Source organism: Methylobacterium sp. P1-11 (assembly GCF_008329595.1).
Classification (GTDB): Bacteria; Pseudomonadota; Alphaproteobacteria; order Rhizobiales; family Beijerinckiaceae; genus Methylobacterium.
Window position 1 is genome coordinate 1 of record NZ_NPKS01000004.1, and the last position, 57,671, is coordinate 57,671.

Genomic DNA, 57,671 nt, shown 5'->3' on the forward strand with positions numbered 1-57,671 from the left:
GGTCGAGGTTCTGCTCGGCAATCCCGCGAAGGCCAAGGCGACCTTCGGATGGGAGGCCGAGACGAGCCTCGAGGCGCTGATCACCGAGATGGTCGACGCCGACCTCAAGCGCCTCACCGCAAACGCCTGAGCGGCCGGGCTCGCCGGAGGGGGCCCGAGGATCCATATGGCGCGCATCCGTACTCGGAGAGGCGCGCCGTGAAGACCTATCAGCTCTACATCGATGGGCAGTTCGTCGATCCGGTCGAAGGCTCGTGGTTCGAGTCCATCGACCCTTACCGCGGCGAGCCCTGGGCCCGGATCCCCCGTGCCGGGCGACCGGACGTCGACTTGGCGGTGGCCGCCGCCAAGCGCGCCATGTGGGACGGCCCCTGGGCCGCCATGACGGCCTCGGCCCGGGGCAAGGTTCTGCGCCGGATCGGTGACCTCGTGGAGCGCGACGCCAGGGCGCTGGCCGAGGTCGAGGTTCGCGACAACGGCAAGCTGTTCGCCGAGATGTACGGCCAGACCCGCTACCAGCCGGAATGGTGGTGGTATTATGCGGGGCTCGCCGACAAGGTCGAGGGCGCCCAGGTGCCGATCGACAAGCCCGAGACTTTCGCGTTCACCCGGCACGAGCCGGTGGGCGTGGTCGGAGCGCTGACCGCCTGGAACTCGCCGCTCCTGTTCGTCGCCTGGAAATGCGCGCCGGCTTTAGCGGCCGGCTGCGCGGTCGTGGTGAAGCCCTCCGAGTTCGCCTCCGCGAGCACGCTGGAATTCGCCCGCCTGACCAAGGAGGCCGGGCTGCCCGACGGCATGTTCAACGTCGTTACCGGCTTCGGCGGCGAGGCCGGGACCGCCATCGTCGAGCATCCGGACGTCGCCAAGATCACCTTCACGGGCTCCGACGTGACCGGCGCGAAGGTCTACGAAGCGGCCGCACGGCAGATCAAGCGCGTCTCCCTGGAGCTCGGCGGGAAGTCGCCCAACATCGTCTTCGCCGATGCCGACCTGAAGGCCGCTGCCGCGGGGGCGATCTCGGGCATCTTCGCGGCCACCGGGCAGACCTGCATCGCCGGCTCGCGCCTGCTGGTGCAGAACAGCATTCGTGAGGAATTCACCGAGCGTCTGGTCGAGCTCGCCCGCACCGCCAAGCTCGGCGATCCGATGCAGGCCGAAACCAACATCGGGCCGATCACGACCCCGCCCCAGTACACCAAGGTGCTCGACTACATCGCGCTCGCCAGGAGCGAGGGCGCGCGCTGCGTCTTCGGCGGCAATCCCGCCTCCGGTCCCGGCGTGCTCGGCGGCCAGTTCGTCGAGCCGACGATCTTCACGGGCGTCACCAACGACATGCGCATCGCCCAGGAGGAGGTCTTCGGCCCAGTCCTGTCGATCATCGGCTTCGAGGACGAGTCCGAGGCGCTGAAGGTCGGCAACGACGTGATCTACGGTCTCGCCGCCGGCGTCTGGACCCAGGATATCGGCCGCGCGATGCGCATGTCGAAGGGGCTGCGAGCCGGCACCGTCTGGGTGAACACCTATCGGGCGGTCAGCTACATGATGCCGTTCGGCGGAATGAAGCGCTCGGGCATCGGCCGCGAGAGCGGCATCGAGTCGATCCGCGAGTATCTGGAGACCAAGAGCGTCTGGATCTCCACAAGCCGCGACGCGCCGGAGAACCCCTTCGTCATGCGCTGAGCGCGCAGGCCGCGCCGCGGTCCGTCGCGGCGCGGCCCCTAATCCGGTGCCGATTGCGCGCGGTCCGGCGGCAGCGCGAGGGACGCCAGGATGAAACCCATGAAGAAGAGGAAGTACTGGTTGACCGACAGCTCCTCGAACATCAGCGACGGGATCAGGAACACCGCGCTGTAGGTCAAGAACGGCCCAAAGGCGGCAGGCGCCAGCAGGATCCGCCCGAGGCCGGCGATGAGCAGCAGCGCCGCGGCGATGCCGCTCTGGAGCGCCAGCGAGACGAAGCCGTTATGGGGCGTCACGAGGCCTGTCAGCGCCTGCAGTTCCTCCCGGCGGGCGACCTCGCCAACGCCGAACGGGTACGCGACGACGAGCTGGAGCGCGGTCACGCCGGACAGGAACCGCTCGTCGAAATTGCCCGTTACGTTGTGGTCCTCGGCGAAGCGCCGCTCGATCGCCTGGGACAGGGTTCCCGGCAGCGGGATCTCCCCGGTCAGCGCCCAGGCCACGAGCAGGAGGCCCAGGACACCGAAAACGGCCAGCACGGCAGGCGCCTTGAGGTTCCGCCGCATCATCAGGCCGAGGAACAGGAGCGGCATCAACAGGCCGGCGCGGTTGTTGGTGAACGGGAAGCTCGCCAAGAGGGCCGCGAAGTAGGCGAGATAGATGATTTTGAGGCGATAGCGCAGGCTGAGCAGCAGGGCCGCGGCCCCCGCCAGAGCGAAGACGTGTCCGGTCTCGTTGCCGGAGGCCCAGAGGCCGCCCTGTTTGTCTTGCACGAAGAGCTTCAGCTCCTCGTCGAGGCCGTCAGTGGGCACCGCGAGCCCGAAGCGCTCAAGCTGCATGCCGGAAGCGGCGAGCAGCAGCACCGCGAGGGAGGCGACCATGCCGGCGAGCAGGCCGACGCAGAACGCGGTCTCGACGCGCCGGTCGCGGAACATCACCAGCAGGATGAACGCCTGAACCACGTAGAGCAGCAGGACGAGGGTCAGGTAGACGTCGCCCGCCTGCTTGTGCGCCTTCAGCACGAGCGAGGCTGCGATCAGCGCCAGGATGCCGGCGAGGGGCGCGGCCTGCCGCACCGCCTCCGCGACGACTGCGCGGCGTAAGCCCAGCCAGGGAATGAGCAGGAACGGCAGCAGGTCGGACAGGCGCTGGAACGGCAGCCCGAAGGTCGAGGTCAGGACATTGAAGTTCAGGGCGGCGCCGAGCAGGAACACGGCGACGCGGTCCGCGAGCAGGGACGCGGCTGGCGCATTCGTTCCGATCGGTAACGCCTGTCCCGCCATCGTTCCGAACCGTCCCCGCGCACCCGCCGCCGATGAAGCTTCCGCCGGCCGCGGCCTTCGGCGGGCAGTGTCGCCCACAAAGGTTGGCGGAGGGTGCAGATCAGGCAGGGCGCCTCAGGAAGAGGCCGACGGCCGTGCGGAGCGTGCCGCGCATGAAGATCCAGGCGAGGCCCAGATAGGCCGCGATCCCGATTCCGACCGCCGCGAACAGGCCGACCCGGTCTCCGAGGGCAGCGTGGACCGGGCTCTGAACGACCAGCACCAGCCCGGCCATCGCTCCAGCGCAGAGCGTGATCGGCGCGAGGAGTTGGACGAGCCGCCCGTTCGTGACCGGGACGACGCGCCCGGCATTGGCGACGATCGCGGGCGTGAACAGGTAGGCTCGCACGACGTGCCCGGCGACCAGGGCGGCGAGGCCGAAGGGCGCGGTGACGAAGGCGGCGACCGCGCCGAGACCGAATTGTGCGCCCGCGAGCCGCAGGGCCGTGCCGTTGCGTCCCAGGGCCGTGAAGATCATCCACAGCATTGAGGTGGCGACGAATTCCGGGGCGAGGAGCGCCAGCGTCCGCAGCACCGGCGCCGCGTCGTGCCACTGGGCACCGAACAGGAACGGGATGAGGGTCGGTGCGACGGCCGCCATGCCGAAGAAGGCCGGCACGGCCAGGAACGCCGAGGCCTCGGTGAAGCCATGGAAGGCCGCGGCCAGCTCGCCCGGCCGGTCCTGGAGGCGCGCGTAGGTGGTCAGCCCGACCGTGGTCAGCGGGATGACCGCCACTTGGCTCACGAGGTCGATGCAGCGCCACGCGAGGCGCAGGTAGCCGACATCGGTGGCGGACAGGAAGTAGGCCGCGATCACCTCCTGGCTCCGGATCGAGGCGACGAGCAGCAGGTAGGTGCAGAACAGCCGCGAGCCGAACGCGATCTGCTCGCGCACGGAAGCGAGGTGCAGCCGCAGGGGCGGGATCCAGTGGGCCGCCGCCCAGGTCAGGAGCGTGGTCGCGGTCGCGGCGACGAGCCGCTGGACCACCAGGCTCCAGACGCCGTAGCCGTCGACGGCCAGCACGAGAGCCGCGGCCCCGCCGAGGATGTTGGCCCCGAGCGCACGCAGGGCGAGCTTGCGGAAGCCGAAGCTTCGCTGGAGCCGTGCCTCATGGATCGCGCCCGCGGCGGTGATCACGAAGCAGGCCGAGAGCGCGCAGAGGACCGGCTGCAGCGCCGGCAGGTCGAAGATCCAGGCGATCGGGCCGGCCAGGGCCACGAGGCCCAAGGCGCACAGGACGCCGGTGGCGAGCATCACCCAGAAGGCGGTGGCGGCGAAGTCCTCGTCGAGGTCGACGCGCTGGACCACCGCGTCGGGCAGGCCGCACCGGGCCACGATCTGCAGGATGTCGATGAAGACGGCGGCGATCGCCACCATCCCGAACTCGGCGGGCCCGATGAGGCGGGCGAGCACGAGGAACACCCCGAAGCTCAGGACGACGTTGCCCACGGAGGCGACCGCCACCCAGCGCGCGGCGTCGAACGAGCGGCGCGTCACTGCGGCGCCGGAGGCGAGCCCCGGCTCCTCTTCGGCGGCGGCGGCCTCCGACAGGACCGGCGCGGCGGCGCTCAAGGCCGAGACGCCCGACGCTCGGCGACGAGTTCGGCGTACAGATCGATGTACTTCTCGGCGACGCGCTCCGAGGTCGACTCGCGGATGACGTGCTGGAAGGTGCGCTCGTCGGGCAAGTCGCCGCGGCCGCGGGCGATCACGGTCCGCAGCCGCGCGGCGAGGTCCGCGTCGTCGCCCGGCGTGAACAGCCAGTCGGCGTTGTCCTCGCCGATCAGCTCGGGGATCCCGCCCGAGGCCGCCCCGATGACCGGAACGCCCATCGTGTAGGCCTCGTAGATCGTCCGCGGCGAGGGCTCGGCCCAGAAGGATGGGACGACGAGGACGTCGATGGCACTAAGGAAGTCGGCGGGCTTCGCCCAGCCGACGAACTCGATCGGCAGTCCCTCGGCCTGGGCCTTGAAGCGCTCGATCGAGTCGTCCATCGCGTGGCCGGCGACGAGGCAGCGCCACTCGCCGGGGCCGATCCGCCGGAAGGCGTCGATCATCGTGCCGACTCCCTTCTCGGTGTTGATCCGGCCGAGATAGCCAAAGGTCATCGGCTGGGCGGTACGGTCGATCCGGCGCCGAGCCTCCGGGTCGCCCTCGGGGACGGTGCAGGAATAGAAGATCACCCGGCGCCGCTCGGCTGCGAGATGCGCGAACAACCCGTGATCGACATGGGTCTTGAGAATCTCGGTCCCGACGCTGACGACGGCGTCCACCGACCGGTTGGTGATCTGCTTGGCGGCGTTCACCACCTTGCAGCCCAGGTGCCAGCGATCGCACGGCCTGCCGTCCTTGAACATCGCGGCATTGCCGCAGATCAGGTCATACTCGCAGACCGTGTGGACGATCGGGATCCCGCGCTTGGCCGCCTCGCGCCAGACCAGGGTTGAGACGTCGAGCAGCGAGTGCGTATTGACGACGTCGGGCTGGAAATCGTCGAGGACGCGACCGAACTCGGCCGCGACCGCAAAATTCCATTGCTGCTTGAGCTTGGCCCAGGCGCGGCCGAACCGGCTGGCCCTGGGCCAATCCTCCAGCCAGAAATCGTTGTGGTGCGCCATGCGGTAGACGGTGACGCCGCCGCGCACGCTCTTGGGCTCCGGCTCCCGGGCGATGCAGGCCGCCGCAACCGTATGGCCGGCCGCGACCAGCTCCTCGGCGAGATGCTCCACGGAGCGCTCGGCGCCGCCCACGATGTAGGGTGGGTAGAGGGCGCTGAGATGCAGGATCCGCAAGGGGCCAGTCACCGCGCACGCGGCTGCGGCGGCCCTCATCCGGTCCTGACCCTCTGAGCGCGGCTGGCCGGCCAGGGCGCGGGCATAGGTCGGCGACAGGGGTGGGTTCATCATGGACGGCACTCGCTGAGGTGCGGGCGCTCCGCCTGCGCGGAAAGCTCGGAAAGCGGTTCGAGGCGGGCCGCGTCGCGGGTCGCGGCGTAGAGGTCGAGATAGGCGGTCGCAACGGCGACCGGATCGGTGCCGGCGCGGATGCGGGCGGCGCGGGCGAGACCCTCGGCGAGGCGGGCCGGCTCCGCGACGATCCGCGCCATCGCGGCGGCAAGTGCCGGGGCATCGCCTGGCGGCACGAGCCATGGGCCGGGCCCGATCTGCTCCCCGATGCCGCCGGTCGCGGTTCCGATCACCGGGACGCCGCGCCCATAGGCCTCCGCAACCGTGCGGCCGAAAGGCTCGGGCCAGATCGGCGGGACCACGAGGCAGTCGAGGCTGTCGAGGAAGGCGTCGCGCTCCGTGTAGCCCGGGAAGGTCACGGGCAGGCCCTCGGCCAGGGCGCGGTAGCGGTCCAGCCCGTCAACGGCGCGGCCAGCGACCGCAAGCCGCCACCCTTCCACCGGAAGCCTCCGACAGGCCTCGAGGAGGATGTCGAAGCCCTTGGCCGGCTCGATCCGCCCCAGATAGCCGAACCGCACCGGCTTGAACGGCTGCCGCGGGCGCGGCGCCGTCGGCGGCCCGGGCGGGATCGGATTCCAGATCACCCGGCGCAGCGACGGCGGCACCGCGGTGAAGAAGCCGGCGTCGAGGTGGCTGTCGAGAATGTCAGAGCCCACGGCGGAAACCGCCGTCACCGCGCTCTGGCAGCGCCGATGGGATGCGCCGTATACGTGGCATTTGAGATGCTGGCCGGCGCAGGGCCGGCCGTGGCGCACCATCGCGCCGTTGGTGCAGAGGCTGGTGAAGTCGTGCAGCGTGTGCACGATCGGCACCCCGTGCCGCCGGAGCATCGGCCAGAGTGCCGGCGGCAGCTCGGAGATCGAATGCGTGTTCACGAGGTCGGGGGCGAAGTCCCGGACCGCCAGCGCCATCCGATCAAGGGCGTGGCGGTTCCACTGCGCGGCGAGCTTGTAGCGGAGGCGGTCGAGCCGGCCGCGCTGCGTCCAGTCGAGGATGTGAAACGGGGTTCCGTACCCAGTGCGGTAGACGGTGACGCCGTCCTGCAAGACCGGCTCGCATTCCGTCCGCGCGGCGCAGGCGACGGCGACGTCGTGTCCCAGCGCCGCCTGGGTCCGAGCAAGCGTCTCGACCATGAGTTCGGCGCCACCGACCTGCTCGGGCGGGTAGAGCGAATTAAGGTGCAGGATGCGCATGGGGCACCTCCTGGGCCGATCGCGCCGGTGCGCCGTCGTGCATCGCCTCGAGCAGCAGGCTCTCGTAGCGGCGGGCGGTCTCGGCCCAATCATACCGGCGGACATTGTCGCGGCCTCGCGCGATCAGCGAGGAGCGGAGGCCGGGCTCGTCGAGCAGCCGGCGTAGGCATGCGGTGAGCGCGGTGGCGTCGGCCGGATCGAAGGTTAGGGCGCCGGACCCGGCGATCTCGGGCGTCGCAGACCGGTCCGAGCAGATGACCGGGCAATCCAGCGCCTGTGCCTCCAGCACGGGCAGACAGAAGCCCTCGGCGAAGGACGGGACGCACAGGCACAGCGCCCCGCGGTAGAGGGCGGCAAGCTCTTTGTCGCCGATCCGCGACAGGCGCGTCAGCGGAACCGGAGCGCCGCCGAGGGCGGCGGCGATCGCCTCGTCGGGATCCTCGCCGACGTGGACGATCCCAAGTCCCGGGCGCCCGAGCCCCGCCACGGCCCGCGCGAGGGTCGCGAAGTTCTTGTTGTACAGGGCGTTACCGACCGCGAGCACGAAGGGCCCGGCAGGGATCCCGGCCGCGGGCGCCTCGACCGCGGGATCGAGCATCGCTGCGGACGGCACGGTGTGGGTGCGGCCGCGGAGCTGCGGGTAGAAATGTTCAAGGTCGCGCCGGGTCGCCTCCGACACGGCGATCACCCGAGCGCTGTTGCCGAGGACGAGCCGGAAGATCGGATCGGTGGTCAGGGCCTCGCGGGAGTGGAGGCGGTCGGCCAACGTACGGAAATAGAGGTCGTGGACGACGCTGACTCGCGCGCGACCGCCGAAGGCGGCGCCATAGGGATCGGCGTTCAGCACCACGTCGATGTGCTTGGCGCGGCACAGCCGTGGAATCGTGAGCATCTGGCCCAGGACGTCGAGCAGCATGACCCGCGGGCGTGGCACCGTGACGATCTCGATACGGTCTTGGATCTCTGCCGGCAGCTGATCGCGACTCCAGGGGGAGCGGAGCACGACCGAGAAGGTGCCGCGCGCGATCAGGCCGGCGATCACCCGGAAGGCGACGAGCGCGACGCCCGAAGGCCGACCGCCATACTGGCTCGGCATGTTAACGAGGACGCGCGGCATGGCGGCTCGGTTGGCTCCATTCGAGGTCGGGAGACCGTCGGCCCGTCAGGTGCGGCCGACCGTCTCGAGGATGAGATCGGCGAGGTCGTGCTGCATCCGGCTCGCGCCGTAGCGGGACAGCGCCCGCGCCCGCGCGCGATCGGTTCGTGCCGCGTAGGCATCCGGATTGCCGAGCAGCTCCGACAGGGCCGCCGCGAGGCGATCCGGACGCCGCGGCGGAACCAGGGTTCCAGTCGCTTCGCCGTCGAGGATCTCCGCCGAGGCGCCAGTATCTGTGGCGATTACCGGCACCCCGGCGAGCATCGCCTCGACGAGGGTGCGTCCGAACGGCTCCGGATCGACCGAGGGATGCACGACCACGTCGACCGCCTGCATCAGCCGGGGCACATCGTCCCGCTGGCCGAGGAACAGGACGCGGTCCGACAATCCGCGCGCCGCCGCAAGGTCACGCAGATGCACCGCGTAGGAATCCTCGCCGAACAGTGGCGCGCCGACGACGATGCAGCGCAGGCCGGGCAGCGTTCCCAGGGCGTCGATCAGTACGTCCTGCCCCTTCCAGGGCGCGATGCGGCTGAACACCCCGACGAGGGGGCCCGCCGGCAGGCCCAGTTCCGCGCGCAGAGACGCTGCCGGGCGGCGATCGCGCTCGAGGTCAAGGCCGTTCGGAACTACGCGGACCAGGGATCGGCGTCCGCCGGCCGAAACGAACGCCCGTGCGGCTGCCTCCGACGGTACGATCACCCGGGCGGCGCTGAGATTGGCGAGGCGCACCTGCAGAATGCGCTGCGCCCGGCCGAAATGCGCGCTGTCGAGGATGTCGTGCAGGTGCCAAATCACGGGGCGACTGACTGCGCGCGCGGCGAGGGCCGACAGGAGGAAGGCCTTCTGCGAGTTGGCGTAGACGACATCACAGCGGCGCGCCGCCCGTGCGATCTCCACCATCAGGGCGCCGAGCCGGCCGAGCAGCGGCAGGGCGCTCAGGGGAGAGGCATCTCGCCGGAGCGCTGTCAGGGCCGTCCGGCGATGGGCGAGGCGGATCTCCAGTCCCTGGCCGCGCAGCGTCTCCGCGAGGGGGCCGTCTTCGAACAAGAAGGCCGTCGAGCCGGTCCAGGGCTGAACCGCGTCGCGCAGCACCAGCTCCGCCCCCGACATGGTGCCAGTGTGACTGACAAACAGAACGCGGGGGCGCGCGGCGCGCCCGGACGGCGCGGACCGCGCCCGGCCGATGGGATCACACTCGGAGAGCGCGTCGTCGGGAAGAACCTCGGTCATCTGGCGCTCGCGGCCGTGCGCGGATTGGCCAGCGGCATGACATCGTAGGTCGATTGGGTGCCCGGCCGGACCATCGTCATCGCGATGCCCAGCACGGTACCCCCAGCCCGGCGCAGGTTCGCCACGGTCTCCACGGTGTCGGAGAGCTGCGAGCGACCGTAGCGCGCACAGCAGAGCACGCCGTCAACGTGACGGGCGAGCATCGGCGCGTCCATCAGCAGGCTTGTCGGCGGCGTGTCGAGGAGGACGAGGTCGTAGCGGCGACTCCACTGCAGGAACTCCGCCATCCGGTCGCTCATCAGAAGCTCAGTCGAATCCGCGGTGGGCGTCCCCGCCGGAATGACGTCGAAGCGCCCGGCCGCGACTACGGCCTCAGCCGGATCGATCTCGCCGCGGAGCACGCCGCCGAGCCCCGGCCCGCGGCCGAGCCCCAGCGAGGCCTCGAAGTTTGGGCGCCGCAGGTCGCATTCAACCACGAGGACCCGCCGACCAATCGCTGCGCCGATGCCGGCGAGCGCGAAGGCCGTGAACGACTTGCCCTCCCGCGGCTTCCCCGAGGTCACAAGGATGATGCGGGATTTGCCGGCGCCTGCTAGCACGAGATGGGCGTGCAGGTTGCGCAGGACGTTCTGCATCACTGGATCGACCCGCGCCCGCGCCAACGCCTCCGCGAGGTCGAGTTCGCGCTGACGCTCGGAGAAGCGTCCGACGAGGCCGGCCGGCTCGAGGCTCGGCAGCTGCGCGAAGACCGGAGCACCGGTACCGGCCATGAGCTGCGCGGAATTGCGCACCCGCCGATCGGTGTAGTCCCGAAGCAGCGCCGCGGCCGCGGCCAGCACGCCCGCGAGCACGATGCCGCCCGCTAGGAACGGCACCGCTTTGGGTGAGAACGGCTCCTGTGGTACCTCGGCAAGGCTGACCAGCCGCGTGCTGCCGGTAAGGATCCGCCGCTCGGTCTCCAGCTCACCCGCCCGCTTCACCAGATCGGCGTAGCGGGTGCGCTTGATTTCGGCATTGCGCACCATGCCCTCGATCGACGCCTCGTCGTCCATGGCGGCGGCGGCCTCGGTCTTCGCGGTTTCGAGCTGCGCGCGCAGCGACTTGGCGAGGGCGTTCGACGCCTCGTAGGACTTGCGCAAGCCCTTCGCGACGTTGCCGACCTCCTGCTCGATGCGCGCGCGAAGGCTCGCCTGCTCGGTCTCGAGCGCCCGGATGACCGGGTGATTCGCACCCAGCAGGGTGCTCTGGTTGGCGAGCTGCGCGCTGACGCCGCTGAGCTGCTGCTTCAGAGATACGACGGTCTGGCTTGCCAGAACCGCCGGGGCGCTATCGGCACCGCGGGCACCCTTGCTCTCGATCTCGCCGAGGCGCGCGGCGGCGTCCGCCTTGGCCGTCTCGGCGGCCGCAAGCTGCTGGCTGATGCTGGTCAGCCGCTCGGCGCTGATCGGGGCCGTCGAACCCTTCAGGAGACCCTTGCGCCGCCGGAAGGTCTGGATCCGGGTGTCATCCGCGCGGATCGAGGCGTCCAGCTGGCTGATCTCGGTGTGAAGCCAGTCGGCGGCCGCCTTGCGGCTCGAAGCCTGGGTCTCCCGCTGATCATCGAGGAAGGCGTTGATCAGGCCGTTGGCCATCGTCTGCGCCGTCTCGGGCAGCGGCGACTTGTAGCCGATGGTGATGATACGCGAGCGGCCGGAGCTGAGGACCGAGTAGCGCTTCTGCAGATACTCGACGAGGGCGTTGCGATCCGTCGTGAGCTTCGTGCAGGCGGCTTCCTTCTTGGCACTGATCTGGTCCGGATGCCCGCTCGTGGCCGCGTAGCGGCACTCGGCCATGACGGAAGTGGTCAGGCCCTCGTCGATCGCGAGGCGGAGCAACCGGGGCGAGCGGATTACGAGGATCTGGCTCTCGATGTCGGCCGGGTCGCCGATCTTCTGGATCCAGGCCATGGAGGCATTGTTGGCGCCCGGTTCGGCCTCGGCGACGATCACTGAGCCGCTCGCCACGTATTGCGGCTGGATCATCAGCAGCGCCGTGACCACGAGGCCGAGAATCGTGGCGAACACCGCCGCGAACAGGTAGCGCCGATGCCAGATCCGAGCGAGTGAGGCGGCCAGTGGATTGCCGCGCGCCGGCTCCTGGGCGAGGGCGCGGACGGGCGTTCGATCGGCCAGATCGACAGTCAGGAAGGACATGCGGACCGCCCTCAGCCGACGGCTTCGAGGCGCGGCAGGATCCGCGGGCGCGTTTCGCAGGCGGCCCGGTGCAGAACGAGCTGCTCATCGACGAAGTTCGCGAACCGGCTCCGGAACAGGTCGGCCGAGAACAGCTCCGCCTGCGCCCAACAGGCCTCTCGGGTGAAATTGCTCTGCTGTTGCAAAAACCGGCGCACGCAATCGGCGATGGCCTGCGGCTCGGGCTTATCAAAGAACATTCCTGTGCGCTGCGGGCCCCGTATCTGAACCGTCTCCCGGGCGCCGCCGCGGCCCAGCGCGAGGACCGGCGTGCCCTCCGACGTGGCTTCGACCACAATGATCCCGAAATCCTCCTCGGCCGCGAAAATGAAGGCACGCGCCGTGGCCATGAGATGGCGCAGCTCCGCGTCCGGGACGAAGCCCGCGAATGACACGTTCGGTCCCGCGATTTCGCGCAGCCGCGCCGCGTCGGGGCCGGAGCCTGCAACCACGAGTTCGAGGTCGGGCAGCAGGGCGAAGGCGCGGATGACGGCCTCGACGTTCTTGTAGGGTACGAGCCGGCTTGCCACGAGGAAGTGGTTGCCGCGTGGTCCGTCGAAGCGCTGGTTCGGCAGGGTGATCGGCGGATGGATGACCTCTGCGGTCCGGCCGTAGACCTTGTGGATGCGCCGGGCGACAAAGGCAGAATTGGCCACGATCGCGTTCGGACCGGCCGATGTACGGAAATCCCAGACCCGCATCCGGTGGAGGATGAGCCGGGCGAGCAGGCTCTTGATCCCCGTCTCGCAGCCACTCTCCCGCAGGTAGGTGTGCTGCATGTCCCAGGCGTAGCGCATGGGCGAGTGGATATAGGAGACGTGGAGCTGGTCCGGCCCGGTCAGGACGCCCTTGGCCACGGCGTAGCTGCTGGAGATGACGAGATCATAGGCTGATAGATCGAACTGCTCGATCGCGATCGGCATCAATGGCAAGTAGTTGCGATGCCGCGTCCGCGCGAAGGGCAGGTGCTGGATGAAGCTCGTCTGCGCCTGCCTGTATCCCAGCTTTGCCCGGTCTGCCGCCGGCAGGAAGTCGAAGAGCGCGTAGACATCGGCGTCGGGATAGATCCGCAGCAGCTGCTCAAGGACACGCTCGGCGCCGCCGACGATATACAACCAGTCGTGGACAATTGCGACACGCATCACAGCTTCCTCGTCGGTGCGCCGGACGCTGGAAGAATGAATTCCGCCCTGCGGGTCTCACCTGCGGCAGTGAGCAAAGGCACACCCGAGAGGGTAGTAGAGACACCACGTGTAAAAAAGGGGTCACCACGTGAATATCAATCAAAAATGGTGGGCAATGACGAGAATAATAGCGCGTGTAAACTTAATATTCATAAAAAATTAACGTTAAGAAGTGGGGTCCGCCGCTGGCGCGATCAGACGCTTCTCAGAACGGCTCCATCCGCGTCGCAGGTTACGAGACGATCGGAGCGGGCAGGGGGGGAGGAAACGCCCGCCGGTCGAGCCGGCGTCGCAGGGCAGCGATCACCGGGGTTTCGACATAGCGGAACAGCAACTCTCCGGCAGCCACAGCGGCCGGGAACGCGACCGCGAAGATCAGGGCTGCCCGTCCGAACCCGGGGGCCACCAAGGTTGTCGCGACCTTGGCGGCACTGTGCAGCAGAAGGTTGTGGATCAGGTAGAACGAGTAGCTCGCATTCCCCTGGGAGAGCAGCCACCGCGAGTGCAGCGCGATACCGCCCTGCTCCAGTAGTAGCAGCGCGCCAACCACTAGGACGGCCGCGGTGCCCCAGACCAGCGGGCGGACGAAACCTGACAATTCGGGCTCGATGCCGAGGGCGTAGGACCCGAACTGACCGCCGAGGACGAGCAGCGCCGCCATCGCCAGGGCCGCACCAGCCGCACGCCGGACCGGGAAGGCCGCGGGCGGTGCGCCGAGGCGCAGATAGGCGTAGCCCAGCCCGATGCCGGCGGCGAACTCAATGACGATGGGCTTCGTGTAATACGCCCAGTAGAGGCTGGAATTCGGCAGACATCCGAGCAGGATCAGCGCGAGGAAGATTGCGGTCCCGCCGAGTGCCCGAAAGGCGGGCTTCGGCACCAGCAGCAGGCCTGCGAACACCATGTAGAAGAACATCTCGTAGTTGAGCGTCCATCCGACGGAATTCAGCGGCTCGATATAGCCGCCTCGGGAAAACGGCAGGAACAGCAGCGACTGGATCAGATAATCTGGCCGGACCTCCATGATCCCAATGGGCTTCAGGCCGGTCAGAGCGATGAGCGCCAAGCCGATCGTGACCAGCCAGTAGACCGGGACGACGCGCGAAGCCCGACGGAGCAGGAATCCACCGGGACTCTCGTGGCGCCCGCTGGTGCTCACGAACATGATGAAGCCGGACAGCACGAAGAACACGTCGACGCCGCAGGCGCCGAAGGCCAGGAGATCGGGGCGCGGCAGGACCGGTCCGATGTACAGGCCGTAATGTGTGAGGAAGACCAGGTACGACGCGACGGCACGCAGAATTTGCAGGTTGTAGATCATCGCGCGCCGGCTGATGGCTGGGCCTCCACCCGGAACGAGCGAAGCCCCGCCCTTATGACCGAGGTGACCCCACAACGTCACGATAAGTTCGGAATCGTCCTAAATGGCGCGGCCTCCGGAAACCACATTACCCGCCGAGGTTACACGAGTGGGTTACCTCACCCGCAAGTTCCCTGAAAAGTACGATCACGAAATCGAGGCTGGAAAGTGATCGTAAAGGTCGCGGCGGAGACTATAGCGACTTGGCTCTGCGCGACTTCTGTTTGCGCGACGGGTCACTTTTCGACGCGGCCAGCAAACCGCCATTTACTATTAATCGATGGATAATTTGACGGCGCGCCGATTCGTTCAATAGCGTCACGATCACTGGTATCAGGAGTTCCGCCTTGAACATCGCTCAAGATATCCGAGAGATTCTCGGCTCGAACGAGGCCTTCGCCGGAAAGGCCGATCGGCTCTCCGAGGATGACAGCCTGTTCGATCTCGGGCTGGATTCGTTCGGTTCGGTGCAGTTGATGCTAGCGCTCGAGGAGCGCTTCAACATCGAGTTTCCCGACGAGCTCCTGAATCGCAAGTCTTTTTCGACGATCCGCGCGATCCGTGAGGCCGTCTCCACCCTGATCCAGCAGGAAGCCGCATGAGCACGATTGCCGCACGCGCAGAGCGGGCGGCCGCGGTGGCGGCGCGCCACGCCGACACCGTCGATCGCGAAGGCCGCTTCCCCGAAGAGGCGGTGGCCGCGATGAAGGCCGAGCGTCTCCTCGGCCTTCAGATCCCGGGGCAGTTCGGCGGCGAGGGCGCCGGCCTCACACAGATCGCCGAGCTGTGCAGCACCCTCGGGCAGGCCTGCAGCGCGGCCGCGATGGTGTTCGCGATGCACCACATCAAGGTGTCAAGCCTCGTGACCCACGGCCTCGACAGCCGGTGGCACGGCCACCTCATGGAGCGGATCGCACGCGAGCAGCTTCTGGTCGCATCCTCGACCACCGAGGCCGGCATCGGCGGCGACCTGCGCAACAGCCTCTGCGCCGTGGAGACGACCGGGGATTTTTTCGCCCTGGGCAAGGATGCGTCGGTCATTTCCTACGGCGCCCAGGCTGATCTGATTCTCGCCACCGCCCGCCGGCATCCGGATTCCGCGACCTCCGATCAGGTCCTCGTTGCGTTGATGGCCGATCAGATTTCCCTCGTCCGCACGGGCGACTGGGATACCCTCGGCATGCGGGGAACCTGCAGCGACGGCTTCCGTCTAGAGGCTCGCAACGTCCCGCTCGAGCAGATTCTGCCGAAGCCCTTTGCGGAGATCGCCGCCCAGTCGATGTTGGCCTCCTCGCACCTGCTGTGGAGCAGCGTCTGGTACGGGATCGCGACCTACGCGCTGGACCGCGCCCGCGCGTTCGTGCAAGCCGACGCGCGGCGCCGGCCCGGACAGGTCCCGCCCACGGCCCTGCGGCTGGCCGAGCTCTCCAACGCGCACCAAGCCATGCGCGGCACCATCGTATCGGCTCTGCGCCGCTTCGAGGATGCGCACGGGGACGCCGACACGATCGGCTCCGTCGGCTTCTGCGTGATGCTCAACAACCTGAAGGTCACCGTTTCGGACATGGCGGTCGATATCGTGCGGGGCGCCCTCGCGATCGTCGGCCTTGCCGGGTACCGGAACGACACGCCCTTCAGCCTGGGACGGCCGCTGCGCGACGTCCTCTCCGCACCGCTGATGATCGGCAACGATCGCATCCTCGCCAACACCGCCAAGCTCCTGCTCGTGCAGAAGGGCAGCGGCCAGCTCATGAGTGCGTGATGGAATCGCTCTCCTCTCTCCCTGGCGACGCCCTGCTCGACGACGAGCCGGCCGGTGCCCCGACCTTCCTCGACCGCCTGTTCGACTACGGGCTGCTGGTACGGACCGGCGTCGACGGCCTCTACGGTCGCAGCGGCGGCTTCGAGAGCGTCGTCGACGCTCTCGACCGTATAATCACGCGCCTCGGCGCCGCCGAGGGGGCCGAGGTGCTGCGCTTCCCGCCCGCCATGAGCCGGCCGGCCTTCGAGCGCAGCGGTTACCTGAAGGGCTTTCCGAACCTCGCCGGAACCGTCCACAGCTTCTGTGGCGATGCGCGCGGCCATGCCGAAATCCTCGCCTGCCTCGAGACCGGGACTGACTGGACGGCCCAGCAGGAGGCGACCGACATCGTCCTGACACCCGCGGCCTGCTACCCTGTCTACCCGGTCGCCGCAGCTCGAGGGGCGCTGCCCGCCGAAGGCCTGCTGTTCGACCTGCAATCCTACTGCTTCCGCCGCGAGCCGTCGCTCGAGCCGACCCGGATGCAGCTTTTCCGGATGCGCGAATACGTGCGCATGGGCAGTCCCGAGCAGGTTCTCGCGTTCCGCGAATCCTGGCTCGAACGCGGCACGGCCATGATGCGCGGCCTCGGGCTCCCGCTCGCCATCGACGCGGCCAACGATCCGTTCTTTGGACGCGCCGGCCGGATGTTGGCCAACAACCAGCGGGCGCAGGGCCTGAAGTTCGAGCTGAACGTTCCGGTCAACAGCGTCGACGAGCCGACGGCCTGTCTCAGCTTCAATTATCACCAGGACCATTTCGGCAGCACCTGGGCGCTGCGTCAGGCGGATGGCGAAGTCGCCCACACGGCCTGCGTGGGCTTCGGCCTTGAGCGCATCACCCTCGCGCTCCTGCGTCACCATGGGCTCGATCTCGCCACCTGGCCTGACGCCGTGCGCGCCGAGCTGTGGGGCTGAAATGGTGACCGCCACCCTGCGCCGGCCGGAGGGTCTCGGAGCGCCGGAACCCTACGTCCCGCATCCGCTCCACGAGTCCAGCCGGGACTGGCCGGAGACGAATTGCTACGTCGACCTCTGGATCGAACTCCTTCACGGGCGGGGCCTCGCGCCGGAGGCGATGCTGGGCTTCACCCTCCGGCAGGATTTCGAGGGCGACCAGTTCACCTTCTTCAAGCCGCCGCCCGGCGATCTCGAGCGGCTTTACGGGCTCGAGGTACTGGAACTGGCGGTCTATGGGGGCCTTGAGGCACACGCCGTGCTGCAGGCGGAGGCTGGCCGGCCGGTGCTGGTCGAGGTCGATGCGATCCATCTGCCTGATACGCAGGGGACCACCTACGGGCGGGAGCACGCCAAGACCACGATCGGCATCCTGGCCCTCGACCCGTCGACGCAACAACTCGATTACATTCACAATGCCGGGCGCTTCCGGCTTTCGGGAGCGGATTATGCCGGCATTTTCGGGGCCGTGACATTGCCGCCCTACGCCGAGTTCGTGAAGGCGATCGCCGCGCCCCTCAACTCCGCGGAGCTGCCGGCCGCGGCCCGCGATCTGCTTGCCCGGCATCGCGCCCGGGCGCCGCGCCGCAATCCCGTCCTGGCCTTCCGCGACGCCCTGGCAGCGGCCGCCGGTGATCTGGTCGTGCGGCCCCTCAGCGTGTTTCACGCCTACGCCTTCAACACGACGCGCCAGCTCGGCGCCAATTTTGAGATGCTCGCCAGTCATCTCACCTGGCTCGAGGCCCGGGATGCCGGCGGGTTCGCCGCCGCCGCGGCGGCGGCCGCGGACCTGAGTCGCGAGGCCAAGGCCTTCCAGTTCCAGCTCGCCCGCGCCTTTCACCGCCGCTCCGCGGAAGGTCTGGCACCACGCCTCGACCGCCTCGCTGCGACCTACGACCGCGTCTTCGCGGGACTCGACCGCGCGCTGGACCGCTGAGAGGCGATGGCCCGCATCCGCATCGTCGACGACCGCGTGCCGGAGGTCCGGTGCGGTCCCTGGCAACTGGCCGTGACACCGCCGGGCGCCTGCTCGGGTCCCGGCGACCTCGACGGGGTGACCGATTGGATCTCAGCGACCGTTCCGGGCACCGCCGCCGCCGCCCTGCGGGCGGCCGGGCGCTGGAGCGAGGCTGCGCCGGAGCCGATTCACGATCGCGACGTCTGGTACCGGAGTCGCATCGCCGGCCCGGGCCCGGTCCGGCTTCGATTCGAAGGGCTCGCCACCCTTGCGGAAATCTGGCTCGACGGCGTGCCGATCCTCTGCGCCTGCTCGATGTTCGAGGTGCACGCCGTTGAAGTCGAACTCGGAGCCGCATCCGACCTGGCGCTCTGTTTCCGCGGGCTCAAAGGGGAACTCGATCATCCGGCCAAGCGGGGGCGTTGGCGCCCGCGGATGATCACGCCAGGCTCGCTGCGCCACCTGCGCACGAGCGTCCTCGGCTTCATGCCGGGCTGGTGCCCCGAGATCGACCTCGTCGGTCCGTTCCGCCCGCTGACGATCGAGCCGATCCGCCCCCGCCTGGAGGTCGCCGGTATGCGCGCGGTCCTCGACGGCGATATCGGCCGCCTGACCGTGCGCCTGCGGATAGACGGGAAGACGGACTCCGCCATCCTCCGGTGCGGCGACCGCGAAGCGTCGCTCGCCGAGGTCGAGCCAGGCCTGTTCGCGGGCGAACTGGTGCTGCCCGGAATCGCGCCCTGGTGGCCGCATACCCACGGGATTCCGAACCTTCACCCGGCCGAGCTGCGCATCGACGGCACGCGCGTCGATCTGGGCCGCGTCGGCTTCCGCGCCCTGTCGCTCACCCGGCCCTTCGAAGACGGCCTGTCGCTGGCCGTGAACGGCGTGCCGGTGTTCTGCCGGGGCGCCAACTGGACGCCGCCCGATCTCGTCGGACTGGGGTCGGAGGGAACCCGCGGGCTGCTCAGCCTCGTCCGTGAGGCCGGCATGAACATGCTGCGCGTCCCCGGTACGACGCTCTATCCGGCCTCGGACTTCTACGATCTCTGCGACGAACTGGGCATCCTGGTCTGGCAGGATCTGATGCTCGCCAACTTCGATTACCCGCACGACGATCCGGCCTTCGCGGCCGGCCTCGACCGCGAGCTGACGGGGTTCCTCGATCGGACGCAGACTGCGCCGTCGCTCTGCGTGCTCTGCGGCGGTAGCGAGGTCTGGCAGCAGGCGGCGATGCTCGGCGCGCCCCGTGCCGTCTGGGCCGACGCCTTCTGCGCGACGATCCTGCCGGCGCGCGTGGCGGCGATGCGCCCCGATCTTATCGTCGTGCCGAACTCGCCGTCGGGCGGGGACCTGCCGTTTTCGCCGCGCGGCGGCTGCACCCATTATTTCGGTGTCGGGGCCTACCGACGGCCCCTGGAGGACGCCCGCCGGGCCGAGGTCGGCTTTGCCAGCGAGTGCCTCGCCTTCGCCAATCCGCCCGATCCCGGCACGCCGGGTCCGACTGGGCCGGCCGATCCGCTGTGGCCGGCCGGCATCCCCCGGGATCGTGGCGCCGATTGGGACTTCGAGACAGTGCGCGATCATTATGTCGGCCAGTTGTACGGCGTCGATCCGGCTGTGCTGCGTGCCGACGATCCGGACCGCTACCTCGAACTCGGCCGCGCCGCGGTGGGCGAGGTCATGGAGGCGACGTTCGCGGAGTGGCGCCGTCCGCGCTCGCCGACGGCCGGTGGCCTCGTCCTGTTCCTTCGTGATCTCGGACCCGGAGCGGGCTGGGGCGTCATCGACTGGACGATGCGCCCGAAATCGGCGTGGTACGCGCTGAAGCGGGCCTTCCGCCCTGTCCAAGTTCTCCTCACAGACGAGGGCCTGGACGGCCTGCATGTCCACGTCCTCAACGACACGGCGGCGGCGCAGACGCTGACCTTGACGCTGGCCCTGTCCGATTGCGGGGGCCGGGTCGCGGCGCGGGCCGAGCGCGACCTTGTCGCCGGCCCGCGGGCCGCCATCACGCTCTCCTCCGGCGCGCTGCTCGGCCGTTTCTTCGACACCACCGACACCTACCGGTTCGGCCCGCGCGTTCACGACCTCGCCCATGCGCAGCTGAGCGACGCGGACGGGCGCGTGATCGCCGAAAGCTTTTATTTCCCCGGCCTGCGGCCGCTGGACCGCGAGGTCATCGGGCTCCGGGCCGAGCCGGTCGCGACCGAGGACGGCCCGGGTCTGCGGATCAGCACCGAGCGCTTCGCCTGCAGTGTCCAGGTCCAGGCCGTGGGGGCCCGACCGGCCGATAGCGGCTTCCATCTCGCGCCGGGAACCAGTCGGATCATCGCGTTTGCCGGTCCCGCTCAGCCTCCGCGCGGGAGCGTGCGGGCGATCAACAGCAGCGAGATCGTGGAATTCGGTCATGACGGTTGAAGTCGGTTCAGACGCGGCAGTGCCGGTGACGTTCGAGGGCCTGTTCGGGTGGTTGCATCCGGCTGCCGGAGAGCGCGGTGTTGTCCTCTGCGGGGCTTGCGGTTTCGAGCAGATGGCCGCGCATCGGCCCTGGCGCGCGTTGGCCGAGGGTCTCGCCGGAGCCGGCTGCCCGACGCTGCGCTTCGACTATCCGGGGGAGGGCAATTCAGCCGATTCCGGAGAAAAGCGGGTGGCGGCTTGCGTCGCGGCGATCCGGCAGGCCATCCGTTTCCTTCGTGCGACAGCCGGCGTGACGGAGATCCTTCTCGTCGGCCTACGCCTCGGCGCGACCTTCGCGACCCTGGCCGCGCAGAACGAGGCCGTGGAAGGCCTGGTGCTGCTGGCGCCCGTCTCGACCGGGCGCGCTTACCTGCGCGAGATGCGGCTGCGGGCGCAAACCATCGGACGGCTGCCGGACGGGTCGTCCCCGCCGCAGGAACCGGACAGCCTCAGCGTGGGCGGTTTCCGGATGGAGTCGGCCTTCCTCGCAGACCTCGCCGACGTGAATCTGGTGCGTCTCGAGCGGGCGCCAGCCGGTCGCGTGCTGCTCCTCGCACAGGAGACCCGGATTTTATCGGCGCGCCTCGAAGCCCTCGGCTGCGAAGTTACGACGGGGCCGCTCCCGGGTCTTGCCGCACTCGTCAGCGATCCGATCTTCTCCGAGGTCCCGGCAGCGGATTTCGCCCGCGTCACCGGCTTCGCGACCCAGGGTGTCCCGGGCGGCCGGCCGCTGAGCGGTGGGTCACCCCTCGGCGCCATAGGTTCTGCCCGCCTCACGGGCTTGGGTTGGGAGGAGGAGCCGGTCCGGTTCGCCCGGGGCCTGTTCGGCATCCGGTGCCGGCCCCACCGAGCTGACGCGACGGCGCCCACGATCCTGTTCGTGTCCACCGGGATGAGCGTGCATTCCGGCTGGGGGCGCCAGACCACCGATCTTGCCCGGCGTCTCGCCGCGGACGGGATCGGTTCGTTCCGGTTCGATCAGCGTGGCATCGGCGACAGCGTCGACCGGCCGGACCGGAGCAAGCCGCTCTTCGCGGCGGACGGGTTCGCCGATGTGCTCTCGGCCATCGATCAGATCGCCGACACGGGCGGTCCGATCCTGCTCGTCGGCGGCTGCAGCGGCGCCTATGCGGCCTTCCACGCCCTCTGCCGAGACAGCCGGGTCGACGGGGCGCTCCTGCTCAACCTCTACTGCTTCGACTGGGATCCGGATCAAAACCTCGACCAAGTGATCCGGCAAACCTTCGGGAGTGCATCCACCTACGCGGCCCTGCTCAAGCGGGGCGCGACGTGGCGCCGACTGATCCACGGCGAGATCCGGATCGGCGCGATCGCCGCGGTCCTGGCCCAGCGTGGGATCGAGACCGCGTTCCGTCGGATGCGGCGGGCCGTGCGCCACGGCCCGCCGGGTGGCTCGCCAGCCCGGCGGATCGCTGCCCTCCGCCGCCGCGGCGCCGAGATCCGCCTGCTCTACAGCGCGGGCGATCCCGGTCTCTCGGCTCTGCGCCGTCAGCTGGGGTCCTCGCCCGGGAGAGCCGACCGGCGCCTCGGCGCGCCGGTGACCGTGGTGCCCGGTGTGGACCACAATTTCGGGTCCGGCGCCGCCCAGGCCCGGGTCGCCGAGGCGCTGCACGAACTCATGCGGGCCGTGAAACGGTCCAAGTCGACGCGCTCTGGCACGACGGTGTCCGCCACGCCCGGCGGCGTTCTGACCCTGGCGGGTCGGACGTGACCCGGCTCACGCGCCGATCGGCCCTCGTCCTGACGGCGGGCGCCCTCGCGGCGGGTCGTGCCGCCGCGGCCGAGCCGCTGCATCGCTGCGAGGACCTGATCGACTCGATCGGCGTCAACGTGCATCTCGGCCATCGCGGCAGCCCCTATGTCGAGCGCTTCGCGGCCTGTGCTGAAGCCCTCGACGATCTCGGCATTCGCCACCTGCGCGACGATATCATACTCACCGGCGACGAGCCGGCAGGACAATTCGAGCGGATCGTGGATCTGGCGGACCGGGGCTACCGGTTCAGCCTGATTTTCTATGATGGGCTCACGCCGGGGCCGCGTGTGCCCCCGGAGCGCTTCGCCGAGATCGCCGGCTGGGCCGGCGGCGGGCTCCTCGTCGCGGAAGGCGGCAACGAGCCTCCTGTGGCCGCGCGTCCGGGTCTTCCGCGCCTCTCAGCCGATCACCAAGCGGCTTTGTACCGCGCGGTTCGGGCGGATAGCCGGGCCAGGTCCGTGCGGGTTGCCGGCCCGAGCTACATTCAGGGCAACATCGCGGCCGCGCAGAACCTCGCCACGGTGGTCGACCTCGCCAACATCCACGCCTATCCTGGCGCGGAGCACCCGGAAACCGATGGTGCCGGCAGCCTCGCCCGGTTCGCCGCCGCCGCCCATCCGGTCTTCGGCGACGCGCCGGTGATCGCCACCGAGAATGGCTATCACACGGCGCTGTCCACCAGCAGCGCCCATCTGCCAATCTCGGCCGGTCTGCGCGCCCGCTACCTGCCGCGGCTGCTGCTCTGGAGCTATCTGCATGGGGTGCGGCGAACCTACCTATACGAGTTGATCTCCAGCTTTGATCGGGGGGACACGGACCCGGAGAGCCATTTCGGGCTCCTCGCCTACGATGGCCGCCCGACGCCCGCCTTCGCGGCGGTACGCAACCTCATCCGGCTGTTCGGTACGCCCGCCGGCGAGATCGCCGCCGTCCCGGCCGATCGCGACGTCACGCTCACCGGCGCCATACCCGACCTCGTCCACGCGCGGTTCGCGCGCCAGGACGGGGCGACGCTGATCCCGATCTGGCTCGGCCTCGACGGCTGGGATCGGCGCAGCCGGGCTCCAAGGCCGGATGCCCCGGCGCGGCGTGTAGAGATCGGGCTGTCGCGGCAGCCGCGGCGGATCCGCCTGCATCGCTTCACCGACGACGGGTCGGTGAGCGTCGAGACGCTTTCTCCCGAAAGGCGGGTGCCGATCCCTGTGACGGACCGCCTCGGAATCGTCGAGCTGACTTAGTTCGCCATCTGCCGGAGCGGGCGCCGACTCGATCAAGGCCCGAAACGCGCCACCGTCGCCCATCATCGCCCATCGTTGCGAAAGCCGATCCCATGCTGAGCTACCTGGGTGACACGATCGTCGGCCTGACCCTTGCGGTCTTGAACGCCCTCGCGCCGCTCGAAGTCCACGTAGACACCGGCATCGCCTACGCCGACGGGATCGAGCACCGGGCGGATGTCTATCGGCCGGCCGCAGCGGGTCCATGTCCGGTCGTGGTGTTTCTCTACGGCGGCGGATGGCGGACCGGGTCGAAGGAGGAGGTCGCCTATATCGGGGCCGCCTTCGCCCGGCGGGGCTTCGTGGCGGTCATCCCCGAATATCGCCACGTCCCGAGGGTGAGCCTGCCGGATATCCTGACCGACAACGCCGCTGCCGTCGCCTGGACCATTGCACACGCGGCGCAGTATGGCGGTGATCCCGGTCGCGTCGTCGTCGTGGGGCACTCCTCCGGCGCCTGGGCCGCGGCGATGCTTGGACTCGATCCGACATGGCTGGAACAGGCCGGTTCAAGCCCGGCAAAGCTCGCCGGCATCGTCGGGCTGGCCGGCCCCTACACGAGTTCCGCGCTGAGCGACCCGCTGGACCGCCAGGTCTTCGTCGGCAGCGATCCGGCCCTGCAGCCGATCCATCATGCCTCGGGAACGCATCCCGCGATGCTGCTGGCCGCCGGCGCGGCGGATCTCGACGTCAATCCGGCCGGAACTCTCGCGCTCAACAAGGAATTGCTGGCCTCCAGCGGGAACGAAACAATGAAGATCTATCCAGGTCTCGGCCATGGACAGATTGTCCATGCAATGGTGTTTCCGTTCAGCCTCGAATTCTCGGTCGCCGACGATGTCGCGCGGTTCATCGACAATGCTCATGCAGGCCGGTGACTCGGATTGGCAGCAGGGCCAGCCCAAGTCTCGGACGTGCACGATATCCTGCTCTCCGCAATAGAACGGGACCGGCGCAGCGCGCCGATCTCTTTTCTTCGGCGTGCCACGAGCCGCAAAGTCAGTGATAGCCCGGCGCTCCCGCCGCGACCTTACCGCGGAACAGCCAGTAGACGTAGGCGGTGTAGATCAGGATCATCGGCACCAGCACCACCGCGCCGGCGAGGAGGAAGGCTTGACTGCTCGGGTGGGTGGCAGCGTCCCAGATCGAAATCGCTGGCGGCACGATCATCGGCCACAGGCTGATCCCGAGCCCGATATACGACATCAGGAACAGCCCCAGCGCGTACAGGAACGGCGTCACTTCGGCGCGTCGATCGAGCGCGACGAAGAAGCGCCATGCCAGGAGCGCGACCAGAACCGGCACAGGGGCCGCCAGCGCGAGATTCGGCCAGGCCAGCCAGCGGACCCGGAACGCCTCGCTGAGGATCGGCATCGTGGCCGAGACGATCACGATGGAGGCCAGCGTGACGAGACCGAGGCGACGCGCGAGCCGGTAGGCGCGGAGCTGGAGTTCACCCTCGGTCTTCCAGATCAGCCAGCAGGCGCCGAGAAGGCCGTAGCCTGCAACCAGGGCGGCGCCCGTCAGCACGGAGAACGGCGTCAGCCAGTCCCACCAACCGCCCGCGTAGGCGCGGCCCTCGACCCGGATGCCCTGGACCAGGGCACCGAGGCAGATCCCCTGGCAGAACGCCGCCACGTAGCTTCCCCACGAAAAGGACCGGTCCCAAGTGCGCTGGCTGCGCGGCGAGGCCGCCCGGAAGCGCATCTCGAAGGCGACGCCGCGGAAGACCAGGGCCAGGAGCATCAGGATCAGCGGCATGTAGAGCGCGGGCAGGATCGTAGCGTAGGCCAGCGGAAACACCGCGAACAGTCCGCCGCCGCCGAGGATCAGCCAGGTCTCGTTACCGTCCCAGACGGGCGCGACGGTGTTGACCATGACGTCCCGCTCCGCTTTCCCGGGGACGGCCGGGAACAGGATCCCGACACCGAGGTCGAAGCCGTCCATTACCACGTAGAGGAAGACAGCGGTGGCGATGAGCAGCGCCCAGATGAGTGTGAGATCGAGGGACATCGGGGCTACTCCGCGGGCTGCGCGAGGGAACGGCCGGCATCCTGCGCGCCGGCGACGAGGGCAGGGGCGGGCGTGATGCCGGCAGTGCGGATCGGCTGGCCTGGAGGCGGCCCGGGCTCATGGGCGTGCGGCGCCTGATTGAACAGGTGCAGGAGGAACCAGATGCCTGCGCCGAACACCGCGAGGTAGACCGCCGCGAAGGCCGCCAGAGAGGCGGCGACCGCCGGAGCGGCCACCGGCGACACGCTGTCGATGGTGCGCAGCGCGCCGTAGACGGTGAAGGGCTGACGGCCCGCCTCCGTCACCGTCCCGCCGGCCGTGACGGCGATCAACCCGGACGGGCCCATGCCGACAGCGAAGCGATGTAGCCAGGGCGCGTCGTAGAGTCGTCCCTTATGGCGCAACCACAGGCCGGCGACGCCGAGGGCGATCATCAGCAGGCCAAATCCGACCATGATCCGGAACGACCAGAACACCAGGGGCAGGTTGGTCGGCCACGTGTCACGCGGCATGTCCTTGAGCCCGCGGACCTCGCCGTCGAGGTCATGGGTCAGATAGAGGCTGGCGAGTCCGGGGATGCCGATCCGGTCCCGCACCAAGCCGGCTTCCGCATCGGGCCAGCCGAACAGGATCGCGGCGGCGCGGCGCTCCGTCTCGAAATGCCCCTCCATGGCGGCGACCTTGGCGGGCTGGTGTTCGTAGGAATTGCCGCCGTGCAGGTCGCCGATCACCAGCTGGGCCGGAGCCACCGCGGCGGCCATCCACATGGCCATCGAAAACATCAGCCGGGCCCGCGGATTGTTCCGGTCGTGCAGCAGGTGCCACGCGCCCACGGCGCCGACGATCATCGCGGTGGTGAGGTAGGCCCCCGTGACCGTGTGGGCAAACCGGTAGGGAAAGGATGGATTGAAGACGATCGCCCACCAATCGGCCGGGTTGAAGCGCCCGTCCGGCCCGACGACGTGGCCGGCGGGCGTCTGCATCCAGGAATTGGCCGACAGGATCCAGAATGCGGAAATCAGGGTGCCGATGGCGACGAGACAGGTCGCCAGGAAGTGCAGCCGCTTGCCGACCCGTTCCAGGCCGAACAGCATGACGCCGAGAAAGCCGGCTTCCAGGAAGAAGGCGGTGAGCACCTCGTAGCCGAGCAGCGGGCCGAGAACCGGCGCTGTCCGGTCGGCGAAGACCGACCAGTTCGTGCCGAACTGATAGCTCATGACCAGACCCGACACGACACCCATCGCGAAGGCGACCGCAAAGATGCGGAGCCAGTAGCGAAACGTGTCCAGATAGACGGCCTTTCCGGTGCGCAGCCAGAAGCCTTCGAGCACGGCGAGATAGCTCGCGAGCCCGATCGTGAAAGCCGGGAACAGGAAGTGCCAGACGACAGTCAGCGCGAATTGGGCACGCGCAAGATTGACTGCACTCGGCAGCTCGAGGGCGGACATCGCGTTCTCCAGAGGACGGGTTCGCCCGCTCTGCTGCAGCTTGGCCTGTGGCTCATTGATTCAGCTCAAGCCCATCTCCGCGATCCCCGCATGGCGAGCGCCGTCGCGATTGCGCTGGATCAAGGCTGCGATTGACGCCGGCAGCAACATTGCCGCGTACCGGCCCGGTGACGAGCCGCAGGGAGACCGCCATGTCCTACGCCAACATTCTGGTGTCCGTGGATTTCGCCGAGGCGGCGGCGAACCGCGTGCGGCTCGCGGCCGCCCTGGCGCGCCGCTTCGATGCGACGCTGACCGGAGCGGCCGCCGCCGAGGTGCCGGCGCCGCCCTTCGCCCACGACATCCGCGACGCGCAGGCCCAGTACGAGCGCACCAAAGCGAAGATCCTGCAGGAACTTGAGCGAGTGGAGGCGGTGTTCGCCCGCTGCGCCGGCGCGGCGCCGCGGACGGCATGGTCTGGCGGCACCGACCGACCCTTCGCACATCTCGTAGAAAGGGGCCGCGCGGCCGACCTTCTCGTCGTCGGCGGCACTGCCGAGACCGAGATCGACCCCAGTCCGTTCGGCGTGGCACTCGGGCCGGTCTTGATGGAAGCGGGACGGCCCGTCCTGGTGGTCCCGCCCGAGACGTCTCGAGAACCCGGCAGCCGCATCGTCGTCGCCTGGAAGGACACACCGGAGGCAAGGCGGGCGGTGTCGGGAGCCCTGCCGTTCCTTCGATCCGCTGACCGGGTCTTCTTGGTCACAATCGGAGAGGACGCGCGACTGGATGGTGCCGAGGAGGTCGCCGCCCATCTGATTCTTCACGGGGCCGCAGCGACCGCGCACCTTCTGACCGCGACGGTGAGCGACGGAGCGGAGATCCTGCGATTCGCCCGTGAGCAGCAGGCCGACCTGATCGTCATGGGCGCCTACGGCCATTCACGCCTGCAGGAATGGGCCTTCGGAGGTGCCACCCGGAGCATTCTGGCGGCGAGCACCATCTGCTGCCTGATGGCGCATTGATGGGCTGACGGCGATGCCCTGGTGGCCCTGAGCCACCGGAACGGGAAGGCTGCCGCCCCATCTCCTCGGCGGCCCCCGTCCTGGGCGTCCAAGCTTCTGTAGGATGGCTGCCACCTTCGCGGAGACTGACCGTCCCTCGAATCAGCTCAGCGGGAGAAATGGGTGGTCGAGATTCGGTCCGTGATCAGTTCGGACGGCATCCAATCATATTGCTGCACCGGTTCGTGCCGGATCAGCGCCAGAGCATCGTCGATCGCCCGGCGGCCCTGGGTGGCTGCGTCCTGGTAGATCGTCACAGCGAGACGCTTGTCCTGCATCGCCTGCATGCCGTCGGCGGTGGCGTCCACCCCGCCGATAAGGATCCGGCCCGCCGGGAGCCCCACAGCCGCGATGGCCTCGGCGGCGCCGATCGCCATCTCGTCGTTGGTGGCGGCGATCGCATCAATGCGGACGCCCCTGGCAAACCAGCCGATGACAGCCGACCTCGCCGTCAACCGGTCCCCGTTTGCGGAGGTTTCCGCGACCAGTCGCAGGCCTGCAAACTCCGCCATGACCTCCTTCGCACCCCTGGTGCGGAGCGCCGATCCGGGATGAGACGCGTGTCCCCCGATGAGCGCGACGCGCCCGACCCCGTTCAGCATCTGGGCGAGCTTGCGCATCTGTAGACGCCCCGCGACGAGGTCGTTCGGCATCACGAAGACGACCCGTCCGGCAGACCAGTCTGCGCCAAGCCAGTTGTTGATGTAGACCAGCGGGATGTCCGCCTCCTGGGCCAGCCGGGTGATCACGGCACCGGCCGACGGGTCGGACGGCATCACGACAAGCGCGTCGACCTTCTCGGCGATGAAGCGTCGGGCCTGCCCGACCTGCTGGTCGCCCGCGCCCTCGCGCGCGTAGGCAACATGAACCGCGACGTTGCGCGCGCGCGCGTGCTCCTCAAGGCCGTCATGCAGGAGCCGGGTCTGAGCGGTCGGCGGGATCGTCAGGATGGCGATGGTAGTCGCAGAGGCGGGCCTCGCGCAGATCGTGAGGGCGAGGACGAGGGCTGCGCTTCCGATCCTGCTCAAGATCTGGCGACTGCTACTCCCCCAGGAGATCCGGCTCATGATGGTCGACCCACCCTCGTCGTCGCGCCAGGAATCAAGCGGCGCGGAGGCTTTCAAGAAAACCGGCAATCTCCTCACCCAGACGCTCGGCCTCCTGCGACAGGCTGCCTGCCGCGGCCATGACATCGGTCGCCGTGATATCGGCCACCCCGGCCGCCTCGGCGACGCCCGCGATGCGGGTGCCGACTTCGTCCGTACCGTCTGCCGCCTGCCTGATAGTCTGCACTATCGCCCGCGCCGCAGAATCCTGCTGTTCGGCGGCGGCGGCGATGGCGGTCGCCGCCCGATTCATATCTTCGACCCGCGCGGTAATGCCCGCGATGGCCGACGCCGCCTCGGCGGCGGAGTCCTGAATTTCGGTCACGTGTCGGCCGATGACGTCGGTGGCCTGCTTGGTCTGACCGGCCAGCGTCTTCACCTCGGCGGCCACGACCGCGAAACCGCGACCCGCCTCACCGGCCCGCGCTGCCTCGATCGCCGCATTGAGGGCGAGAAGGTTGGTCTGTGCGGCGATCTTGGCGATGATTTGCATCACGTCGCTGATCCGGGCTGCGGCGCTGCCGAGCGCTCGTACCTGGAGGGTCGTCTGATCCGCCTCCGCCGCTGCGCCGCCCGCCGCGGCCGCGGTGATCTCTGCCTGGCGCGCGATCTCACCGATCGCCGCGCCGAACTCGCCGGCAGCGGCCGCGATCCGGCGGACACGGGATTGCTCCTCCTCGACGACGACGGCCATTGCCGCCGACTGGCTCGCGGCCTCGCCGACCGCCCGGCTCATTCCATCGGCCGTGCCGCGCAGCGTTGCTGCTGCGGATGCAACGGTTCCAACGATGCCGCCGACCTTAGCCTCGAACTGTTCCAACAGCGCATGGACCGCATTGCGGCGCTGACGCACCCCCTCAGCACGCAGCCGAGCAGCCTCCGCCTCGAGACCATCGGCGTGCCGCATGCTCTCCCGGATGACCTTCATCGCAGCCGCCATAGCACCGAGTTCGACACTCCGCGCTTCGGACGGGATCGCAACGGTGGAATCGTTGTCGGCCAGACCCTGCAGAGCCTGGGCCATCGCGGCGATCGGGTGCACGACGCCGCGCAGGAGGAGTCGGACCAGGCCTAGCGCGACCACAACCGCGACGGACATTGCGGCCATGAGCGTCAACCGGGATGTCGTGCCGGCTGCTTCGATGCCCTGGGCCTGCTCGGCGGCCCGTGCCCGACGATATGTCAGCACCGCATCGACCGCCTGTGTGAAGGCTGCCGCCTCGACGGGGAGCACCGCGGCCCGGACCCGGTCTGCGAGGTCGCGCTCACCGGCGCGACCGAGCGCCGCCGCCTCGGCCTCAACGGCGATGAAATGCTGCCACGCCTCGGCAAGGCGCTGCGCCAGCTTCCACTCGCCCTCCGCCTTCGCGGTCGGGACATAGGCGCTCCACGCTGCCGAAAAGGCTTCCTGTGCGTTGATTGTCCGCTCGTTGCTTTCGCGCCCGGCCTCTCCGGCTGGCGCAGCCTGCGCCAGGATGGCGAGCTCCCGAAGCTCGTGACTCGTCTGCTTCATGGTGGAGAGAAGAATGACGGCCTTGATCTCGTCGGCCGCGGCCCGCCTCGCAGCGTCGATCACGCCGAGCTGAAGCGCCGAGACCATCCCAATTCCGACCGGCAGGCAGAAGATGGCCGCCGAGAAACCGATAAGAATTGTTCCGAGTCTCACATCTTTCTTTATCTTGTAACGAAGGAAAGAAAACGCCATTCACCAAAATTTCCAGAAAAGATACCGGTCGCCTCCTATCACTTCGGTGACAATAAATCAATGCATCAGCGGCAGTCCACATCAATATTATATACTTGTACTTGTTCTTACATCTATAAAAACCTGCTTCGGTTCACAAAAATCATCAAAGGTAAATCTAGTGAGATATTAAACAGATAGCCGGTTCTGCCAATCAAGCTTAAGACGATCGGCCGTGACGGCTGCGCGCGACGCGCCGTTGCGCGATCCCGGGGTAGCGCACCGGCGAGCCGTGGAGGTGCGCGAGACGGCGCGCACTTTTCAGGGCCGGCAATCCGCGACTCGTCCGTCGAATTGCGGATGGCATGAACTGGCATGCCGCTGCCGTATCGGAGGGCACGTTACAGGCACGAGCGGCGTCGCAGGCCGCTCGACTCGACGCCAGGATTTCCGGCAGAGGTTTCCGCGGAGAGGCCGCGGCGGATGAACGTGGCGAGAGCCGTCGTGACCGTCGAGAGGTCAGAGCGGCTTGGCCTGCTGCGCCCGCAGCCACAACAGGGCGGCGATGCCCACCCATGGACACACGAAGACGATGAAGGCCACCAACCCCATGAGAATTCTCCCGACAGAATGCAGCGGACCTTAGGAAACGTTCGTCGGTTTTGTCGGATCCCCTTCAGCTGACACGGCTCGGGCTTGTCGCGCCATGGCGATTAACTCCGATGCTGTGAGACCACGCAGCGGTGGCGGCTCCGGGAGGTCGTTTGACCGGGGCGGCCGCAGTGCCAGCGGCAGGGCCGAGGCGCGCCCCGGCCAGAGCCGCTTCAGCCGACCTGCCTTCCGCAAGCTTCGCTCCGCCACGCATGCATCTCCTGCAAATCACCTGCGGTCACGGTTAGGCGAGGGGTCGTTCGGTGGTTAGTCGGGTCGGGACAAAGGTTGGGGCGGGGCCCGGCGTCAGGCGTATGGGATGCCCCCTGGGCAGGGGCGTAGGTCGCCCTACCGCTCAGGTTTTCAGGCGCGCCGGGGATCCTACCGGAGCCGGCTCGGTCCGATGACGAGGCCGGGCACCCCGCAGGCGCCGGCCGATGGCTCCCGATCGGCTCAGCCTCGTCAGAGTTGCCACAGCGGCATGAACTCCGACCGATAGGCCGATTGATTGAACCCCCAGACCGGGTCCAGCATCTTCACGAGCGCTTCTCGCGACAACGCGACAATTCGCGAACGGACGTCGGACGGCAGATCGGCTCGATCGAGAATGCCGAGGCAGGTCGACAGACACGCGCGGTACTGTCCTGTATTGTAGGAGGCGACCGCATACTCGTCTTGAATGCCGTAATGGTACATCCAAGGTTGCAGGAACAGACCATCGCCCGGCAGCTGCAGACCCAGGCCCGCCTCGGCATAGTTCAGGGCGGCGATGTGCTGATTGGCCTGCCTGCAATAGCGGCTGGCTGCGTAACGGACCTCCACCCGATTGGGGCAGATCGAAATCGCCCGATCATAGACGGCCAGCACCCGTTCCTCGGGCTCGCCGAGCTTGTCCATTTGAAGTGCCGCGCTGAAGAGGCTGATATAGACCTCCTCGTCCCAGTAACCGAGATCGGCGCGTTTTAAATACAGGTCGCGTGCCTTCCGAGCTTCGCCGAAATCTCGATAGCTCTGAGCTAGATAAAAAGTATACCGCGCGATCAGAAACGGGTCCTTCTCCTTGGTCAAAGCTTTCTCGAGGATGGCCGCGTCGCGACTGTACGTGGTCTCGTCGCGATGCCGGGCGCCATCTTCGCCGCGCCGCATCGATAGCGGCAACGGGTCGCGCCACGATCTTTCGTGGCAGTCCAGAAATTCGTGCAGCACGCCACGATAGTACCAATTAAATTTATTGTTGACCAGTTGCGGTCTACTATAAGTAGTTGGTCCGTCGATGATGGTGAAGTCGTAGCCGGGCGCATTGAGCTTCGGCAGGAGGAAACCGGCCGGAATCAGCAGTTCGTCGTCGGCATCGATGATCAGCGAGTAGGTGCCGTGCGGGCGCGCGAGCCTCAGGGCCTCGTTGCGGTTGTGGGCGAAATCGACCCAGGGCCGTTCCACGAGACTCCCCGGCATATCGGCCATGATAGCCCGGATCACATCCTGCGTGCCGTCAGTCGAACCGGTATCCACGATGATCCAATGGTCGATGATGGGTCGTACAGAGGCGAGACAACGACGAATAACGTGCGCCTCGTTTTTGACTATCATCGAAAGACAGATCTTTTGACCAAACTGTTTCATGCCGCATAACCTTTGCGGTACGGGAAATCGATTCGATCCCCGCCGTAACCGCACGCATAGCGTGATCAAATCCATGGATCAAAGGAATCTCTGGATTGCTGATTTCTTCAGTTCCTGTCATGATCTTCATATAATTCTGCTAACTGTATGGATATTAACAACAAACTGCGCAGTTAGACTATCCAACGAGACTTAAACAAAAATTTATCAGTCAAATAGTTTTAGTATCGGCGAGAGATGTGTGCTTGACCTGAGAGCCTATGAATCTTGCGGCGCTGACAGCGCCTTTGACCGCGCTGTCCCGGCCGACACGCACTTCGGGAGCGTCAAACGGATTGAGCGGCTCGGTTAAGCAAAATTGTCGCGCTCGTGAGGCTGCGCGGGGGGCTTTGCACGTTATCTAAGCTGAACGGATCCTCCCGGCTTTCAGCGCTGAGAGAGCGAACATGGCAGAGGCTGAAGCAATGGCCGCGCGTCTCGCGCAGCTTGAAGCGGACAATGCGCGGCTGCGCCGCCTCCTGGATGAGGCGGGGACGTCGGACGGTCTGCGTCACGGCCTGCGTGACACCTTGGCGATGCTTCGGGCCGTGCTGCGCCTGTCGGCCGAGACAGCCGAGAACGTCGACGGCTACGCGACGCACCTGGAAGGCCGGCTGGACGCAATCGCGCGGGTGCGGGTCGCGGCGGACACATTCGGGGAGGTCAGCCTGCACACGCTGATCTCCGACGAATTGATGATCCACCTCGTCCGGGAAGGCGAGCAGGCGGCGCTGGAGGGGCCGACCGTGCGCCTCAGGCCGAAGGCCGCACAGCTGGCGGGTCTGGCGGTCCACGAACTCTGCAGCAATGCGGTCGAGCACGGCGCCTTCGGCCTCTCAAAGGGCGGCGTCGATGTCAGCTGGGCCGTCACGGGCGGGGGGTCTCAGGCGCCCGGCGACCTGACGCTCATCTGGAAGGAATTGGGTGGCAGAGGCGTCAGCGAGCCGGCGCGGCGCGGCTTCGGCATGCAGGTTCTCACCGAAATGCTGGGCTACGAGCTGAGTGCAGCCGTCGCGCTCGCCTTCGAGCCTGACGGCCTGCGTTGCACGATCCGCTTCCCGCTCGTCCCGCGGATCGGGCGCATGGTCGAAGAAGATCACGCGGATGAACCCGGCGAGCCGGGCTGATCCGCGCGATAGGAGCCGACCGGTTCGCGTCAGCCAAAGGCGCGCGAGCTTTCCCGAACCTGCTGTGTCGCCTGGTCCGCTCGGGCGCTTGCCTGCGCAATCGTGTTCATCCCGCCCGAAATCGCGGAGACGTCCTGTGCGGCGGTCTGCATGCTGCCGGACATCTCCCGCATCACGGCGGATTGCTCCTCCACCGCAGCCGCGATGGTGGATGACACGGCGTTCAACGTCCGGATCGTGCCCTGGATCGCGTCGATGGCGTCGACGGCCTCGCGCGTTGCCGACTGGGTCGAAGCGATCTGGAGGCGGATCTGATCCGTTGCCCGGCCGGTCTGGGCGGCAAGGGTCTTCACCTCGGTGGCCACCACGGCGAAACCGCGTCCGGCCTCACCGGCGCGGGCTGCCTCGATGGTCGCGTTGAGGGCCAACAGGTTAGTCTGCGCGGCGATCCCGGAGATGAGGCCGAGAACCTCGCCGATCTGGGTGGCCTGAGCGCTGAGGCCCGTCACGATCTGGCCTGTGCGCTGCGCCTGCTCGACGGCCTGTCCGGCCATTTCTGCCGCGTGGCTGACCTGATGACTGATCTCGTCCACCGAGACGGATAGCTGTTCCGCGCCGGTCGCGACGGATTGAATGTCGCCCGAGACGCGGGCCACACGCGCGACCGCGGCGTCCGCTTGCCGGGTCACATCCGCGACGGCGTCACCGATGGCATCCAGATCTCTGGCGATGGCATGCTGCGCGGAGGCGCGCTGTTGCCGCTCATGAACCTGGGCGGTGATGTCGGTCGCGAACTTGACCACCCGGACCGGCTTTCCGTCCGCATCGGTGATCGGGTTGTAGGTCGCCTGAATCCAGATCTCGCGATCCCCCTTGCCGGTGCGCCTGAACACGCCGGATTGGAATTCGCCGCGCGCGAGGGCAGCCCAGAACAGGCGGTAGGCCTCACTGGTGCGTTCAGCCTCACTGACGAACAGGCTGTGGTGCCGCCCGATAATCTCGTCCAGCGGATAACCGACAGCATCGAGGAAATTGGAATTGGCGGTGACGATGGTGCCGTCGAGGTCAAAGGCAATCACCGCCTGCGAGCGGTGCAGGGCGCGGATCTGCCCCTCAAGATCGAGGGCGCGCAGCTTTTGGGTCGTTATGTCGGTCGCGAACTTGACGATCTTCACCGGCCTGCCGCCAGCGTCGAGCACCGGGTTGTAGGAAGCCTGGATCCATACCTCTCGACCGCCCTTTGCGAGGCGCTTGTACTCGGCGCGCGCGAAGGTGCCGCGCTTCAGACTCTCCCAGAATTGCCGGTAGCCTTCACTCTCCCGCTCGCACGGGTCGACAAACAGGCTGTGGTGCCGGCCCCGGATCTCCTCGAGCGTATAGCCCATGGATTCCAGGAAGTTCGGGTTTGCGTCGAGAATGGTGCCGTCCAGCGCGAATTCGATAGTGGCGAGTGAGCGACTCAAGGCTGCGAGCTTGGCAGCCTGATCCCTCCGAGCCCTTGGCCCCCCGAACATCGATCCCTCCGCATACCGCAACCGGGATGCGGCCGAAGCGCGCACCATACCGATCAGATCAAGCTTTTCTGTTGTCCAGACGCTGTTCTTTGATTTGAACGACGTCGGGCATCTGTCGATACCCTGGATGATTGAGGCCGTTCATAGAGGCCTAGCGTTTCACCCGCGTTAAGACGGATGACCGTTACAGGGTCTTCGGAGTTCATGCCGGATTGTATGGTGTGATCCAATAAACGCGAAGATCTCATCTTCAGATTGCACTAACCCCACGTAGGTTGAGTGCCCTGTCCATCCTGCGTTGTATCAAGCCAGCGCGCTCCTGAAGGCTGCTGACCTCCGGTAGCGCCCTGCAATGAGCGTCCGGCCTCCGGCGGTCGAGACCATCGATCTGGCGAGGCAGCCCCGGGACCGTGAGAGCGGGAGGCATCGATGATGCCTTACCTTCGTGGCGGCGCGTCAGCCGCTCCGACTGATGGTCGCCTCGATGCGGCCGTAGGGTTCGTCGGTGGGCAGGAAAACGGCTCCGGGATTGTCGAGGTCGAAGGCCGTGAGATCGATGGGCAGGTAATGCTTGTTGGGCATGACGAAGCCGATTGCGGCGAGTTCCGGCACGGCTTCCAAGGCGGCCTCGCCCATGCGGTACATGCTGTCCTGGACGCCGCGGCTATAGGTTGAGCCGAAGACGGTCAGCAGCATCGCAAGGATACGGGCATTGGCCAAACCGTAATCGGAGGGTGGCGACTGCCACGTCCAAGTCGCATCCATGCTGGTGGCGGCGATGCGATCGGTCGTGTCCGGCAGGGTCCGGTACTGGTCCGCCACGAAATCCGACCAGCCCGATTGCGTGGTCTTCATGAAGGTGTAGCCGCGCAAGCCGGACCTCAGCGTCGAGCCGACCCGACTGGCGGCTAGCGCCACGAAGCCCGTGCCGTTCCCGTCGCGTGTGAAGGTATGGTTGTGCGGCGCATCCGCAATGGCGTGGCGCAGCCAGCGAATCTCCTCAGCCTCGATCGCGACGGTCTCGACCTGAGGATAGGTATCGAGCAGGATCTGCGCGACCGCGGCAACGAAAGCCTCCGCGTCGAGCGTCAGATTCCGCGCCGCCGTAACGTTGACGATATTCTTGATGCTGTCGGTCGCGATGCAGGCGCGGTTGTCACCTTCTGTCCAGGCCGCATCGAAGCGTCCCGTCAGCATTACCGACAGTGTCAGCTCACGCGGCGTGTGATGGTCGCCATCGCGGGCCAAGCGCAGCACGCGAACTCGTTCCTTGCCGTAGCGTGATGCCGTCAGGGCCATGGGAATCTCCGACCGGCCCGCTGGCGGCCGTCTCACGCGAATCTAATTAATCCTAGGCCGACGCGGGTGGGGGCGCCAAGCTTGGCCGGAACCGGTCTGGCTTGACCGCCGCCTCGGTACGGCCGGCATAGTGGCGGGCCGGCTGAACCGGCTCCGGACCGGCGAGGGGGCATGGACCTCAACACCATCGAGACCGTCCTGCGGCCGCGCAGCCGGACCGAGCTTCCCGCCTGGACCGAAGGCGATGCCTGCCTCGGCGGAGGAACATGGCTGTTCTCCGAGCCGCAGGTCGGGATGCGGCGCCTCGTCGACCTCGCGGCCCTCGGTTGGCCCCCGCACGCGATCGATGCGAACGGCCTGACTTTGGGTGCGACCTGCACCATCGCGCAGCTCGAGCGGCTCGAACTGCCGCCGGACTGGATCGCGGCGCCGCTGGTCGGGCAATGCTGCCGGGCGCTTCTCGGCTCCTTCAAGATCTGGAACGTCGCCACCATCGGCGGCAATGTCTGCCTCGCTCTCCCGGCCGGCCCGATGATCGCTCTCGCGGCCGCCCTCGACGCGACCTGCACGATCTGGTCCGCGGACGGGACCGAGCGCCACGTCCCGGTCGTCGATTTCGTCCTCGGCCCGCAGCACAATGCGCTGAATCCGGGAGAGGTTCTCCGCAGCCTGTCGATGCCGGCTGCGGCGCTCGTGCGCCGCACGGCATTCCGCCGCATCAGCCTCAGCCCGAACGGCCGCTCCGGTGCGTTGCTCATCGGCACGCGGGCCGCCGACGGTGCCTTCGCGCTGACCGTCACGGCCTCGGTCAAGCGTCCGCTCCGCCTCACCTTCGACGGCCTGCCGAGCGCCGCCGATCTGGCCCAGACCCTCGACGACGCGATCCCGCAAGCCCTCTACCATGACGATGTCCACGGCCGGCCCGACTGGCGTCGTCACATGACCGGGCATTTCGCCGAGGAGATCCGCGGGGCGCTCGAGGCGGCGTCGCCGGGAGGGGCGTCATGACCATCACCATCACCATCAACGGTGCCGCTCATGCGGGCACGCCACGGGCCGGGCAGTGCCTGCGGACCTATCTGCGCGAGGCGGGCTGGTTCGGTGTCAAGAAGGGCTGCGACGCAGGCGATTGTGGCGCCTGCACGGTCCATCTCGACGGCGAGCCGGTGCATAGCTGCCTGGTTCCGGCGTTCCGCGCCGACGGAAGGAGCGTGACGACGATCGAGGGCCTCGCGGGTCCCTGCCGGCCCGACGATTCGGAGCCCACCGCATTCCATCCGATGCAGCAGGCCTTCTTGGGGGCGCAGGGCTTCCAGTGCGGATTCTGCACGCCGGGCATGATCATGACGGCCGCCTGCCTTGATCAGGGTCAAAAGCGGGATCTCGGCACCGCCCTCAAGGGCAATCTCTGCCGCTGCACCGGCTACCGTGCCGTGCGCGAGGCCATCGCGGGCAGCGCGCCGTCGGTGGAGAGCGGCGGCTGCGGCGATCCCATAGGCCGCAACCTCGCGGCACCGGCCGCGGCGCTGGTGGTGTCCGGGCGCGTCCCCTTCACCCTGGACGCGCCGCTCGGCGACACGCTCCATCTGAAGATCCTGCGCTCGCCCCACGCCCACGCGCGAATCGTGGCGATCGACGCCGCGGCCGCTCGCGCCGTCCCCGGCGTCGTGACGGTGCTGACCCATGCGGATTCGCCGCCGCGCCGGTTCTCTACCGCCCGCCACGAGGATCCGCGGGACGACGCGTCCGACACGCGGGTGCTCGACCCGATCCTGCGCTTCGTCGGCCAGCGGGTCGCCGCCGTGGTCGCCGAGACAGAGGCGGCCGCGGAGGCCGGATGCCGCGCATTGCGGGTGACCTACGAAATCCGCCCGGCGCTCCTCGATCCGGACCGGGCCCTCGACCCCGATGCGCCCCGGGTCCACGATCCAGGCAATTGCCCGGGGGAAGATGCGCCGCCGCTCGAACGCCACCCCAACCTCGCCGGTGAGGTGCACGGCGCGGTCGGTGACGTTGAGGCGGGTTTGGCCGAAGCCGATTTCGTCTATGCCGGGACGTTCCGGTCGCAGCGCGTCCAGCATGCCGCCATGGAGACCCATGGCTGTATCGGCTGGCGCGCCGAGGACGGTCGCCTGACGCTGCGCACCAGCACACAGGTGCCGTTCCTGACCCGGGACGCGCTGGCCGACCTGTTCGGCCTGGAGAAGGATGCGGTCCGCGTGGTCTGCGCCCGGGTCGGGGGCGGCTTCGGCGGCAAGCAGGAGATGCTGACCGAGGACCTCGTCGCCCTGGCGGTCCTGCATACCGGGCGGCCTGTGCGCTGGGAGCTGACCCGCAGGGAGCAGTTCGTCGGAACCACGACGCGCCATCCGATGCGGGTGGACGTGAAGGTCGGCGCCCGCCGGGACGGCACGCTGACGGCGCTCAGCCTCGATGTCCTGTCCGATACCGGCGCCTACGGCAACCACGCCGGCGGCGTGATCCATCACGCATGCCACGAGGTCCTGGCCGCCTATGTCTGCCCGAACAAGCGGGTCGACGGCCACGCCGTCTACACCCATACGCTGCCGGCAGGAGCCTTCCGAGGCTACGGGCTGAGCCAGACGATCTTCGCCCTCGAATCCGCTCTGGACGAGGTCGCCCGCGAACTCGGCCTCGACCCCTTCGCCCTGCGGCGGCACAACGCCGTCAAGCCGGGCGACGCGATGGTGTCGAACAGCCTGGAGCCGCACGACGTCGTGTTCGGCAGCTACGGTCTCGACCAGTGCCTGACCCTGGTGGAGGAGGCGCTGCGGGCCGATCCCGGTCCGGAGCCAGAGCCCGGCTGGCGCGCCGGGACCGGCATGGCGATGGCGATGATCGACACGATCCCGCCCCGCGGCCACCACGCCGACGCGCGGGTCAGCCTGGAGCCCGACGGATTTTACACCGTCCGGGTGGGAACGGCCGAGTTCGGCAACGGCACCAGTACGGTGCACCGACAGATCGCGGCTGCGGCGCTGAACGCCGCGCCGGAGCGTGTCCGCATCGCGGGCGCGGACACGGATGGCGTCAGCCACGATACCGGCGCCTATGGCAGCACGGGGACCGTCGTGGCGGGTCTGGCGACGCTCCGCGGCGCCGAGGCGCTCGTGGCCCGGATCCGCGCGCGAGCGGCGGAGATCGCGAACGCGGCCCCGGATTCCTGCCGCTTAGCGGGGGATGTCGTCGAGACGCCGGCCGGGCCGGTGGCGCTCGCGGCGATCGGCCCGCTCGACGCGTCCGGCCGGGCCGACGGCAGCCCGCGCTCGGTGGCGTTCAACGTCCACGCCTTCCGGGTGGCGGTCGAGCCGGTGAGCGGGTCGGTGCGTATCCTGAGGAGCGTCCATGCCGCCGATGCCGGCCGGGTGGTCAACCCGATGCAGTGCCGGGGCCAGGTCGAGGGCGGCGTCGCGCAGGCGATCGGCGCGGCGCTCTACGAGGATATCCAGGTCGCCGCGGACGGGAGCCTCGTCACGCAGACGTTCCGCGACTACCACATCCCCGCCTGCGCCGACGTGCCCGATACCGAGGTCCTGTTCGCCGACACCCACGACAGCGTAGGTCCCCTCGGAGCCAAGTCGATGAGCGAGTCGCCCTTCAACCCGGTGGCGGCGGCGCTCGGCAACGCGATCCGCGACGCGACCGGGGCGCGGCTGACCGCCACGCCCTTCGCGCCGGACAGGATCTATCAAGCCGTGGCGGCCGGCCGGACCGGGATCTCGTGATGGACCGCCCGCGGGACGCGACGCCGGCGGCCAATCCCGGCTTCCTCGAGCGCACCTTCCGCCTCGCCGATCACGGCACCAGCGTGCGCACGGAGGTCCTGGCGGGGCTGACGACCTTCCTGACGATGGCCTACATCGTCTTTATCAATCCGAGCATCCTCGGGGATGCCGGCATGCCAAGGGGCGCGGTGTTCGTGGCGACCTGCCTCGTGGCGGCGCTCGGCTCGCTGATCATGGCGCTCTACGCCAATTACCCGATCGCCCTCGCGCCCGGGATGGGGCTCAACGCCTACTTCACCTACGTGGTGGTCCAGCAGCTCGGCTTCAGCTGGCAGGCCGCCCTCGGCGCGGTGTTTATCTCCGGCGTGTGCTTCCTGATCGTCACGCTGACCGGCCTGCGCGCGCTCATCGTCGACGGGATCCCGCGCTCCATGCGCATCGCCATCACGGTCGGGATCGGTCTGTTCCTGGCGATCATCGCGCTCAAGAATGCCGGCCTCGTCGCGGCGAGCCCGGCGACCTTCGTCACCCTCGGCGATCTGCACAAGCCCGAGACGATCCTGGCGGTGCTCGGCTTCCTGATGGTGGCCGTCCTCTCCGCCCGGAAGGTCCGGGCGGCTTTGCTCTCCAGCATCCTGACCGTCACGGCGCTGAGCTTCGTCTTCGCTGGCAACACCTTCCAGGGTATCGTCTCCCTCCCGCCCTCCATTGCACCGACGCTGTTCGCCCTTGACATCGGAGGCGCCCTCTCGGCGGGCCTGCTCAACGTGATCCTCGTCCTGTTCCTCGTCGAGCTGTTCGATGCGACTGGCACGCTGATGGGCGTGGCAAGCCGGGCCGGCCTCCTGACCGATGGTCAGATGCGCCGCCTCGACCGGGCGCTGATGGCCGATTCCGTCGCGGTCTTCGCGGGCTCGCTCCTCGGCACATCCAGCACAACGGCCTATCTGGAGAGCGCCTCCGGCGTCGAGGAGGGGGGCCGCACAGGCCTCACGGCCGCAACCGTGGCGGTGCTGTTCCTCGCCTGCTTGTTCTTCGCCCCTCTGGCCGGTGCGGTCCCTGCCTACGCGACGGCGCCGGCGCTGTTCTACGTTGCCTGCCTGATGCTACGCGAACTGGTGGAACTCGACTGGGACGATCTCACGGAGGTCGTGCCGGCCTGCGTGACGGCCCTGCTAATGCCCTTCACCTACTCGATCGCCACCGGCGTTTCCTGTGGCTTCATCACCTACGCGGCGCTGAAGCTGCTCGCGGGCCGCGCCCGGGAGGTGAAGCCGATCGTCTGGGTGATCGCGGCGATCTTCCTGTTCAAGTTCATCGAAACGGGAGGGGCGCATTGACGACCGCGCGTTGCCGCGACCGGTCCGTCGCCGCCGCGTAGTGTGCCGCCGCATCCGCCCGGCGTGCAACGCCGCGGTCGTCTCGGCATTGCGCAGGCGCCGTGCGCGGACGAGAGCAGGCAGGATCGGCAGCCGAGCTGAGCCAGGGCAGTCCGGGCACCGGGCGCCTCCAAGACCGCTCAGCCTTGCGTGGCAGGTCCCATCCGCAGCAACTTGCGGATCGGGGGCTCGTCGTCGTCGATCAGGACCTTGCGGCTCATGCTGCGATGTCCCTGGGCGCGTTCTGCGCGGGAACCGGAAGGATGATGGTGAAGCAGGCGCCGCTCCGCTCCCGGCGGTTCTCGGCCGTGACGGTGCCGCCCATCGCCTCGGCGAAGCCCCGGGAGATGGCAAGACCCAGCCCGGTGCCGGCCCTGACCTGATCGCCCTTCCGGACGCGGTAGAATTTGTCGAAGACCCGCTCGACATCCGCCTCGGGCAGACCGTCCCCCTCGTCGAGCACCGCAATCCGGACCCGGTCTTCGGCCCGGCGCGCCCGCAGCGTCACGGTCGAGCCCTCGGGCGCGTATTTGGCGGCGTTGTCGAGGAGGTTGACTAGAACCTGCTCGAACAGGACCGGGTCGAGGGCGAGTGCGGGCAGGTCTGCCTCGAGCTCCACGGCGACGCGGTGGCCGGACAGGATTGTCTGGGTGCGGCGCAGGGCGGTGTCGACGGTCTCGGCCACGTCCTGCGCGGAGAGGTTCGGCGCCACCGCGCCGGCCTCGAGCCGGGTCATGTCGAGGAGGTTGGCGATGAAGCGGTTGAGCCGCTCCGATTCCTCGATGATCGTCGACAGCAGCTCCGCCTTGGCGTCCGCGGGCAGCGCAGCCTCAAGGTCGCGCAGCGTGCTGGCCGCGCCCAGAACCGAGGCGAGCGGCGTGCGCAGGTCGTGGCTGATCGAGGTGAGCAGCGCTTGCCGGAGCCGGTCGGTCTCGGCGGCGCGCTCGGCCCGGTCGAGATCCTCCACGAGCCGGACCCGCTCGATGGCGAGCGCGCCCATGTCGGCCAGGGCATCGAGGAGGCGCCCCCCCTCCGGAGACAGGATCGGTCCGGTGCCGTCGGAATCGAGGCCGATCACCCCGATCGTGCCACGCCCGGTCCGCATCGGCAGGAACAGGCGCTTGGCCCCCGGCAGCGTGTCGGCGCCGCGGCCCGCCGGCCGGTCGTTGTCGAAGGCCCACTGCGCGGCCGCGAGGTCGGCCTCGTCCAGCATGTCCTCGGGCGGGTAGCCGGCCCGGACCGTCACGGCATGGCCGTCGGGCAGCAGGAGGACGACGCGCACCTTCAGCATCGCGGCGACCTGGGCGCAGGTGGCCCAGAGCACGTCGTCGAGGGTGGCGCAGGCGGCGAGCTTCCGCGAGAAGCCGAACAGCAGCTCTGTGGCCCGCGCCCGACCCTGGCTGACCACCGCCACGCGGCGCGCGCGCGAGGCGAGGTTCGAGACCAGGACGGCCACCAGGGTGAAAAGCAGGAAGGCCGCGACGTTGGTCGGGTCGGAAATGGTGAGGGTGTAGACAGGCGGCAAGAAGAAGAAGTTGTAGGCGAGCGAGGCCGCGACGACCGCGGCGAGCGCCGGCCCGAGCCCCCAGCGGACCGCCACTGCCACGACGGCGGTCAGCAGGAACAGGTCGGCGTTCTCGACACCCGCGTAGGGCTCCGCGACCATGGCGGCGCCGAGCCCCGCGGTGGTCACCGCCAGCGCGATCGCGTAGGGCCGCGCGTCGAGCCTCGCCCGCGGCGCGGTCACCGCCACGGCGCGGCGCGGCTGCGTCTCGTCGGCGACGGCCTCGCCGGGGACGACGTGCACGCTGATGGCGCCGCTGCGCCGCACGAGGTCATGCACCACCGAGCCGTTGATCAGCTCGAACAGCCACGAGCGGTTCGCCTTGCCGACGACGATGTGGTTCACGTTGGCCGAACGCGCGTAGTCGAGCACGTCGTCGGCGATCCGGCGCCCGCCGGGCAGTGTCACGGCGTCGCCGCCGAGGCGGTCGGCCAGCCGCAGGGCCTCGGCGACCCGGTCGCGCTCCGCCTCGCTCAGCGCCGCCGCCCGCGCGCCCTCGATGGAGAGCGCCGTCCAGGGGGCGTGCAGGCGGTCGGCCAGCCGCTTGGCGTAGCGCACGAGGCCGGCCGAGCGCGCGTCCTCGCTCACGCAGACCAGCACGCGCTCGCCCGCCGCCCAGGGGCCGGCGATGGCGTTGGCCCGCATATGGCCGAGCAGTTCGTCGTCGACCCGATCGGCGGTGCGCCGGAGCGCCAGCTCGCGGAGCGCCGTCAGGTTGCCGCGGGAGAAGTAGTGCCTGAGCGCGCGCTCGGCGTGGGTCGGGACGTAGACCTTCCCGTCCTTGAGGCGCTGAATCAGGTCGTCGGGGTTGAGGTCCACCACCTCGATGTCGTCGGCCCGGTCGAGGACGCCGTCCGGCACCGTCTCGCGCACCCGGATGCGGGTGATCGACGCCACCACGTCGTTGAGGCTCTCGACGTGCTGGATGTTCAGCGTCGTGAGCACGTCGATGCCGGCATCGAGCAGCTCCTCGACATCCTGGTAGCGCTTCGGGTGGCGCGAGCCCGGGGCGTTGGTGTGGGCGAGCTCGTCGACCAGCGCGAGGGCTGGCCGGCGGGCGAGCAGAGCGTCGAGGTCCATCTCCTGGAGGACGGTGCCGTGATACGGCACCGACCGGCGTGGAATTGTCTCGAACCCATCGAGCAGGGCCTCGGTCTCGGCCCGGCCGTGCGTCTCGACGACACCGACCACGACGTCAATTCCCGCCTTCAGCCGCGCCCGGCCGATGGTCAGCATCTCGTAGGTCTTGCCGACGCCCGGGGCGGCCCCGAGGAACACCTTGAGCCGGCCGCGGGTCCGCTCCTCCCGGCGCGCCGCTGCGAGCAGGGCGTCGGGTGAGGGGCGGGGCGGGTCGCGGCCGGTCTCGGGCATCATCCCTCTACCTAGCGCTGTTCAGCGACGGGCGAGATCGTCGACGGCGAGGTTCAGCGCCAGGACGTTGACGTGCGGCTCGCCCAAAATGCCCAGTGTGCGCCCCTCGATGCGGGCGGTCACGAGGTCGCGCAGCCTGTCCTGCGGGATGTTGCGGGCCTTGGCGACGCGGGGAACCTGGAAGTAGGCGGCCTCGGGCGAGATGTCCGGATCGAGGCCGGACCCGCTGGTCGTCACGAGATCGACGGGCACCGGGGCGCCCGGATTCTCGGCCTTCAGCGCCTCGACGTCGCCCTTCACCCGCTCGGCCAGCGCCGCGCTGGTCGGGCCGAGATTCGAGCCGGAGGAATTGGCCGCGTTGTAGGGCGCCGGCACCGTCTTTGACGCGTCGGCGGGGTCCGGCGCCGTCGTCGCCGAAGGCCGGCCGTGGAAGTAGCCGGCACCGGTGAAGTTCTGACCGATCAGGCTGGAGCCGATGACCGTGCCGTCGCGCTCGATCAGGCTGCCGGCGGCCTTGGCGGGGAAGATCGCGCCGGCGAGGCCGGTCATCGCGAGGGGGTAGGCGAGGCCTGTGATTGCCGTCAGGGCGGTGAGCAGAACCAGGGCGGGGCGGAGTTGTTTGAGCATGGCAGATCTCCGAGGGATCAGTTCAGACGAGGTGGAGGGCGCCGACGGCGAGGTCGATGGCCTTGATGCCGACGAACGGCACGAGGACGCCGCCGAGGCCGTAGATCAGGAGGTTGCGGCGCAGGAGCGCGGCCGCGCCGACGGCCCGGTAAGTGACGCCGCGCAGGGCGAGCGGGATCAGCGCTACGATGATCAGCGCGTTGAAGATGATCGCCGACAGGATCGCGCTCTGCGGCGAGGCGAGGCCCATGATGTTGAGCGCCTGGAGCTGCGGGTAGAGGCCCAGGAACATCGCCGGGATGATGGCGAAGTACTTGGCCACGTCGTTGGCGATCGAGAAGGTCGTCAGCGCGCCGCGGGTCATCAGCAGCTGCTTGCCGATGCCGACGATCTCGATGAGCTTCGTCGGGTCGCTGTCGAGATCGACCATGTTGCCGGCCTCGCGGGCCGCCGCGGTGCCGGTATTCATCGCGACGCCGACATCGGCCTGGGCGAGGGCGGGGGCGTCGTTGGTGCCGTCGCCGCACATGGCAACCAGCTTGCCGTGGGCCTGCTCCTTGCGGATCAGCGCCAGCTTGTCTTCCGGGGTCGCCTGGGCGAGGAAGTCGTCGACCCCAGCCTCCGCCGCGATGGCCGCCGCGGTCATCGGGTTGTCACCGGTGATCATCACCGTGCGGATGCCCATCTGGCGCAGCTCGGCGAAGCGCTCGCGGATGCCGCCCTTCACGATGTCCTTCAGGTCGACGATCCCGAGCAGCCGCCCGTCGCGGGCGACCGCGAGCGGGGTGCCGCCAGCCTTGGCGATCTCCTCCGCGATGGCGCGGATCTCACCCACGACCTCGGTGTCCGCGGCCGGTTGGTAGGCCAGCGCGGCGCTGGAGCCGCGGGTGGCCAGGGGCTGTCCGGAGACGGAGGCGATGACGGCGTCGACCGCGCCCTTGCGGATGGACGACCCATCCAGATCGACGCCCGACATCCGCGACTGCGCGGTGAACGGCAGGAAGGTGGCGTTCAGCCCAGCCATGTCCCGGGCGCGGATGCCGTACTTCTCCTTGGCCAGTACGACGATGGAGCGGCCCTCGGGTGTCTCGTCGGCGAGCGAGGCGAGTTGCGCGGCATCCGCCAATTCCTGTTCGGAGACGCCGCGGACGGGGCGGAACTCGGTCGCTTGGCGGTTGCCGAGCGTGATCGTGCCGGTCTTGTCGAGGAGCAGGGTGTCGACGTCGCCCGCCGCCTCGACGGCGCGACCCGACATGGCGAGCACGTTGAAACGGACCAGCCGGTCCATGCCGGCGATGCCGATCGCCGAGAGCAGTGCGCCGATCGTTGTCGGGATCAGCGTCACTAACAGGGCGACGAGGACGATCAGGGGGATCGAACCGCCCGCGTAGCGCGCGAAGCTCGGGATCGAGGCCACCGCGAAGACGAACACGATGGTGAGGCCGGCAAGCAGGATGTTGAGGGCGATCTCGTTCGGGGTCTTCTGGCGCGCTGCGCCCTCCACGAGCGCGATCATGCGATCGACGAAGGTCGAGCCGGCCGCGGCCGTGATGCGGACCCGGATCTCGTCCGAGAGCACCTGCGTGCCGCCGGTCACCGCCGAGCGGTCGCCGCCGGATTCGCGGATCACCGGAGCGGACTCGCCCGTGATGGCGGCCTCGTTGACGGAGGCCACGCCCGCGATCACCTCGCCGTCGGAGGGGATCAGGTCGCCGGCCTCGACGAGGACGACGTCGCCGACCTTCAGGCTGGTGCCGGGCACGGTCTCGTAGGTGCGGCCCTGTCCCGTGAGGCGCTTGGCCGTCATCTCCGTTCGGGTGCGCCGCAGGCTGTCGGCCTGGGCCTTGCCGCGGCCCTCGGCGAGCGCCTCGGCGAAGTTGGCGAAGATCAGGGTGAACCAAAGCCACAGGATGATCTGGCCCGAGAAAAACAGGCCGCTCGCGCCTGTGACGAGGTCACGGAGGAAGAGCACGGTGGTGAGCGCGGCCACGACCTCGACCACGAACATGACCGGGTTGCGGATCATGGCGCGCGGGTCGAGCTTCCCGACCGAGCCGAGGAGGGCCGGCCCGACCAGGGCGGCGCTGAACAGGGATGAATTCTTGCGGGACATGGATTGTGTGTCCGGTGAGGGGCAAGGAGGCCCGCCACGATGGGCCGGGCCTTGAGAGTTCAGGGGGCGGCCGTGCTGAGGGTCAGTGCGTAGGCAGCCATCAGGGCGAAGCCCGCCAGCAGCACCACGCCCAGAAGGGCCAGCACGAGGTCGGAGGTCCTGAGTGGCGGCGCGCCGCCGGGGCGGTCCCGTCGCTGCGGCTGCCGGTGGAGTACGAGGTGGTGGCGCGCGAAGCGCCGGGCGGGGAGGGCGCGCGGCATCTCAGCCTCCCGTCGCGAAGGTTTGGCCGGCCGCGCCCGCGAGGTGCTCGACCACGGGGCCGAGGGCGAGCGAGGGGAAGAAGGTCAGGCCGCCGATGATCAGCACCACGCCGACCAAGAGCCCGACGAACAGGCCGCCATGGGTCGGGAAGGTGCCGGCCGACGCGGGCAACTTCTTCTTCGCGGCGAGCGAGCCCGCGATGGCGAGCACCGGGATCTTAACGAAGAAGCGCCCCACCAGCATGCTGATGGCAAACGTCGTGTTGTAGAACAACGTGTTGGCCGTCAGCCCGCCGAAGGCCGAACCGTTGTTGGCCGCCGCCGACGTGTAGGCGTAGAGGATCTCCGAGAAGCCGTGCGGTCCGGCGTTGGCCGGGCCGGCGAGGCCCGCCGGCACCACGGTCGCCAGTGCGGTGAAGCCCAGCATCATCAGCGGCAGGCAGAGGATGCCGAGCATGGCCATCTTCACTTCCTTCGCCTCGATCTTCTTGCCGAGGTACTCGGGGGTGCGGCCGACCATCAGGCCCGCCACGAAGATCGCCACGATCACGAAGACCAACATGCCGTAGAGGCCGGCACCGACCCCGCCGATGATGATCTCGCCGAGTTGCATGTTGATGAGCGGGATCAGGCCGCCGAGCGCCGTGAACGAGTCGTGCATGGCGTTGACGGCGCCGCAGGAGGCCGCCGTGGTGATCACCGCGAACAGCGCCGAGGCCGCGATGCCGAAGCGGGTCTCCTTGCCCTCCATGTTGCCGCCGGTCAGCCCAAAGCCGTTGAGCACCGAGCTGCCGTGGGCCTCGGCCCAGTAGGTGACGAGGACGCCCGCGAGGAACAGGATCCCCATGGCGCCGAGGATCGCCCAGCCCTGGCGCTCGTCGCCGACCATGCGGCCGAAGACGTTGGTGAGGGCGGCGCCGATCACGAAGATCGAGACCATCTGGAGGAAGTTCGAAAGGGCGGTCGGGTTCTCGAACGGGTGCGCGGCGTTGGCGTTGAAGAAGCCGCCGCCGTTGGTGCCGAGCATCTTGATCGCCACCTGGCTCGCCACGGGGCCGACAGCGATGGTCTGGTGGGCGCCTTCCAGGGTTGTCGCGTCGACGTAGGCGCCGAGGGTCTGCGGCATGCCCTGGGAGACGAGGAACAAGGTGAAGATCACGCAGATCGGCAGCAGCACGTAGAGGGTGGCGCGGGTCATATCGACCCAGAACGAGCCCAGGGTGTTCGCCGAGGCGCGGGCGAAGCCGCGGATCAGCGCGACCGCTACCGCCATGCCTGAGGCCGCCGACACGAAGTTCTGATGCGTCAGCCCCAGCATCTGCGACAGGTACGAGAGCGTGGTCTCGCCGCCATAGGACTGCCAGTTCGTGTTGGTGACGAAGCTGGTCGACGTATTGAACGCGAGGTCCGGCGCCACCGCGGCCTGCTCGGCCGGGTTCAGCGGCAGCACCGCCTGCATGCGCAGGATCGCGTAGAGCAGCACGAAGCCCGCCACGTTGAACAGGATCATCGCGCTGGCGTAGCCGAGCCAGGTCTGCTCCTGGCGGGAATCGATGCCCGACACGTGATAGAGCCCGCGCTCGATGGGCGCGAGCACAGGCGAGAGAGGGTTGTGCTCGCCGTTGAAGACGCGGGTCATGTACAGACCGAGCGGCTTAACGAGCGCCAGCACGACCGCGCAATAGAGCGCGATCTGCATCCAGCCGTTGAGATTCATGGGGGAAGTCCTGCAGGCCGCTCAGAACCGCTCGGGGCGGACGAGGGCGTAGGTGAGGTAGACAAGGAGCCCGGCCGTCACGAGGGCGCCGAGGGCAAGGTCGAGGGTCATGGCGGCCTCCTTCAGAGGCGTTCGCAGAGGGCGATGTAGCCGGCGGCGAGCGCGAAGAACGCGAGCCCCCCGGCGATGAAGACGACGTCGAGCATGGTGATCGGGTCCGGTTCGGCCGGCCGGCCGCAGAGGCTCCGCGACCGGACTTGGCCGGCCATGACTGTCGCCGGAAACCGCGTTAGGGTTCGAGCGAGGACCACACCGGAACTTATAAGGGCCGCGTTAGGATCGCGGGTGTCCCCGGAAGCTTGCCCGCAGACCGGCGCAGGCTTCAAGCGCCGTCAGCCGGGCAGCACCCGGGCCGAGCGCACGCCACAGGGCGGGATCCAGCCGGATGACGCCCGCTTCCCGGCCGCGGACGTCGCCATAGGAGGCCGAAGTTCTTGCAGCGGCCGGCGACGGGTTCGATCCGCCACGAAAGGCGCGAATCCGCTTGGCATCAATGACGGCGCGGGAGCGAGACCTGCGGGTCGGGCGCGCAAGGGGCTCTTCGGATCGCCCTCAGACCCGCCGTCTCTTAGGGGACCAGCGCCGGTTCGACGGTGTTCGCAACGAGCAGTGCCAGTGACAAGGCTGACCGTGGACCGTGCGCGGCGACCATCAACGCGAGGGCGCGATCGGCCCCGCACGCGGCGAGGGTACGTCGGGTGATCTGCATGCGGAGGCTCCATCCGGGCTGATGCCCGATGGCGCAATGTCTTCCGCGTCGGCCCTGAGGAGCGACGACGCCCGAGGGCCATCCGGCATAGAGATGTCATCAGGAGGTTGACCGGCGCCGCCCGCTGCTTTCGCCTGTGGCTCCGCAACGGGCGGGTCAGTCAGACCGAGATTGCTTGGATCGAGTTCGTGCAGGAAGCAGGGCGGCGAGCTGTATGTGCCGAACGCGAGGTCGTCCGCGTCCGCCGGAGGCAGGCCGGCCGGTTGGGTCGGATCTGACGGCATGATGCGGCCTCCTCCATTACAGCCGGCCACCGGCATCGCCCGGGTTCCCGCACCGAACCGAATGCCGGCTTTCGCTCCCGGTCGCGGTGCGGCCGGGTGTTGCCCTACGCGCTCGCGGGCTCGGGCTGCTCAGTCGAGCTGAACACGACCTCACCGGTCCGCTCGCAAATAACGCTCACCGATGTCGCGCCGTTCTCGCGCTTCTGGATGGGCAACTGCGCCAGGGCGTAGGCCGTCGCAGCTTCCAGGTCACACGGCCAGAGCTTGGTGAAGCTCTCGCGCTTTCCCCGACGAAAAGTGATTTTGTAAGCCATCATTTCCTCCGTTTTCACGGAAGATACACTTTCCGTGCGCGGCGCCACGTCTCATCGCGGCATGGCACCGATGCGTTCGAGGCGGAACGACGAGGATGTGTCGGGGCGGGGCCCTGCGCCGGCAAATCCTCGACGGGGATGGGACGGCAATTCTCGTACAGCTTGATCCGGAAATTGGTCCATGTAACGGTGCCCAATAATGAATTGCGTTGCTTCGGACATCGCGCATGTGCGGCTCGCATGGCAGGCCGCGAGGTCATCGAAGCACTGCTGTCGGAGTGGTCCGAGGTATGTCCCACACGCCGGCCGCATCACCCTTCGAGACGCGCAACACCGACCACCGCGCTGACATACGAAGTGCCAGTCTGCTGGATGAGAGCGGGGTCGCAAAGCAGAAGCTCATCGAGGCCATTGAAAGCAGCTCGGAGGGCTTCGCGCTATTCGATCCGGACGAGCGACTCGTTCTCTGCAACCGGCACTTTCAGGATTTCCATCCGGGCCTGGCCGCGATCATCGCTCCGGGAGTGACCTTCGAAGCCATCGCCCGAGCCGTCGTTGAAACCTGCATCGTCCGCGCGGCAGGGATGACGGTGGAGGCGTGGCTTGCGGAGCGGCTTGCTCATTATCGCGCGCCGCGTGGGCCGCTTCTCCAGCAGCGCGTCGACGGCCGCTGGGTCCAGGTCAACGAGCGTAAGACCAACGACGGCGGCGTCGTCGCGGTCTACACAGACGTGACCGAGATCAAGCGCGCCGAGCAGGTGCTCAAGGCGACGCAGGGCCGGCTGACGTATCTGCTGACCGCGTCCCCGTCGATGATCTGCAGTTTCGAGGTTGGCGGCCGGAATGCGCCGACCTTCATCAGCGAGAACGTGCGCGATCTCCTCGGCTACGAGCCGAGCGATTATCTGGCTGGGCCGGAATTCTGGCTGGAGCGGCTCCATCCCGAAGACCAGGAGCGGGTCCTGGCCGAGTTTCCGCACCTGCTCGCGCAGGGGCACAACGTCATCGAGTACCGATTCCTGCACGCGAACGGCCGCTATCGCTGGGTCCGGGACGAACAGCGCCTGCTGCGCGACTCGAACGGGCAGCCCGTCGAAGTGGTCGAGTCATGGAGTGACATCACCGAGCGCAAGGAAGCCGAGCTGGCGCTGCAGACCCAAACGGCCTTCGTCGAGCTGCTTCAGGCGGCGGCCGCGGCCGCCAACGAGGCGCCAACGGTGGAGGACGCCCTGCGCTTCTGCATCGAACGCGTCGCGCAGCATGCCGGCTGGCCCCTCGGCCACGCCCATCTGCTGGCCCAGGACGGGACGCGCACGCTTCTTCCGACCGGTATCTGGCACTGCGACGCAGCCGCGGATTACGCGCGTTTCCAGACCGCGACTGTCGCAACGCGGCTCGGCGCGGGCGCAGGCCTCGCCGGCCGAGTGCTCCTCTCGGGCGCGCCGGAATGGAGCCTCGGCGACCCGTCGCTCGCCGCGGACCCGCGCGCCCCAGCGGCGGCGCAGGACGGGATCCGGGCCGGCTTCTGCTTCCCCGTGACGGTCGGGCGCGAAGTCGTGGCAGTGCTGGAATTCTTCGCCCGCGAGGCGCCTCCGCCGGACGCCTCGCTGCTCCGGGTGATGACCAACATCGGCGCCCAGCTCGGCCGCGTAATCGAGCGCAAGCAGGCCGAGGAGAGCCTGCGTCAGGCCAAGGAAGCCGCCGAGGATGCGAGTCGCGCGAAGAGCAGCTTCCTCGCCAACATGAGCCACGAGTTGCGGACGCCGCTCAACGCGATCATCGGCTTCACCCGGCTGGTGATGCGGCGGGCCAAGGACGTCCTGCCGCTCAAGCAGTTCGAGAATCTCGAGAAGATCCTGGCGAGTTCCGAGCACCTGCTCTCGCTGATCAACAGCATCCTCGATCTCGCCAAGGTCGAAGCCGGGCGCATGGAGGTAAAGCCGTCCGACTTCGCCCTGGAGCCGGTTCTCGACCTGTGCCTTCGGACCGTTGAACCCTTGGTCAAGGACGAGGGGGTGCGCCTCGTCCGGGACGTCCGCGATCCGCCCACCGTGCTCCGCACGGACGAGGAGAAGCTTCGGCAGATCCTGATCAACCTGCTCAGCAACGCCATCAAGTTCACTGAAGCCGGATCGGTCACGCTGCGCGTCAGATCCGTCGGCGAGGCGGTCGAATTTGCCGTGACGGACACCGGCATCGGCATTCCGGCGGATGCCTTAAGCGCGATCTTCGAGGAGTTTCATCAAGTCGACAACAGCGCGACCCGGTCCCACAGCGGTACCGGGCTCGGCCTGGCGATCAGCCACCGGCTCGCCCGCCTGCTCGGCGGCCGGATCGGGGTCGAGAGTCGGGAGGGGGAGGGCTCGACCTTCACCCTCACGATCCCGCCGCGGATCGCCGGCGCTTCGGAGGTCCCGGCGATCCCGAAGCCGGCGCCTTCAGTCGTCACCACACCGCGCTCGGGCGCCAAAGTCGTGCTCGCGATCGACGACGATCCCAACGTCGTCTACTTGCTGCAGGAGAACCTCGCCGATGCCGGCTACACCGTCATCGGCGCGGCGAGCGGACAGGACGGGCTCGTCAAGGCGCGGGAGCTTCAGCCGCGGGCGATCACCCTCGACATCATGATGCCCGGCACCGACGGCTGGCAGGTGCTGCACGCGCTCAAGACCGATCCGCAGACCCGCGACATCCCGGTCGTGCTGATCTCGATCGTCGACCAGAAGGAACTCGGCTTCCGGCTCGGGGCGACCGACTACATCGTGAAGCCCTTCGAGCGGGAGGCCCTGATCGGTGCGCTCGCGCGGATCGCGCCCGACAATGAGCGCGTCCTCGTGATCGACGACGACCCCAACGTGCCCGACCTCGTCCGCCAGCTGCTGGACTCAGAGCATTGCACCGTCGATTGGGTGGCAGACGGGGCCGCCGGCCTGGAGCGCATCGCGCAGGCCCGCCCGAGCGTCATCTTGCTCGATCTGCTCATGCCGCGGATGGACGGCCTCGCCTTCCTGGACGCCCTTCAGGCGGATCCCTCCGCCCGGGACATTCCCGTGGTGGTCCTGACCGCCGCGTCCCTGGATTCGGCGGAGCGCGGCATGCTGCGGGACCGCGTGCTTGGATTGATCGACAAGAGCGGGCTCGACCGGGCGGCCCTGGTCCGCGAGGTTCGCCGCGTGCTGCCGGTCCTGGAACGCGAGACGGCCGACGGTGGCCGATGATGTCGCGCAAGAACCGCACGCTGCAGTCCGCACGGTCCGGGATCAGGCCATGAAGCGGATCCTCATCGTCGAGGATGTCGCGCTTAATCGCGATCTCCTCACGCAGTTGCTCGAAGACGAGTACGAGATCCTGATCGCGGTCGACGGCGCCGCCGGCGTGGAGATGGCGGTTGCGCATCGGCCCGATCTCATCCTGATGGACCTGTCGCTGCCGCTCCTTGACGGCTGGGAGGCGACGCGCCGCATCAAGGCCAACCCGCCCACCGCCGCTATTCCCGTCATGGCGATCACCGCCAACGCGATGACCGGCGACGAGGATCGCGCACGGGCAGCCGGCTGCGACGACTTCATGACCAAGCCCGTCGACGAGGATCTGCTCTTCGCCAAGCTGCAGCACTGGCTCGGTTGAGCGTGCGCTCGCCTCGCGCCAGGAAGGGGAGGACCCGTGGAGCCAGCCCGCATCCTGATCGTCGACGATGAGCCGTTCAACCTCGATCTGCTGGAACAGGAGCTGGAACTCCTCGGCCACACGAGCGTGCGAGCGGCCAATGGGCGGGCCGCCCTCGATCGGCTAGGCGAGGAGCCGTTCGACCTCGTCCTCCTCGACGTGATGATGCCGGCTCTGGACGGCTACGCCGTGCTCGAGCGGATGAAAGCCCACGAGGTCTGGCGCCATACGCCAGTCGTGATGATCTCCGCGCTGATGGAGATCGGCAGCATCGTCCGGTGCATCGAACTCGGCGCCTTCGACTACCTGCCCAAGCCCTTCGAGCCGGTAATCCTGGAGGCCCGCGTTCGGTCCTGCCTCGAGCGGAAGCGGGCGCATGACCGCGAGGTCGCGCATCTGCGCACCATCGAGCGCGAGCGAAAGCGCGCCGACGAACTCCTGCACGCCATCCTGCCGGTCTCAGCGGTGACGGAGCTGATGGAGACCGGTCAGGTCAAACCGCGCCTGTTCGGCGACGTCGCCGTGCTGTTCATCGATCTCGTCGGTTTCACCACGTGGTGCCACGACCAGGGCCCGGACGTCGTCGTCGCGGAGATCCAGCGCCTGGCGGAAGCCTTCGAGGTCGTCGCGCAGGCGCGGGGCCTTGAGAACATCAAGACGATCGGCGACGCTTTCATGGCCACGGCCAACCTGCTGCGGCCCCACGCCGATCCGGTCTCCGCCGCGATCCGTTGCGCGGCCGACATGGTCGCGATCGCGGCCGATGGCGCGCCGGGCTGGCGGATCCGCGGCGGTATCCATATCGGACCGGTCGTCGGCGGGATCGTGGGCCGGACCAAGTTCACCTTCGACCTGTGGGGCGATACCGTGAACGTCGCCGCACGGCTCGCGGGCCTCGGCGACGGCTGTGCGCTGCACCTGTCGCGCGAGGCGTTCCAGCGCCTGCCGGATCAGCGAGACGTCAAGCCAATCGGTGCGGTGACGCTCAAGGGCAAGGGCGCGGTCGAGGTCTATTGCCACGCGCTCGGGCCCGGCGATCCGGCCCCCACGTGAACGCCGCCGGCCGCGCGGCGCGGCTGCCGGCGGCTGTTCGGATTGCACAGCAAGAAGCGGGATGCGGCGTTCCGGTGCACGCCTTAGGGCACGTCCAGGAGGTGCCCGGATGACCAGATTTCGATGCGTTCCGATCGCGACGGAGACCACCGATCGCTTCCGTCGAACCGGCACGGATGATCGCGGCAACGGCATCCGGCGGATCGAGGCGACGGCAGGTGGCCAGTTTCCCTGCAGACATTGTCTGCGGCTCGCGGAGCCCGGGGAGATGATGCTGCTGGGATCGTACGATCTGCCGCAGCCGCTCGGCATCTACTGGACCCCGAGTCCGATCTTCCTGCACGAGACGGACTGCCCGCGCAGTGAAACGGTGGACGTGGTCGCTCCGATCGTTCGTGCCAATCCGCTGGTATCGATCCGCGCCTACGATACCGACGACCAATGTCTCTACGATCTCGGACAGGTCTGTTCCGGCCGCGATGTCGTGGATCCACTTCAGCGGGCGCTCGGCGATCCGCGCACGCGCTTCGTCAACATCCACACGGCCCGGCCCGGCTGCCTGCTGACGCATGTGGAGCGCGTGGCAGACTGAGGGCAGCACTTCCCAACTGCGAGCTTCGGAATACCCCACCGGCTATTCGTGCGGTCGGGCCTGCCGGAGGCCGATCCTCAGGCCGCGGCGTGGAGCGTCTCCTGCGCGTTGAGGAAGGCGACCACGGCGGCGGCCGGGATCGGCTTGCTCAGTAGATAACCCTGAACTTCCGAGAATCCGCTCGCCCGCAGCCGAGCAAGCTGCTCCGGCGTCTCGACGCCCTCGGCGGTCGTCGTGATCTTCAGGATGCGGCCGAGTTCGGCCACGACGTGGACGATGGCGGCGGCCTCGTCGGTCTCCAGGAGATTTCGGACGAACGACTGATCCAGCTTGATCTTGTCGAAGCGGAACGTGTTCAGCGAACTGAGCGACGAGTATCCGGTTCCGAAATCGTCCATCGAGAACCGCACGCCAAGCCGGCGCAATCGGCTCAGCATGTCCAGGCTCGCCTGATCCTGGCTCAGGATCACCGATTCCGTGATCTCGAGCTCCAGGCGGTGGCTCGGCAACCGGGTCGTGCGCAGAATCTCCTCGACGAATTGGTCGAGGTTGCCTTCACGGAACTGGATCGGCGAGATGTTGACGGCGACACGCAGGTTTCCGGGCCAAGTCAGGGCGTCCGAGCAGGCCAGTTTGAGCACGTAGGCGCCGAGGGCATCGATCAGTCCCGTCGCCTCGGCGACGGGAATGAACTCGCCGGGCGAGATCATCCCCCGCTCAGGGTGATGCCAGCGGGCCAGGGCCTCGAAGCTCGTCACCGCGTTCGTCGTCAGGTCGAACAGCGGCTGATAGTGCAGCTCGATCTGCTCGTCTCTGATCGCCAGCCGCAGCTCACGCTCCAGCCAACGCCGCTGGTTCTGCCGTTCCTCCATCTCCGGCTCGAAGACGCGGACGCGCCGTCCGCCATCGGCCTTGGCGGCGTAGAGGGCAACGTCCGCGCGGCGCAGGAGATCGTCGCCGTCGGCATCCTCTGCGGAGGAGACGGCGATTCCGAGACTCCCGTCGACGGACACGAACTGGCCCGCGAGAAGGAACGGGCGCCTGAGCTGGACCAGGATCTCCTCCGCCAGGGCGAGGACACCCTTCGGCAGATCGGCCTCGAACAGGATGATGGCGA

General features: G+C 68.4%; 43 protein-coding genes and 2 pseudogenes (1 of these 45 running past the window's edge). 19 read left to right on the plus strand and 26 right to left on the minus strand.

The genetic code is table 11. The features are described from left to right. Together CIW48_RS33815 and CIW48_RS05330 are read left to right on the plus strand one after the other, a co-directional pair. Positions 1–130 (plus strand): annotated as a pseudogene (locus tag CIW48_RS33815) (GDP-mannose 4,6-dehydratase); the annotation flags it as partial. Positions 131–198: 68 nt separating this feature from the next. After that, positions 199–1,680 (plus strand): aldehyde dehydrogenase, encoded by a 1,482-nt coding sequence (locus CIW48_RS05330; RefSeq protein ID WP_149309745.1) that lies wholly within the window; start codon positions 199–201, stop codon positions 1,678–1,680. Between the two features lie 38 nt (positions 1,681–1,718). On the opposite strand, the gene CIW48_RS05335 is transcribed toward CIW48_RS05330, so the two are convergent. The 9 genes from CIW48_RS05335 to CIW48_RS05375 all read right to left on the minus strand — a co-directional run bounded on the left by CIW48_RS05335 (position 1,719) and on the right by CIW48_RS05375 (position 14,287). Next, positions 1,719–2,963 carry a hypothetical protein gene (locus tag CIW48_RS05335; protein WP_149309747.1) on the minus strand — a complete coding sequence of 415 codons (1,245 nt, stop codon included), beginning with the start codon at positions 2,961–2,963 and terminating at the stop codon, positions 1,719–1,721. Positions 2,964–3,063: 100 nt separating this feature from the next. Then, entirely contained in the window at positions 3,064–4,575 is a 1,512-nt protein-coding gene (locus tag CIW48_RS05340; RefSeq protein ID WP_149309749.1) for a lipopolysaccharide biosynthesis protein, read from the minus strand. Then, positions 4,572–5,795: a glycosyltransferase family 4 protein gene (locus CIW48_RS05345; protein WP_173009197.1), complete on the minus strand. Its 1,224-nt coding sequence runs from the start codon at positions 5,793–5,795 to the stop codon at positions 4,572–4,574. The genes CIW48_RS05340 and CIW48_RS05345 overlap by 4 nt, the downstream gene beginning before the upstream one ends. 110 nt (positions 5,796–5,905) lie before the next feature. Then, positions 5,906–7,162: a glycosyltransferase family 4 protein gene (locus CIW48_RS05350; RefSeq protein WP_149309754.1), complete on the minus strand. Its 1,257-nt coding sequence runs from the start codon at positions 7,160–7,162 to the stop codon at positions 5,906–5,908. Beyond that, the gene (locus tag CIW48_RS05355; protein ID WP_149309756.1) at positions 7,143–8,279 is read right to left on the minus strand and encodes a glycosyltransferase family 1 protein; all 1,137 of its coding nucleotides are present in this window, start codon (positions 8,277–8,279) and stop codon (positions 7,143–7,145) included. Before CIW48_RS05355 ends, CIW48_RS05350 begins: the two co-directional genes overlap by 20 nt. A gap of 45 nt (positions 8,280–8,324) precedes the next feature. After that, positions 8,325–9,551, minus strand: a complete 1,227-nt coding sequence (locus CIW48_RS05360; RefSeq protein ID WP_149309758.1) for a glycosyltransferase family 4 protein — start codon at positions 9,549–9,551, stop codon at positions 8,325–8,327. After that, positions 9,548–11,743: a lipopolysaccharide biosynthesis protein gene (locus CIW48_RS05365; RefSeq protein ID WP_149309760.1), complete on the minus strand. Its 2,196-nt coding sequence runs from the start codon at positions 11,741–11,743 to the stop codon at positions 9,548–9,550. The genes CIW48_RS05360 and CIW48_RS05365 overlap by 4 nt, the downstream gene beginning before the upstream one ends. A gap of 11 nt (positions 11,744–11,754) precedes the next feature. After that, a complete protein-coding gene (locus tag CIW48_RS05370; protein WP_149309762.1) occupies positions 11,755–12,924 on the minus strand; it encodes a glycosyltransferase in 1,170 nt (389 codons plus the stop codon). Positions 12,925–13,198: 274 nt separating this feature from the next. Continuing rightward, positions 13,199–14,287 carry an acyltransferase gene (locus tag CIW48_RS05375; protein WP_149309764.1) on the minus strand — a complete coding sequence of 363 codons (1,089 nt, stop codon included), beginning with the start codon at positions 14,285–14,287 and terminating at the stop codon, positions 13,199–13,201. Positions 14,288–14,679: 392 nt separating this feature from the next. On the opposite strand from CIW48_RS05375, the gene CIW48_RS05380 reads away from it, so the two are divergent. The 8 genes from CIW48_RS05380 to CIW48_RS05415 all read left to right on the plus strand — a co-directional run bounded on the left by CIW48_RS05380 (position 14,680) and on the right by CIW48_RS05415 (position 24,430). After that, positions 14,680–14,928 (plus strand): acyl carrier protein, encoded by a 249-nt coding sequence (locus CIW48_RS05380; RefSeq protein WP_173009198.1) that lies wholly within the window; start codon positions 14,680–14,682, stop codon positions 14,926–14,928. Next, positions 14,925–16,088, plus strand: a complete 1,164-nt coding sequence (locus tag CIW48_RS05385; protein ID WP_149309768.1) for an acyl-CoA dehydrogenase family protein — start codon at positions 14,925–14,927, stop codon at positions 16,086–16,088. Before CIW48_RS05380 ends, CIW48_RS05385 begins: the two co-directional genes overlap by 4 nt. Continuing rightward, complete coding sequence (locus CIW48_RS05390) at positions 16,088–17,044, plus strand: amino acid--[acyl-carrier-protein] ligase (RefSeq protein WP_246695128.1); 957 nt, start codon at positions 16,088–16,090, stop codon at positions 17,042–17,044. The genes CIW48_RS05385 and CIW48_RS05390 overlap by 1 nt, the downstream gene beginning before the upstream one ends. 1 nt (position 17,045) lies before the next feature. Continuing rightward, complete coding sequence (locus CIW48_RS05395) at positions 17,046–18,020, plus strand: DUF1839 family protein (RefSeq protein ID WP_246695129.1); 975 nt, start codon at positions 17,046–17,048, stop codon at positions 18,018–18,020. Positions 18,021–18,026: 6 nt separating this feature from the next. After that, positions 18,027–20,462, plus strand: a complete 2,436-nt coding sequence (locus CIW48_RS05400; protein WP_149309772.1) for a glycoside hydrolase family 2 protein — start codon at positions 18,027–18,029, stop codon at positions 20,460–20,462. Next, complete coding sequence (locus CIW48_RS05405) at positions 20,452–22,233, plus strand: alpha/beta fold hydrolase (protein ID WP_149309775.1); 1,782 nt, start codon at positions 20,452–20,454, stop codon at positions 22,231–22,233. Before CIW48_RS05400 ends, CIW48_RS05405 begins: the two co-directional genes overlap by 11 nt. Further along, positions 22,230–23,513 carry a hypothetical protein gene (locus CIW48_RS05410; RefSeq protein ID WP_149309777.1) on the plus strand — a complete coding sequence of 428 codons (1,284 nt, stop codon included), beginning with the start codon at positions 22,230–22,232 and terminating at the stop codon, positions 23,511–23,513. Before CIW48_RS05405 ends, CIW48_RS05410 begins: the two co-directional genes overlap by 4 nt. Positions 23,514–23,605: 92 nt before the next feature. Beyond that, positions 23,606–24,430, plus strand: coding sequence for an alpha/beta hydrolase (locus CIW48_RS05415; protein WP_149309779.1), 825 nt, complete (start codon positions 23,606–23,608; stop codon positions 24,428–24,430). A gap of 121 nt (positions 24,431–24,551) precedes the next feature. On the opposite strand, the gene cydB is transcribed toward CIW48_RS05415, so the two are convergent. Beyond that, the gene (cydB, locus tag CIW48_RS05420) at positions 24,552–25,565 is read right to left on the minus strand and encodes a cytochrome d ubiquinol oxidase subunit II (RefSeq protein ID WP_149309782.1); all 1,014 of its coding nucleotides are present in this window, start codon (positions 25,563–25,565) and stop codon (positions 24,552–24,554) included. 5 nt (positions 25,566–25,570) lie between these two features. After that, positions 25,571–27,013, minus strand: a complete 1,443-nt coding sequence (locus tag CIW48_RS05425) for a cytochrome ubiquinol oxidase subunit I (protein WP_149309784.1) — start codon at positions 27,011–27,013, stop codon at positions 25,571–25,573. 191 nt (positions 27,014–27,204) lie between these two features. Between CIW48_RS05425 and CIW48_RS05430 the strand changes: the two genes are divergently transcribed. After that, entirely contained in the window at positions 27,205–28,017 is an 813-nt protein-coding gene (locus CIW48_RS05430; RefSeq protein ID WP_149309786.1) for a universal stress protein, read from the plus strand. A gap of 146 nt (positions 28,018–28,163) precedes the next feature. Here CIW48_RS05430 and CIW48_RS05435 read toward each other — a convergent pair whose 3' ends face one another. The 3 genes from CIW48_RS05435 to CIW48_RS05450 form a co-directional block, all read right to left on the minus strand. Continuing rightward, entirely contained in the window at positions 28,164–29,084 is a 921-nt protein-coding gene (locus CIW48_RS05435; RefSeq protein ID WP_246695130.1) for a substrate-binding domain-containing protein, read from the minus strand. A gap of 73 nt (positions 29,085–29,157) precedes the next feature. Further along, the gene (locus tag CIW48_RS05440; RefSeq protein WP_149309788.1) at positions 29,158–30,867 is read right to left on the minus strand and encodes a methyl-accepting chemotaxis protein; all 1,710 of its coding nucleotides are present in this window, start codon (positions 30,865–30,867) and stop codon (positions 29,158–29,160) included. A gap of 1,092 nt (positions 30,868–31,959) precedes the next feature. Continuing rightward, positions 31,960–33,120 (minus strand): glycosyltransferase, encoded by a 1,161-nt coding sequence (locus CIW48_RS05450; RefSeq protein ID WP_149309792.1) that lies wholly within the window; start codon positions 33,118–33,120, stop codon positions 31,960–31,962. Positions 33,121–33,584: 464 nt separating this feature from the next. On the opposite strand from CIW48_RS05450, the gene CIW48_RS05455 reads away from it, so the two are divergent. Then, positions 33,585–34,286, plus strand: a complete 702-nt coding sequence (locus CIW48_RS05455; protein ID WP_246695131.1) for a sensor histidine kinase — start codon at positions 33,585–33,587, stop codon at positions 34,284–34,286. Between the two features lie 29 nt (positions 34,287–34,315). On the opposite strand, the gene CIW48_RS05460 is transcribed toward CIW48_RS05455, so the two are convergent. Both CIW48_RS05460 and pucL read right to left on the minus strand, forming a co-directional pair. Beyond that, positions 34,316–35,800, minus strand: a complete 1,485-nt coding sequence (locus CIW48_RS05460; RefSeq protein ID WP_149309796.1) for a PAS domain-containing methyl-accepting chemotaxis protein — start codon at positions 35,798–35,800, stop codon at positions 34,316–34,318. Between the two features lie 456 nt (positions 35,801–36,256). After that, entirely contained in the window at positions 36,257–37,099 is an 843-nt protein-coding gene (pucL, locus tag CIW48_RS05465; RefSeq protein WP_149309798.1) for a factor-independent urate hydroxylase, read from the minus strand. 171 nt (positions 37,100–37,270) lie between these two features. Between pucL and CIW48_RS05470 the strand changes: the two genes are divergently transcribed. The 3 genes from CIW48_RS05470 to CIW48_RS05480 are packed head-to-tail and all read left to right on the plus strand — an operon-like array spanning position 37,271 to position 42,185. Beyond that, positions 37,271–38,107 (plus strand): FAD binding domain-containing protein, encoded by an 837-nt coding sequence (locus CIW48_RS05470; protein WP_149309800.1) that lies wholly within the window; start codon positions 37,271–37,273, stop codon positions 38,105–38,107. A 2-nt stretch (positions 38,108–38,109) separates the two neighbouring features. Further along, the gene (locus CIW48_RS05475) at positions 38,110–40,845 is read left to right on the plus strand and encodes a molybdopterin cofactor-binding domain-containing protein (protein WP_149310087.1); all 2,736 of its coding nucleotides are present in this window, start codon (positions 38,110–38,112) and stop codon (positions 40,843–40,845) included. Then, positions 40,845–42,185 (plus strand): NCS2 family permease, encoded by a 1,341-nt coding sequence (locus CIW48_RS05480; RefSeq protein WP_149309802.1) that lies wholly within the window; start codon positions 40,845–40,847, stop codon positions 42,183–42,185. The genes CIW48_RS05475 and CIW48_RS05480 overlap by 1 nt, the downstream gene beginning before the upstream one ends. 182 nt (positions 42,186–42,367) lie before the next feature. On the opposite strand, the pseudogene CIW48_RS33820 reads toward CIW48_RS05480, so the two are convergent. From CIW48_RS33820 to CIW48_RS05515, 9 genes and pseudogenes are all read right to left on the minus strand, one after another. Then, a pseudogene (locus CIW48_RS33820) lies at positions 42,368–42,445 on the minus strand (DNA-binding response regulator); the annotation flags it as partial. Further along, positions 42,442–45,159, minus strand: a complete 2,718-nt coding sequence (locus CIW48_RS05485; RefSeq protein ID WP_149309804.1) for a sensor histidine kinase KdpD — start codon at positions 45,157–45,159, stop codon at positions 42,442–42,444. The pseudogene CIW48_RS33820 and the gene CIW48_RS05485, both read right to left, overlap by 4 nt. Before the next feature lie 21 nt (positions 45,160–45,180). After that, positions 45,181–45,786, minus strand: a complete 606-nt coding sequence (locus CIW48_RS05490; RefSeq protein ID WP_149309806.1) for a K(+)-transporting ATPase subunit C — start codon at positions 45,784–45,786, stop codon at positions 45,181–45,183. A gap of 22 nt (positions 45,787–45,808) precedes the next feature. Then, positions 45,809–47,899, minus strand: coding sequence for a potassium-transporting ATPase subunit KdpB (gene kdpB / locus CIW48_RS05495; RefSeq protein ID WP_149309809.1), 2,091 nt, complete (start codon positions 47,897–47,899; stop codon positions 45,809–45,811). 59 nt (positions 47,900–47,958) lie between these two features. Then, positions 47,959–48,159, minus strand: coding sequence for a hypothetical protein (locus CIW48_RS05500; RefSeq protein WP_149309811.1), 201 nt, complete (start codon positions 48,157–48,159; stop codon positions 47,959–47,961). Position 48,160: 1 nt separating this feature from the next. After that, entirely contained in the window at positions 48,161–49,876 is a 1,716-nt protein-coding gene (gene kdpA / locus CIW48_RS05505; protein ID WP_149309813.1) for a potassium-transporting ATPase subunit KdpA, read from the minus strand. Between the two features lie 21 nt (positions 49,877–49,897). Then, entirely contained in the window at positions 49,898–49,987 is a 90-nt protein-coding gene (locus tag CIW48_RS05510) for a K(+)-transporting ATPase subunit F (protein ID WP_017484418.1), read from the minus strand. 11 nt (positions 49,988–49,998) lie between these two features. Beyond that, a complete protein-coding gene (locus tag CIW48_RS33125; RefSeq protein WP_173009182.1) occupies positions 49,999–50,145 on the minus strand; it encodes a hypothetical protein in 147 nt (48 codons plus the stop codon). Between the two features lie 888 nt (positions 50,146–51,033). Further along, positions 51,034–51,243, minus strand: coding sequence for a hypothetical protein (locus CIW48_RS05515; RefSeq protein ID WP_091777616.1), 210 nt, complete (start codon positions 51,241–51,243; stop codon positions 51,034–51,036). 290 nt (positions 51,244–51,533) lie between these two features. Between CIW48_RS05515 and CIW48_RS05520 the strand changes: the two genes are divergently transcribed. The 4 genes from CIW48_RS05520 to CIW48_RS05535 all read left to right on the plus strand — a co-directional run bounded on the left by CIW48_RS05520 (position 51,534) and on the right by CIW48_RS05535 (position 56,554). Further along, positions 51,534–54,461 carry a response regulator gene (locus CIW48_RS05520; RefSeq protein WP_149309815.1) on the plus strand — a complete coding sequence of 976 codons (2,928 nt, stop codon included), beginning with the start codon at positions 51,534–51,536 and terminating at the stop codon, positions 54,459–54,461. 49 nt (positions 54,462–54,510) lie between these two features. Beyond that, positions 54,511–54,870, plus strand: coding sequence for a response regulator (locus CIW48_RS05525; RefSeq protein WP_091777618.1), 360 nt, complete (start codon positions 54,511–54,513; stop codon positions 54,868–54,870). Between the two features lie 36 nt (positions 54,871–54,906). Continuing rightward, a complete protein-coding gene (locus CIW48_RS05530; protein WP_149309817.1) occupies positions 54,907–55,962 on the plus strand; it encodes an adenylate/guanylate cyclase domain-containing protein in 1,056 nt (351 codons plus the stop codon). Between the two features lie 109 nt (positions 55,963–56,071). Beyond that, on the plus strand, positions 56,072–56,554 hold the full coding sequence (locus CIW48_RS05535) for a DUF1203 domain-containing protein (protein ID WP_149309819.1): 483 nt from the start codon (positions 56,072–56,074) through the stop codon (positions 56,552–56,554). A 77-nt stretch (positions 56,555–56,631) separates the two neighbouring features. Here CIW48_RS05535 and CIW48_RS05540 read toward each other — a convergent pair whose 3' ends face one another. Beyond that, positions 56,632–57,671: the 3' portion of an EAL domain-containing protein gene (locus tag CIW48_RS05540; protein WP_149309821.1), read on the minus strand. 1,819 nt of this gene lie beyond the right edge of the window; only the last 1,040 of its 2,859 coding nucleotides appear in the window; its start codon lies beyond the right edge, outside the window; it ends in the stop codon at positions 56,632–56,634.

Bases quoted from the DNA above. Each gene is read 5' to 3' on its own strand.
- CIW48_RS05335 (WP_149309747.1), bottom strand. From the start codon at position 2,963: ATGGCGGGACAGGCGTTACCGATCGGAACGAATGCGCCAGCCGCGTCC.
- CIW48_RS05350 (WP_149309754.1), bottom strand. From the start codon at position 7,162: ATGCGCATCCTGCACCTTAATTCGCTCTACCCGCCCGAGCAGGTCGGT.
- CIW48_RS05355 (WP_149309756.1), bottom strand. From the start codon at position 8,279: ATGCCGCGCGTCCTCGTTAACATGCCGAGCCAGTATGGCGGTCGGCCT.
- CIW48_RS05360 (WP_149309758.1), bottom strand. From the start codon at position 9,551: ATGACCGAGGTTCTTCCCGACGACGCGCTCTCCGAGTGTGATCCCATC.
- CIW48_RS05365 (WP_149309760.1), bottom strand. From the start codon at position 11,743: ATGTCCTTCCTGACTGTCGATCTGGCCGATCGAACGCCCGTCCGCGCC.
- CIW48_RS05370 (WP_149309762.1), bottom strand. From the start codon at position 12,924: ATGCGTGTCGCAATTGTCCACGACTGGTTGTATATCGTCGGCGGCGCC.
- CIW48_RS05375 (WP_149309764.1), bottom strand. From the start codon at position 14,287: ATGATCTACAACCTGCAAATTCTGCGTGCCGTCGCGTCGTACCTGGTC.
- CIW48_RS05385 (WP_149309768.1), top strand. From the start codon at position 14,925: ATGAGCACGATTGCCGCACGCGCAGAGCGGGCGGCCGCGGTGGCGGCG.
- CIW48_RS05390 (WP_246695128.1), top strand. From the start codon at position 16,088: ATGGAATCGCTCTCCTCTCTCCCTGGCGACGCCCTGCTCGACGACGAG.
- CIW48_RS05395 (WP_246695129.1), top strand. From the start codon at position 17,046: ATGGTGACCGCCACCCTGCGCCGGCCGGAGGGTCTCGGAGCGCCGGAA.
- CIW48_RS05400 (WP_149309772.1), top strand. From the start codon at position 18,027: ATGGCCCGCATCCGCATCGTCGACGACCGCGTGCCGGAGGTCCGGTGC.
- CIW48_RS05405 (WP_149309775.1), top strand. From the start codon at position 20,452: ATGACGGTTGAAGTCGGTTCAGACGCGGCAGTGCCGGTGACGTTCGAG.
- CIW48_RS05415 (WP_149309779.1), top strand. From the start codon at position 23,606: ATGCTGAGCTACCTGGGTGACACGATCGTCGGCCTGACCCTTGCGGTC.
- cydB (WP_149309782.1), bottom strand. From the start codon at position 25,565: ATGTCCCTCGATCTCACACTCATCTGGGCGCTGCTCATCGCCACCGCT.
- CIW48_RS05425 (WP_149309784.1), bottom strand. From the start codon at position 27,013: ATGTCCGCCCTCGAGCTGCCGAGTGCAGTCAATCTTGCGCGTGCCCAA.
- CIW48_RS05430 (WP_149309786.1), top strand. From the start codon at position 27,205: ATGTCCTACGCCAACATTCTGGTGTCCGTGGATTTCGCCGAGGCGGCG.
- CIW48_RS05440 (WP_149309788.1), bottom strand. From the start codon at position 30,867: ATGGCGTTTTCTTTCCTTCGTTACAAGATAAAGAAAGATGTGAGACTC.
- CIW48_RS05450 (WP_149309792.1), bottom strand. From the start codon at position 33,120: ATGAAACAGTTTGGTCAAAAGATCTGTCTTTCGATGATAGTCAAAAAC.
- CIW48_RS05455 (WP_246695131.1), top strand. From the start codon at position 33,585: ATGGCCGCGCGTCTCGCGCAGCTTGAAGCGGACAATGCGCGGCTGCGC.
- CIW48_RS05460 (WP_149309796.1), bottom strand. From the start codon at position 35,800: ATGTTCGGGGGGCCAAGGGCTCGGAGGGATCAGGCTGCCAAGCTCGCA.
- pucL (WP_149309798.1), bottom strand. From the start codon at position 37,099: ATGGCCCTGACGGCATCACGCTACGGCAAGGAACGAGTTCGCGTGCTG.
- CIW48_RS05470 (WP_149309800.1), top strand. From the start codon at position 37,271: ATGGACCTCAACACCATCGAGACCGTCCTGCGGCCGCGCAGCCGGACC.
- CIW48_RS05480 (WP_149309802.1), top strand. From the start codon at position 40,845: ATGGACCGCCCGCGGGACGCGACGCCGGCGGCCAATCCCGGCTTCCTC.
- CIW48_RS05485 (WP_149309804.1), bottom strand. From the start codon at position 45,159: ATGCCCGAGACCGGCCGCGACCCGCCCCGCCCCTCACCCGACGCCCTG.
- CIW48_RS05490 (WP_149309806.1), bottom strand. From the start codon at position 45,786: ATGCTCAAACAACTCCGCCCCGCCCTGGTTCTGCTCACCGCCCTGACG.
- kdpB (WP_149309809.1), bottom strand. From the start codon at position 47,899: ATGTCCCGCAAGAATTCATCCCTGTTCAGCGCCGCCCTGGTCGGGCCG.
- CIW48_RS05500 (WP_149309811.1), bottom strand. From the start codon at position 48,159: ATGCCGCGCGCCCTCCCCGCCCGGCGCTTCGCGCGCCACCACCTCGTA.
- kdpA (WP_149309813.1), bottom strand. From the start codon at position 49,876: ATGAATCTCAACGGCTGGATGCAGATCGCGCTCTATTGCGCGGTCGTG.
- CIW48_RS05510 (WP_017484418.1), bottom strand. From the start codon at position 49,987: ATGACCCTCGACCTTGCCCTCGGCGCCCTCGTGACGGCCGGGCTCCTT.
- CIW48_RS33125 (WP_173009182.1), bottom strand. From the start codon at position 50,145: ATGGCCGGCCAAGTCCGGTCGCGGAGCCTCTGCGGCCGGCCGGCCGAA.
- CIW48_RS05515 (WP_091777616.1), bottom strand. From the start codon at position 51,243: ATGGCTTACAAAATCACTTTTCGTCGGGGAAAGCGCGAGAGCTTCACC.
- CIW48_RS05520 (WP_149309815.1), top strand. From the start codon at position 51,534: ATGTCCCACACGCCGGCCGCATCACCCTTCGAGACGCGCAACACCGAC.
- CIW48_RS05525 (WP_091777618.1), top strand. From the start codon at position 54,511: ATGAAGCGGATCCTCATCGTCGAGGATGTCGCGCTTAATCGCGATCTC.
- CIW48_RS05535 (WP_149309819.1), top strand. From the start codon at position 56,072: ATGACCAGATTTCGATGCGTTCCGATCGCGACGGAGACCACCGATCGC.